At 65.6% G+C, this 55,935-nt stretch carries 53 protein-coding genes, 1 pseudogene and 1 riboswitch (2 of these 55 running past the window's edge); of the genes and pseudogenes, 25 read left to right on the top strand and 29 right to left on the bottom strand.

The window, feature by feature from the left end:
- The 3 genes from AC1D1F_RS01885 to AC1D1F_RS01875 form a co-directional block, all read right to left on the bottom strand.
- On the bottom strand, positions 1-2,455 hold the 5' portion of the coding sequence (locus AC1D1F_RS01885; protein ID WP_477700640.1) for a 7TM diverse intracellular signaling domain-containing protein. The gene continues 344 nt to the left of window position 1, outside the view; only the first 2,455 of its 2,799 coding nucleotides appear in the window; the start codon lies at positions 2,453-2,455; its stop codon lies off the left edge, out of view.
- Positions 2,452-2,739 carry an HNH endonuclease gene (locus AC1D1F_RS01880; RefSeq protein ID WP_477700639.1) on the bottom strand — a complete coding sequence of 96 codons (288 nt, stop codon included), beginning with the start codon at positions 2,737-2,739 and terminating at the stop codon, positions 2,452-2,454. Before AC1D1F_RS01880 ends, AC1D1F_RS01885 begins: the two co-directional genes overlap by 4 nt.
- A gap of 93 nt (positions 2,740-2,832) precedes the next feature.
- Positions 2,833-3,639 (bottom strand): DUF2726 domain-containing protein, encoded by an 807-nt coding sequence (locus AC1D1F_RS01875; protein ID WP_477679251.1) that lies wholly within the window; start codon positions 3,637-3,639, stop codon positions 2,833-2,835.
- 313 nt (positions 3,640-3,952) lie between these two features.
- Between AC1D1F_RS01875 and AC1D1F_RS01870 the strand changes: the two genes are divergently transcribed.
- The 6 genes from AC1D1F_RS01870 to AC1D1F_RS01845 all read left to right on the top strand — a co-directional run bounded on the left by AC1D1F_RS01870 (position 3,953) and on the right by AC1D1F_RS01845 (position 8,447).
- Positions 3,953-4,843: a dienelactone hydrolase family protein gene (locus tag AC1D1F_RS01870; RefSeq protein WP_477700638.1), complete on the top strand. Its 891-nt coding sequence runs from the start codon at positions 3,953-3,955 to the stop codon at positions 4,841-4,843.
- Between the two features lie 191 nt (positions 4,844-5,034).
- Positions 5,035-5,802 (top strand): basic amino acid ABC transporter substrate-binding protein, encoded by a 768-nt coding sequence (locus AC1D1F_RS01865; protein WP_436154207.1) that lies wholly within the window; start codon positions 5,035-5,037, stop codon positions 5,800-5,802.
- Between the two features lie 20 nt (positions 5,803-5,822).
- Positions 5,823-6,590, top strand: a complete 768-nt coding sequence (locus AC1D1F_RS01860; RefSeq protein WP_436154206.1) for an amino acid ABC transporter permease — start codon at positions 5,823-5,825, stop codon at positions 6,588-6,590.
- Complete coding sequence (locus tag AC1D1F_RS01855; protein WP_436154205.1) at positions 6,568-7,299, top strand: amino acid ABC transporter ATP-binding protein; 732 nt, start codon at positions 6,568-6,570, stop codon at positions 7,297-7,299. The genes AC1D1F_RS01860 and AC1D1F_RS01855 overlap by 23 nt, the downstream gene beginning before the upstream one ends.
- Before the next feature lie 50 nt (positions 7,300-7,349).
- Positions 7,350-7,868, top strand: a complete 519-nt coding sequence (locus AC1D1F_RS01850) for an O-acetyl-ADP-ribose deacetylase (protein WP_477678442.1) — start codon at positions 7,350-7,352, stop codon at positions 7,866-7,868.
- A gap of 219 nt (positions 7,869-8,087) precedes the next feature.
- Entirely contained in the window at positions 8,088-8,447 is a 360-nt protein-coding gene (locus tag AC1D1F_RS01845) for a hypothetical protein (RefSeq protein WP_477697504.1), read from the top strand.
- Positions 8,448-8,476: 29 nt separating this feature from the next.
- Here AC1D1F_RS01845 and AC1D1F_RS01840 read toward each other — a convergent pair whose 3' ends face one another.
- A complete protein-coding gene (locus tag AC1D1F_RS01840; RefSeq protein ID WP_477678444.1) occupies positions 8,477-9,049 on the bottom strand; it encodes a VTT domain-containing protein in 573 nt (190 codons plus the stop codon).
- A gap of 209 nt (positions 9,050-9,258) precedes the next feature.
- Between AC1D1F_RS01840 and AC1D1F_RS01835 the strand changes: the two genes are divergently transcribed.
- The 9 genes from AC1D1F_RS01835 to AC1D1F_RS01795 all read left to right on the top strand — a co-directional run bounded on the left by AC1D1F_RS01835 (position 9,259) and on the right by AC1D1F_RS01795 (position 16,772).
- On the top strand, positions 9,259-9,906 hold the full coding sequence (locus AC1D1F_RS01835; RefSeq protein WP_477678445.1) for a hypothetical protein: 648 nt from the start codon (positions 9,259-9,261) through the stop codon (positions 9,904-9,906).
- Between the two features lie 22 nt (positions 9,907-9,928).
- On the top strand, positions 9,929-10,576 hold the full coding sequence (locus AC1D1F_RS01830) for a hypothetical protein (protein ID WP_477696305.1): 648 nt from the start codon (positions 9,929-9,931) through the stop codon (positions 10,574-10,576).
- 83 nt (positions 10,577-10,659) lie between these two features.
- Positions 10,660-11,319: a hypothetical protein gene (locus AC1D1F_RS01825; protein ID WP_477677462.1), complete on the top strand. Its 660-nt coding sequence runs from the start codon at positions 10,660-10,662 to the stop codon at positions 11,317-11,319.
- Complete coding sequence (locus AC1D1F_RS01820; protein WP_477677463.1) at positions 11,316-11,798, top strand: hypothetical protein; 483 nt, start codon at positions 11,316-11,318, stop codon at positions 11,796-11,798. Before AC1D1F_RS01825 ends, AC1D1F_RS01820 begins: the two co-directional genes overlap by 4 nt.
- Before the next feature lie 62 nt (positions 11,799-11,860).
- On the top strand, positions 11,861-12,622 hold the full coding sequence (locus AC1D1F_RS01815) for a COG1470 family protein (RefSeq protein WP_477677464.1): 762 nt from the start codon (positions 11,861-11,863) through the stop codon (positions 12,620-12,622).
- Entirely contained in the window at positions 12,619-14,709 is a 2,091-nt protein-coding gene (locus AC1D1F_RS01810) for an SdrD B-like domain-containing protein (RefSeq protein WP_477700637.1), read from the top strand. Before AC1D1F_RS01815 ends, AC1D1F_RS01810 begins: the two co-directional genes overlap by 4 nt.
- 170 nt (positions 14,710-14,879) lie before the next feature.
- On the top strand, positions 14,880-15,479 hold the full coding sequence (locus tag AC1D1F_RS01805; RefSeq protein ID WP_477677466.1) for a cytochrome b/b6 domain-containing protein: 600 nt from the start codon (positions 14,880-14,882) through the stop codon (positions 15,477-15,479).
- 29 nt (positions 15,480-15,508) lie between these two features.
- A complete protein-coding gene (locus tag AC1D1F_RS01800; RefSeq protein ID WP_477677467.1) occupies positions 15,509-16,303 on the top strand; it encodes a molybdopterin-binding protein in 795 nt (264 codons plus the stop codon).
- A 109-nt stretch (positions 16,304-16,412) separates the two neighbouring features.
- Positions 16,413-16,772, top strand: coding sequence for a pentapeptide MXKDX repeat protein (locus AC1D1F_RS01795; protein ID WP_477677468.1), 360 nt, complete (start codon positions 16,413-16,415; stop codon positions 16,770-16,772).
- Between the two features lie 99 nt (positions 16,773-16,871).
- Here AC1D1F_RS01795 and AC1D1F_RS01790 read toward each other — a convergent pair whose 3' ends face one another.
- From AC1D1F_RS01790 to AC1D1F_RS01780, 3 genes are read right to left on the bottom strand one after another with little or no spacing between them, the layout of a single operon-like run.
- Positions 16,872-17,402, bottom strand: coding sequence for a calcium-binding protein (locus AC1D1F_RS01790; RefSeq protein WP_477677469.1), 531 nt, complete (start codon positions 17,400-17,402; stop codon positions 16,872-16,874).
- Complete coding sequence (locus AC1D1F_RS01785) at positions 17,318-22,648, bottom strand: hypothetical protein (RefSeq protein ID WP_477696303.1); 5,331 nt, start codon at positions 22,646-22,648, stop codon at positions 17,318-17,320. Before AC1D1F_RS01785 ends, AC1D1F_RS01790 begins: the two co-directional genes overlap by 85 nt.
- A gap of 45 nt (positions 22,649-22,693) precedes the next feature.
- Positions 22,694-23,269: a toxin-activating lysine-acyltransferase gene (locus AC1D1F_RS01780; protein ID WP_477696302.1), complete on the bottom strand. Its 576-nt coding sequence runs from the start codon at positions 23,267-23,269 to the stop codon at positions 22,694-22,696.
- 1,282 nt (positions 23,270-24,551) lie between these two features.
- On the opposite strand from AC1D1F_RS01780, the gene AC1D1F_RS01775 reads away from it, so the two are divergent.
- Positions 24,552-25,070 carry a hypothetical protein gene (locus AC1D1F_RS01775; RefSeq protein ID WP_477700636.1) on the top strand — a complete coding sequence of 173 codons (519 nt, stop codon included), beginning with the start codon at positions 24,552-24,554 and terminating at the stop codon, positions 25,068-25,070.
- A gap of 4 nt (positions 25,071-25,074) precedes the next feature.
- Here AC1D1F_RS01775 and AC1D1F_RS01770 read toward each other — a convergent pair whose 3' ends face one another.
- The 20 genes and pseudogenes from AC1D1F_RS01770 to AC1D1F_RS01675 form a co-directional block, all read right to left on the bottom strand.
- Positions 25,075-26,529 (bottom strand): cobyric acid synthase, encoded by a 1,455-nt coding sequence (locus AC1D1F_RS01770; protein WP_477678666.1) that lies wholly within the window; start codon positions 26,527-26,529, stop codon positions 25,075-25,077.
- Positions 26,526-27,536: an aminotransferase class I/II-fold pyridoxal phosphate-dependent enzyme gene (locus tag AC1D1F_RS01765; protein WP_477678665.1), complete on the bottom strand. Its 1,011-nt coding sequence runs from the start codon at positions 27,534-27,536 to the stop codon at positions 26,526-26,528. Before AC1D1F_RS01765 ends, AC1D1F_RS01770 begins: the two co-directional genes overlap by 4 nt.
- Positions 27,533-28,555, bottom strand: a complete 1,023-nt coding sequence (gene cbiB / locus AC1D1F_RS01760; RefSeq protein ID WP_477696300.1) for an adenosylcobinamide-phosphate synthase CbiB — start codon at positions 28,553-28,555, stop codon at positions 27,533-27,535. The genes AC1D1F_RS01765 and cbiB overlap by 4 nt, the downstream gene beginning before the upstream one ends.
- A gap of 46 nt (positions 28,556-28,601) precedes the next feature.
- Positions 28,602-29,312, bottom strand: a complete 711-nt coding sequence (gene bluB, locus AC1D1F_RS01755; RefSeq protein ID WP_477696299.1) for a 5,6-dimethylbenzimidazole synthase — start codon at positions 29,310-29,312, stop codon at positions 28,602-28,604.
- The gene (locus AC1D1F_RS01750) at positions 29,309-30,130 is read right to left on the bottom strand and encodes a CbtA family protein (RefSeq protein ID WP_477696298.1); all 822 of its coding nucleotides are present in this window, start codon (positions 30,128-30,130) and stop codon (positions 29,309-29,311) included. Before AC1D1F_RS01750 ends, bluB begins: the two co-directional genes overlap by 4 nt.
- Before the next feature lie 25 nt (positions 30,131-30,155).
- The gene (locus AC1D1F_RS01745; protein ID WP_477678662.1) at positions 30,156-30,347 is read right to left on the bottom strand and encodes a CbtB domain-containing protein; all 192 of its coding nucleotides are present in this window, start codon (positions 30,345-30,347) and stop codon (positions 30,156-30,158) included.
- 71 nt (positions 30,348-30,418) lie between these two features.
- Positions 30,419-30,814, bottom strand: coding sequence for a DUF1636 family protein (locus tag AC1D1F_RS01740; protein ID WP_477678661.1), 396 nt, complete (start codon positions 30,812-30,814; stop codon positions 30,419-30,421).
- Between the two features lie 29 nt (positions 30,815-30,843).
- Positions 30,844-31,383: a vWA domain-containing protein gene (locus tag AC1D1F_RS01735; protein WP_477678660.1), complete on the bottom strand. Its 540-nt coding sequence runs from the start codon at positions 31,381-31,383 to the stop codon at positions 30,844-30,846.
- 128 nt (positions 31,384-31,511) lie between these two features.
- Positions 31,512-32,588: a magnesium chelatase ATPase subunit I gene (locus AC1D1F_RS01730; protein WP_477696297.1), complete on the bottom strand. Its 1,077-nt coding sequence runs from the start codon at positions 32,586-32,588 to the stop codon at positions 31,512-31,514.
- Entirely contained in the window at positions 32,585-36,403 is a 3,819-nt protein-coding gene (cobN, locus tag AC1D1F_RS01725; RefSeq protein ID WP_477696296.1) for a cobaltochelatase subunit CobN, read from the bottom strand. The genes AC1D1F_RS01730 and cobN overlap by 4 nt, the downstream gene beginning before the upstream one ends.
- Before the next feature lie 315 nt (positions 36,404-36,718).
- Positions 36,719-37,777, bottom strand: coding sequence for a cobalamin biosynthesis protein CobW (cobW, locus tag AC1D1F_RS01720; protein WP_477678658.1), 1,059 nt, complete (start codon positions 37,775-37,777; stop codon positions 36,719-36,721).
- A 23-nt stretch (positions 37,778-37,800) separates the two neighbouring features.
- The gene (locus AC1D1F_RS01715) at positions 37,801-38,796 is read right to left on the bottom strand and encodes an ABC transporter substrate-binding protein (RefSeq protein WP_477678657.1); all 996 of its coding nucleotides are present in this window, start codon (positions 38,794-38,796) and stop codon (positions 37,801-37,803) included.
- A 2-nt stretch (positions 38,797-38,798) separates the two neighbouring features.
- Positions 38,799-39,368 (bottom strand): cob(I)yrinic acid a,c-diamide adenosyltransferase, encoded by a 570-nt coding sequence (cobO, locus tag AC1D1F_RS01710; protein WP_477678667.1) that lies wholly within the window; start codon positions 39,366-39,368, stop codon positions 38,799-38,801.
- A 27-nt stretch (positions 39,369-39,395) separates the two neighbouring features.
- Positions 39,396-40,181: pseudogene (locus tag AC1D1F_RS01705) on the bottom strand (ABC transporter ATP-binding protein); the annotation flags it as partial.
- Positions 40,178-41,257: a FecCD family ABC transporter permease gene (locus tag AC1D1F_RS01700; protein ID WP_477678656.1), complete on the bottom strand. Its 1,080-nt coding sequence runs from the start codon at positions 41,255-41,257 to the stop codon at positions 40,178-40,180. The pseudogene AC1D1F_RS01705 and the gene AC1D1F_RS01700, both read right to left, overlap by 4 nt.
- Complete coding sequence (locus AC1D1F_RS01695) at positions 41,254-42,129, bottom strand: ABC transporter substrate-binding protein (protein WP_477696295.1); 876 nt, start codon at positions 42,127-42,129, stop codon at positions 41,254-41,256. The genes AC1D1F_RS01700 and AC1D1F_RS01695 overlap by 4 nt, the downstream gene beginning before the upstream one ends.
- The gene (gene cobU / locus AC1D1F_RS01690; RefSeq protein WP_477696294.1) at positions 42,126-42,710 is read right to left on the bottom strand and encodes a bifunctional adenosylcobinamide kinase/adenosylcobinamide-phosphate guanylyltransferase; all 585 of its coding nucleotides are present in this window, start codon (positions 42,708-42,710) and stop codon (positions 42,126-42,128) included. The genes AC1D1F_RS01695 and cobU overlap by 4 nt, the downstream gene beginning before the upstream one ends.
- Positions 42,707-43,555 (bottom strand): ABC transporter substrate-binding protein, encoded by an 849-nt coding sequence (locus AC1D1F_RS01685; RefSeq protein WP_477676392.1) that lies wholly within the window; start codon positions 43,553-43,555, stop codon positions 42,707-42,709. The genes cobU and AC1D1F_RS01685 overlap by 4 nt, the downstream gene beginning before the upstream one ends.
- Positions 43,552-44,892, bottom strand: coding sequence for a cobyrinate a,c-diamide synthase (locus AC1D1F_RS01680; protein ID WP_477676391.1), 1,341 nt, complete (start codon positions 44,890-44,892; stop codon positions 43,552-43,554). Before AC1D1F_RS01680 ends, AC1D1F_RS01685 begins: the two co-directional genes overlap by 4 nt.
- 14 nt (positions 44,893-44,906) lie before the next feature.
- Positions 44,907-46,856, bottom strand: coding sequence for a TonB-dependent receptor domain-containing protein (locus tag AC1D1F_RS01675; RefSeq protein ID WP_477696293.1), 1,950 nt, complete (start codon positions 46,854-46,856; stop codon positions 44,907-44,909).
- A gap of 83 nt (positions 46,857-46,939) precedes the next feature.
- Positions 46,940-47,227: riboswitch (cobalamin riboswitch) on the bottom strand.
- Positions 47,228-47,273: 46 nt separating this feature from the next.
- On the opposite strand from AC1D1F_RS01675, the gene AC1D1F_RS01670 reads away from it, so the two are divergent.
- The 3 genes from AC1D1F_RS01670 (at position 47,274) to AC1D1F_RS01660 (ending at position 49,029) form a co-directional block, all read left to right on the top strand.
- Entirely contained in the window at positions 47,274-47,513 is a 240-nt protein-coding gene (locus AC1D1F_RS01670) for a DUF904 domain-containing protein (RefSeq protein WP_477654723.1), read from the top strand.
- On the top strand, positions 47,510-47,830 hold the full coding sequence (locus AC1D1F_RS01665) for a cell division protein ZapA (protein WP_477654722.1): 321 nt from the start codon (positions 47,510-47,512) through the stop codon (positions 47,828-47,830). Before AC1D1F_RS01670 ends, AC1D1F_RS01665 begins: the two co-directional genes overlap by 4 nt.
- A gap of 383 nt (positions 47,831-48,213) precedes the next feature.
- Positions 48,214-49,029, top strand: coding sequence for a sulfite exporter TauE/SafE family protein (locus tag AC1D1F_RS01660; RefSeq protein WP_477676388.1), 816 nt, complete (start codon positions 48,214-48,216; stop codon positions 49,027-49,029).
- Here AC1D1F_RS01660 and rraA read toward each other — a convergent pair.
- A complete protein-coding gene (gene rraA, locus AC1D1F_RS01655; protein ID WP_477676387.1) occupies positions 49,026-49,547 on the bottom strand; it encodes a ribonuclease E activity regulator RraA in 522 nt (173 codons plus the stop codon). The two genes, AC1D1F_RS01660 and rraA, sit on opposite strands and share 4 nt — an antisense overlap.
- Entirely contained in the window at positions 49,544-50,035 is a 492-nt protein-coding gene (locus AC1D1F_RS01650) for an Lrp/AsnC family transcriptional regulator (protein WP_007873193.1), read from the bottom strand. Before AC1D1F_RS01650 ends, rraA begins: the two co-directional genes overlap by 4 nt.
- A gap of 92 nt (positions 50,036-50,127) precedes the next feature.
- Here AC1D1F_RS01650 and yedA point away from each other — a divergent pair, with 92 nt between their 5' ends.
- The 6 genes from yedA to AC1D1F_RS01620 form a co-directional block, all read left to right on the top strand.
- Positions 50,128-51,051 carry a drug/metabolite exporter YedA gene (yedA, locus tag AC1D1F_RS01645; protein ID WP_477676386.1) on the top strand — a complete coding sequence of 308 codons (924 nt, stop codon included), beginning with the start codon at positions 50,128-50,130 and terminating at the stop codon, positions 51,049-51,051.
- A 108-nt stretch (positions 51,052-51,159) separates the two neighbouring features.
- Positions 51,160-51,618 carry an SWIB/MDM2 domain-containing protein gene (locus AC1D1F_RS01640; protein WP_122956824.1) on the top strand — a complete coding sequence of 153 codons (459 nt, stop codon included), beginning with the start codon at positions 51,160-51,162 and terminating at the stop codon, positions 51,616-51,618.
- Between the two features lie 405 nt (positions 51,619-52,023).
- Positions 52,024-53,034, top strand: coding sequence for an ABC transporter permease subunit (locus AC1D1F_RS01635; RefSeq protein WP_477676385.1), 1,011 nt, complete (start codon positions 52,024-52,026; stop codon positions 53,032-53,034).
- The gene (locus tag AC1D1F_RS01630; protein ID WP_477676384.1) at positions 53,031-53,930 is read left to right on the top strand and encodes an ABC transporter permease subunit; all 900 of its coding nucleotides are present in this window, start codon (positions 53,031-53,033) and stop codon (positions 53,928-53,930) included. The genes AC1D1F_RS01635 and AC1D1F_RS01630 overlap by 4 nt, the downstream gene beginning before the upstream one ends.
- A 10-nt stretch (positions 53,931-53,940) precedes the next feature.
- Positions 53,941-54,957, top strand: a complete 1,017-nt coding sequence (locus AC1D1F_RS01625; protein WP_436154161.1) for an ABC transporter ATP-binding protein — start codon at positions 53,941-53,943, stop codon at positions 54,955-54,957.
- Positions 54,954-55,935: the 5' portion of a peptide ABC transporter ATP-binding protein gene (locus AC1D1F_RS01620; protein ID WP_477676382.1), read on the top strand. The gene runs 32 nt beyond the window's last position; only the first 982 of its 1,014 coding nucleotides appear in the window; it begins with the start codon at positions 54,954-54,956; the stop codon falls past the right edge of the window. The genes AC1D1F_RS01625 and AC1D1F_RS01620 overlap by 4 nt, the downstream gene beginning before the upstream one ends.

Genomic DNA, 55,935 nt, shown 5'->3' with positions numbered 1-55,935 from the left:
GCCCTGTCCCGGCTTCGTAGTCCAGGCGCAGCTCGCACAGGCTGTCGGGTTGCTGCGTTCGCGCTTCCTCGACCAGTTGGCGGCACAGCGCCTGCAGGTCCAGCGGATGCGGTTCGAACTCCAGCATCTGCGCATCGGCCTTGCCCAGCAGCAGCACGCGGTCCAGCATGCGCGTCATGCGTTTCACGCCCGCGGCGATGCTGTCGAGGATCTCGAGCTTCTCGGATTCGGGCAACCGGTTGCCGTAGTGGCGCAGCAACTCCTCGGCCGAAAGAATGCCCGAGAGCGGCGTGCGGAACTCATGGCTGGTCATAGCCACAAAACGGGTGCGAAGCTCGTTGAGCGCGCGCTGCTGCTCCAGCGCCTCGCGCGTGTCCTCTTCCGACTTCTTGCGCTCGGTGATGTCGAGGAAGGCCCAGATCACACCCGAGTCGGGGTCTTTCGGCTGCACGCAGCTGCCGGCCATCTGCACCCAGAAGAGCTGCCCGTCGCGGCGCTTGAGCTGGCGTTCGCTGATGTAGCTGCCGGTGGCGATCAGGGTTTCGCGCGCCTCCTTGCCGAACTGTTCCCAGGTCGCCAGGTCGGGATGGATGTAGCTCGAAGGCTGGCCCATAAGGTCTTCGCGCCGGCTGCCCATCATCTGCGCGAACTTCTCGTTGACCCACTCGTGGCGGCGGTTCACCGACAGCACGATGCCCACCAGCGCGCTGTTGAGGATGGCGCCGCGCTCCGACGAGGTGCGCACCAGCTGCGCTTCCAGTTCCTTGCGGCGCGTGATGTTGATGATGACCCAGACCGTGCCCTGGCTCAGGTCGCGCTCGCTGACGGCCTTGCCCGACAGCGACACCCAGATCAGCGTGCCGTCGAACTGCTTCACCTGGATCTCGGCCTCGTAGTTTTCGCCGCGGCTGACGCAGGCCGCCACCTCGCCGCCCACCCGGATGTATTCCTCACGCGAGAGGTAAAAGGGCTCCATCGAGGTCAACTCATTGCTGCCGGCGCCGAAGACTTCCAGCATGGCCTGGTTGGCCCAGCGAAAGCGCCCGTCCGGCGTCAGGAAAGCGATCCCGACGATGGAGTTTTCCAGGATCATCTCGCGCTCCTTGAGCTGCGTGCGGAAATTCTCCTGCGAAACGCTCAGCGCCTCCACCATGGCGTGCTCGGCCAGGGTGCGCGCCTGCGCCTGCTCCTTCTCGCGTCGCGTGACGTTGATGCGGTCGGCCAGCGCGAAGGACAGCACCACCATCTCCAGCGCCGAACCTATCAGCAGCGAATTGGCCGTCAGCGCATGCGATGGCAGCATGCCCGTGTTGTGCAGCGCCAGCGTCACCACACCCACCAGCAGCAGCGCCCAGGCCGCCAGGAAGTATTTCGCGCCCGGGTGGCCGGAGCGCACGCTCAGCACGCCCACCACCACCAGGGTGACCACGCTGAAGACGGCCAGCACCGTCACCATCAGCGAAGACACTACATAAGGCAGCGTGAGCGCCGCCAGCAAGGTCAGCAGCCAACCGGCCACCAGCGCCAGCATGAGCCGGTCCAGGCGCGGCATCCTGAGCGCGCTGGACAAAAAGCTGCGCGCGAACAGCAGCCCGAAGACCGCGGTCGAGGCCATGCCGGCAGGCGGCGAGACGCTGTTCCACCAGAGCTGTCCCGGCCAGAGAAACTGCGCGCCGAAGCCGGTCAGGGCCGCCTGCGCGAGGGCCATGCAGGCCACGAAGGCCACATAAATCACATAGGCCCGGTCGCGCACCGAGAAAAACAGCAGCAGGTTGTACAGCAGCAAGCCAATCAGCAGCCCGAAATACAGGCTGATGGTGGCGTACTCGGCCTGGTCGTGCCGCCACAGCGCCGCGGGCTGCCACAGGTTCACCGGCGCCGACACCGTCCCGCCCGAACTGACCCGCAGGTACAAGGTGCTGGCGGCGCCGGGCTTGAGACGCACCGGCATCACGTGGTTGCGGTGCACCACGGCCCGCTCGGCAAAAGGAGACAGGTCGCCGCCGACCTGGCGGCTGAAGCCGCCCTTGCCGTCCGGCGCGTACAGCTCCAGCCTGTCCAGCGGCGGGTAGGCCAGCTCCAGCATCCAGTCGGCGGGCGCGTCGCGGGCGGCGCGCAAGGTCACACGCAGCCAGATGGCCGAACGGGTCAGCCCGAAATTGGTGGCCGGGCCGGTTTGCGGCACCGGCTGGAAGCGCGCCTGGGCCTCGGGCTTCAGGATATCGGCCAGCACCAGTTCGCCGCCGGCGTCCTCCAGGTAGGTAAAAGAACGCGACAGCGCGTAGCGGCTTTCGTTGCTTATGGCGAGCCCGGGGCCCGCATCGGCCTCCGCCACAGCGGCGGCGGGCGGCTGCGCCCTGGCTGGGCCCGGCTTCTGCGCGGGGGCCGAAAAGGCCAGGCCGGCCAGCAACACGGCCGGCAGCACCAACACACCCCGCAACCAGCCCGGCCTCATGCGGTAACGCCAGGGTCCGCCGCCGCGCGCCTGAGCACGCGCCCGGGCGCGGCGGCCGAGGCTGGCACCGTGCCCACGGCATGCCGCTGGCCGTTGCAGACTTCATGGCTGATGGCGAGGTTTTCCGCGTGGCTGTTGCCGCCCTCGCTGAGCGGCTGGATGTGCTCCAGAGTCGCAGCCTCGGGCGTGACGTGTTCGCCGCAGATCCAGCACGGCACCACGCCATGAAGCTGCCGCGCCACGGTCTTGTAGATCTTGTCGCGGGTATGGCCCAGCCTGCTCACGATGGCTTTTTCATGGCGAGGGGGACAAGACTGAAAGGCTGGAGGCGTGCCGGGGCAAACACCTGCTGGGGGCCCGCGCTCATAGGCCGGCCCTTATTCGAGCTTGGCGGGCCGCGCATCCGCGGGTTCGATGAAGGAGTCCTCCCACTGCATGGCAAAACGGTCTCCCTTGTCGATGCGAAGGCCGCCGGTGCCGTCGGGGTTGAAGCCGATGTTGCGATTGGCGGCGGCCTGGGCGGCCTCCTGCTTGGTTTCCTTGTTGAGTTCCTTGAGCGCGGCGTCCTTGGCGGCCTTCATGCGCTCCCGGGTGAAAGACTCCAGGTCGGCATGGAAGCTGCTGTCGCCGCCGCGCGTCTCCTGGTCTTCCTGGATCAGCTCTTCGGGGATTTCACCCAGGAAGGCCGCGCGCATGGCGCTGACGCTGGGCGGTCGGCTGGCCTTCACCGTGGTGTAGGCGATGCCGCAATCGGACAGCAGGTTTTCCTTGAGTTCGCGGCTGGCCCGGCTCACATCGCGCTTGCCGCGCAGGTCGACACAGCCCACCACCTTGCCGTCCAGCGTGCAGACGGTGAAGGTCGTATAGACGCCGTTGAGCAGTTCGAGCAGGCGTTCTTTCTTTTCCTTGTTTTTTTCCTTGTCCTTGTCTTTTTCGACAGGAATGGTGAAGCGCAGCACCGGGAGCTTGAGCATCACCACGTGGTCGTGAAAGGTGCTGCGCATCCATTTCCAGACTTCATATTCATCGTTGGTCACGACGCCGCGCGCGGTCAGCGGCCATTTTTTGGGAACGCGCAGATTTTCGCCGGCCTTTTTGCGCAAGGCGCGGGCGTACAACAGGATCCCGGCCAGCGCGCCCACGGCCACGCCCAGCAATGCCATCAGCCATGAAATCAGGTTCAAGATGCGGTTCTCCTCGTTGTGGGGCGCCGCTGCCGGAGGCAGTGCGGCCGGCAGGCCGGTGAGCCAGTGAGTCACAGAAAGCCCGCCGTGTCAATTTGAGCGGCCGGCGGCCAAGGCATTATTAAAACAGGTTTTTGCCGGTTTTCCGCCCGCCGCAGGCATAACAAGGCTCCCAGCCCAGCCGGCATGAGCGCCAGCAGCTATTTGTTTCATAGCAGGCCAGCATCGGCCACCCCGCCGCGGTGTGGCGGGCAAGGCACTCTTTGCAAGGCGGCGCCTGAATCGTTATGCTGGACTTTTTGCAGGAGCCGCCATGCCACTCAAGACTGCCCAGGACTTTGACCAGGAACTGCTGATTCTGTTTGACGCCTATGTGCACGGCACCCTGGACCGGCGCGGCTTCCTGGAACGCGCCCAGAAATTCGCCACCGCCGGCATGACGGCCACCGCCCTGCTGGCCGCCTTGAGCCCGAACTTTGCTGCGGGGCAGCAAATCCCCAAAGACGACAAGCGCCTGAAGACCGAGATGGTCAGCTACCCGTCGTCCGCCGGCACCGGCACCGTCAAGGGCTACCTCGCGAAGCCGGCCAACGCCACCGGCAAGCTGCCCACCGTGCTGGTCATCCATGAGAACCGGGGCCTGAACCCTCATATAGAAGACATCACGCGCCGCCTGGCGCTGGACAACTTCCTCGCCTTCGCGCCGGACGCCCTCACGCCCCTGGGCGGCTATCCCGGCGACGAGGACAAGGCGCGCGAATTGTTTGCCAAACTCGACCAGCGCAAGTGCACGGAGGACTTCGTGGCCGCCGTTACCTGGCTCAAAGCCAGGGACGACTGCAGCGGCAAGCTGGGCGTGGTCGGCTTCTGCTACGGCGGCGGCATGACACATACGCTGACCACCCGGCTGCCCGAACTCAATGCGGCCGTGCCCTTCTACGGCAACCAGCCCCCGGTGGAAGACGCCGCCAAGGTCAAAACCCCGCTGCTGATCCATTTCGCGGCGGTCGACGAGCGCATCAACGCCTCCTGGCCCGCCTACGAGGCGGCCCTGAAGGCGGCCGGCGCCAATTACACCGCCTACCAGTACCCCGGCACCCAGCACGGCTTCAACAACGACACCACGCCGCGCTACGACGCCACCGCCGCCAAACTGGCCTGGGAGCGCACGGTGGCGTTTTTCAACCGGCAACTCAGGGCCTGAGCGCCCCCGGGGCCCCCTTTTGGGGCCCCTCCTTGAGCTCTTTCCCCCTCCGCCCATCCCTCTCAGCGAAAACCCTGCCCGCCGGCCGCCGGGCACGGCTTTTGCAGGCGTTACCATTGGCTACTTTCGCTTTTTCGCCTCCCATGCGGGGCCGGCAAGCATTTTTCACCTCTCCTTTCCGGACAATCACCATGAACCTCCTGCACAAGATCGCCGCCACCGCCGGCCTGCTGACCCTCGCCTTCGGCGCCGCCCACGCCCAGAACAAGGAGCTGGTCGTCGGCTCCAGCGCCACCTACCGCCCTTTTGCCTATGAAAGCCCGACCAAAGAGATCGTCGGCTACGACGTGGACATGATCAAGGCCATCGCCCAAAAGGCCGGCCTGCAGATCAAGATCGTCAACACGCCCTGGACCGGCATCTTCGCGGCCCTCAACAACGGCGACGTCGACCTCGTCATCTCCGGCGTCACCATCAACGACAAGCGCAAGCAGTCCTACGACTTCACCACCCCCTACTTCGAGGCGCGCCAGCTGATCGCCGTGCACAGCAACAGCACGGCCAAGGGCCTGAAAGACCTGGCCGGCAAGAAGATCGGCGTGGTCACCGGCAGCACCGGCGACGACATGGCCTCGCGCGAGTTCGGCAAGACCAACCCTGACATCCGCCGCTTTGAAAGCACCCCCGTGGTGATCTCCGAGCTGGCCAACAACGGCCTGGACGCCGCCATCGGCGACAACGGCGTGATCGCCTTCCGCACCCAGGAACACAAGCAGCTCAAGACCGTGTCCGACGCCAGCTTCCCCAAGGAATACTTCGGCATCGTCGTGAAGCAGGGCAACAAGGCGCTGCTGGACAAGCTCAACGCGGGCCTCGCCGCCGTCAAGGCCGACGGCAGCTATGCCGCCATCTACAAGAAGTGGTTCCAGGCCGACGCACCCGCGTTGCCCGCGCAATAAACCGCTGAGGTTGTCCCCTTATGGAGCAAGTCCTCTGGTTCGGCTGGTTCAGGGCCGACATCATCGCCGAGTACAGCGTGCTGTTCTGGCGCGGCCTGCAGATGACCATCACGGTCACGCTGATCTGCATCGTGCAGGGCACCCTGCTGGGCCTGGCCGTCGGCATGGCGCGCGTGGCGGAGTCCCGCCACTCGCCCGCGCGCGAGATCTGCAAATACGCCCTGCGCTGGCCGTCCACCGTCTACGTGAGCTTTTTCCGCGGCACGCCGCTGTTCGTGCAGATCCTGCTGATCCACTTCGCCGTGCTGCCGCTGTTCATCAACCCGGCCGACGGCCTGGTCATCTCGGGTGAAACCGCGCGCAACATCAAGCAGAACTACGGCGCCTTCCTGTCCGGCATCGTGGCCCTCACGCTCAATGCCGGCGCCTACATCTCCGAGATCTTCCGCGCCGGCATCCAGTCCATCGACAAGGGCCAGGTCGAGGCGTCCCGTTCGCTGGGAATGTCCTTCCCCCGCACCATGTACCACGTCGTGCTGCCGCAGGCTTTCCGCCGCATGCTGCCGCCGCTGGGCAACAACGCGATCTCGCTGCTCAAGGATTCGTCGCTGATCTCGGCCATTGGTCTCGCCGAACTCGCCTACGCCGCGCGCACTGTCGCCGGCGCCTATTCACGCTACTGGGAACCCTACCTCACGATCTCCGTCATGTACTGGGTGCTGACGCTGGGCCTGGCTTACCTTGTCAAGAAACTGGAGGCTCGTTATGGACGAGGTGATTCGCGTTAAGCGCCTGACCAAGCAGTTTGGTCACACCCCGGTGCTGCGCGGTATCGACTGCGCCATCAAGGCCACCGAGGTCGTCTGCGTCATCGGCCCTTCCGGCTCCGGCAAAAGCACCTTTCTGCGCTGCCTCAACGGCCTGGAAGACGCCAGCGGCGGCGAGGTGCTGGTGCACGGCGTCTCGGTGCACGAACCCAAGACCGACGTCGACGCACTGCGCTCCGAGATCGGCATGGTGTTCCAGCGCTTCAACCTGTTCCCGCACAAGACCGTGCTGGAAAACATCACGCTGGCGCCCACCAAGGTGCGCAAGCTCACGGCGCTCGAAGCGCGCAACCGCGCCAGCGAACTGCTGGTCAAGGTCGGCCTGCTCGACAAGATAGACGCCTATCCCAACCAGCTTTCCGGCGGGCAGCAGCAGCGCGTGGCGATTGCCCGCGCGCTGGCCATGCAGCCGCGCATCATGCTGTTCGACGAACCCACCTCCGCGCTGGACCCCGAAATGGTCGGCGAGGTGCTGGCCGTCATGCAGGCGCTGGCCGAGGAAGGCATGACCATGGTCGTCGTCACGCATGAGATGGGCTTTGCCCGCCAGGTGGCCGACCGCGTGATGTTCATCGACGAAGGCCTGGTGATCGAAGAAGGCTCGCCTGCCGAAATCTTCGACAACCCCAAGGAAGAGCGCACCCGGCGCTTCCTGAGCAAGGTCTTGTGAGCCGGGGTCCGCATGCGCTGCGGGCCTCTTCTTCCCTTGGAGACTTCGCCATGACCGCCACCCTCAGGGCCGTCCAGGCCGACATCACCAAATTGCAGCTTGACGCCGTCGTCAATGCCGCCAATTCATCGCTGCTGGGCGGCGGCGGTGTCGACGGCGCGATCCACCGCGCCGCCGGCCCCGAGCTGGTCCATGAATGCCGGCTGCTGGGCGGCTGCAAAACCGGCGAGGCCAAGGCCACCAAAGGCTACAAGCTTCCCGCCAGATTCATCATCCACACGGTGGGCCCGGTCTGGCGCGGCGGCAATAACGGCGAGCCTGAATTGCTGGCGTCCTGCTACAGGCGCTGCATGGAAATCGCGGCCGCCAAAGGCCTCACCTCGCTGGCCTTCCCCAGCATCAGCACCGGCATCTATGGCTACCCGGTCGAATTGGCCGCCCAGGTCGCGGTGGCCAGCGTGCGCCAGGCCTTGCAGCAGCCCTCCTCCTTGAAGGAAGTGGTGTTCTGCTGCTTTTCGGCGCAAGACCTTGCGGTTTATGAGCGGCTGCTGGGTGATGCGGAGACTTGATGTTCTGATCCAAGACCTGGAGAGGCAAACTTTTTGAAAGCGGGCTACACCTGCTCGAGATGGCCGTTGGCTTCGGATTGATCACTACGGCGGCGATCGCCGTGGCCGTGGGGAAATTCATCCTTGCGGGGATCTTTCTGGCGCTTGCGCTGGCCGTGATGCTTCGCTTCATTCGCCGGCGGGCGCCCCACAAGCCCGGACCCTGACCCATCACAAGCCATGTGCAGCAATCCGGACTTTGTCTCCACCATGGCATTTGGCCTGGTAGTGCTCGCGGCCATTCCCTCGGGCGTGTTGCAACACCGCTTCGTGAAGTGCCTCGAGAAAACGCTCCCCGCCGTATGGACGGAACTCGGCTCCCGAAAAAAGATGTGGACCGAAGACGGCGACAAGCATTACGCAGCCGCCCAGCGCTTCCTTATCTGGGGAGAGTACAAATCGCTGAGCGATGAAGGACTGGTGAAGATGGGCGACCGTTCACGCACCGCTTTTTTTGTGTTTATCGCCTGCCTGGTGCTGTTCGGGTATTGCGCCGCCCTGACCCAAGGGACCCCACAACTGTCCTGCCTCTGGCGCTAGTTCAGTGCCTTGCGGCATCGCATGAGCTCTCAGTACCCTGGCACCTTGAGCATCCGCGCCAGGTAGTCAAAAAACACGCAGTACAGCGCGATCGGCAGCGGCAGGCCCAGCAGCGTGCCCAGCATGTAGTCGCGAAACTTCACGCCCGACATCGCCAGCGCATAGTTCAGCGCTGGCACCGTCTGCAGCAGCATGCGCAGCACCACGATGCTTGCCACCGGCCGCGCATCCAACTGCGCGAGCACCCGCTGCGTCCACTGCCCCTTGATCTGCCGCAAGGCGTCGCCGCCCAGCAGGCGTATCAGCCAGAAGGTAAAGGCACATGAAACCACCGCCGCGAGGTAGGTCGCCACGCCGCCCCAGACCTCGCCCAGCGCCAGCACCGCGGCAGCCAGGAATATCCAGCCGGGGATCTGGATCAGATTGCCCAGCGCGAACAGCGCGATAAAAATCAGCAGCCCGCTGGCCTCGTTGTCCAGGAACTTCTGGTGCAGAAACGCCAGGCTGAGGTTGTCGCGCAGGCCCGAAAGCTGGAACACCGCCAACAGCAGGCCCAGGAAGGCCAGCACGGCGAAGAGGCGCTTGTGTTTGTAGCGGTGCATCTGGGATCGAATGGTTTTGGCGGTGCCGGAGCTTGCTGCCGATTCTAGGCATCCAGCCTCAACACTTGCGCACCAACTAATTCGACATAAAAAAAAGGCAAAGATTGTCTTTGGGCGGACTATTGCTTACAACTTCGCAACAAATTTCACTAACCTCACATCAGCGCTCACTCATTGTTTGCCGTTTTCAATTTCAACCGAGGAGTTTTGTGAAAAAAGTCATTGCACTCAGTGCCATGAGCCTCGCCGGCTTGCTGACCACGCCAGCCACGGCCGAATCCACCTTCACCACCCCCGCCACGACCGGCTCGACAGCGACGGCACGCCTGGACTTCACCATTGTCATTCCGCAAGTCCTGTTTTTGCGCGTCGGCACCAGCGCCGGCAATACCTCGACGACGGCCACCGTTGACGCGACCACGTTCACAGTGCCCGCCGCCAATGTGGGCGACGCCAGCGTCATTGCCGGTGTCGGGGGCGACCTGACCTTGGGCGCCGTGACGGTGCGCGTTTACGGCAACGGCGGCAATATCAGCCTGAACTCCACCACCACCGGCCCCCTGACGACCGGCACTGCCGGCGAAACCATTGCCTGGAGCCAGATCAGCGTGGCGGGCGCGGCCCTGGCGGCCACCACGTCCGGCTTTACCAATGCCTCTATCACCCACCCCGCCTTCAACACCGGCGCTTCCGGTGGCGCCGGCACAGCCTCTACCCTGACGGCCACCAACCGCCTGGTCCGCGTCGAAGGCAAGTGGACTTATAGCTACCTCAATGCAAACATTCCCGCCGCCGGCACCTATGGCGGCACCATCGCCAAAAACGGCCGCGTCACCTACACCGCCACCCAACTCTAACTTCTTGAACAGGGAAATCATGATGAAAAAGATACTTCTTGCCAGCCTTTTGAGCCTCGCCGGCGTGCTGACGGCGCCCGCTCACGCTGAATCCACCTACACCGCTCCGGCCATCGTCGGTTCAACCGCCGCTGCGCGCGTGGACGTGACGATCATCATCCCGCAGGTGCTGTTCCTGCGCGTCGGCACCAGCACCGGCAATACGGCCACTGACGGCACCGTTGACGCCACCACCTTTACGGTGCCCGCTGCCAATGTGGGCGATGCCAGCGTCATTGCCGGTGTCGGCGGCGACCTGACCTTGGGCGCCGTGACGGTGCGCGTTTACGGCAACGGCGGCAACATCAGCCTGAACTCCACCACCACCGGCCCCCTGACGACCGGCACTGCCGGCGAAACCATTCCCTGGAGCCAGATCAGTGTCGCGGGCGCGGCCCTGGCGGCCACCACGTCCGGCTTCACCAACGCCTCTATCACCCACCCGGCCTTCAACACCGGCGCTTCCGGCGGCACCGGCACGGCCGCCACCCTGACGGCCACCAACCGCCTGGTCCGCGTCGAAGGCAAGTGGACTTACAGCTACCTCAATGCAAACATTCCCGCCGCCGGCACCTATGGCGGCACGATCGCCAAAAACGGCCGCGTCACCTACACCGCCACCCAGCTCTGATCTTTCACCTTATTCCTAAAAAAATGGCCTCCTCCGTGAGGCCATTTCCTTGATCCCGCCCTGAACAGCTTAAAGCGACGCCCATGCGCCCCCTTGCCTTCGCATCGCCTTTTCGCTGCGGTACACCGGTCGCGCGCAGCGGGCTCATCGGCATCGGCAGCGCCTTGCTGTGCACCGCTGTCCAAGCCTTTTCCTTCAGCATTACACCCGGTACCCGTTCACTGTTTCTGCAAGTAGGTTCCGGCGCCATGACGGGGGGAAACTTCAACTCAGGCGGCACGCCCGGCAACAACGCCACCATCAACAGCGTCAGTGTCACTGTTCCAGCAGCCAATCTGGGTGGCGGCTCCATTGCCATGACCAGCGATAGCACCGTGGCGACGAGTCCCTACGATGGCCGCGCGTTTTGCACGATACCCGCACAGGTCTATGTCGGCGGCTTCTACCGCGCGCCGGGTTCGGCCACCAACGCTACCCTCAGCGCGACAACGCCGGCGTCGCTGGTGAACGCCAGCGGAAACAGCATTCCTTTCAGCACGGTGTCATGGGTTTCAGCCGGCACATCCGACGCGGCGCCGACCATCTCCAGCGGCACATTTGTCGGTGGCGCATCGCAAACGCTGTTGAGCATCGCACGCAACACCTGGTTTGAAAGCTGCCTGCAGTTCAGCTACGCCAATGCGCAGTTCGTGGGCTCAGGCAGCTTCACGGGCAGGGTCAGCTACACCCTGACGGCGCCATGATGATCAAGCCATCGCGCCTGGCGCGAATCATCCTCGCGACAGGCCTGCTGGCGGCGGGCCTGATCACCCAGCAATGCGCGCTAGCCGGCACAACGCGTGTGGACGATAGCGGCACCGTCGTCAGCCAGGGCGTTGTCCCCATGCGCTGGCGGCAACTGGTTCCAGGCCGCGGGGCCGACAACTCGGTCGAGGCCGGCGTGCGCGTGGCCCTGCGCCTGAACCTGTCGCGCTGGCTGAACCAGCCCGTCAAACTTTATATGGGGCTGGCACCGGTGGCAGGCGAACCCGTCCATGCCGCGTGGCGTACCCAAGGCCGCCTGCTGCCGGGAACCGTCCGCTCGGGCGCGCGCACGCTGGTTTTTGAAGGAGCCGGCGTGGCGTCACTCGAAGAGACCCTCGAGCTGACGCTCAGGACCGACGGCAGGGCATTGGTGTCGCCGCAGTCGCTGCAGTTTTATTTTGAGGTGGATACCCCATGACCAATCCCCGGTTGGCGCCCGTCCGGTGCTGCGCGATGGGCCTTTTTTTCTTTGCGATGATATTGATCACATCCAACGCCGCGGCCGGTGAGTTCGCGCTGGCAGTATCTCCCCCGCGCTTTGAACTCGAACTCAAACCCGGTGAGCGAAGCCGGCAGGTCATCGAAATCACCAATGTGTCGCCCACCTCCGCCAGCTTCGGCATCAAGACGGCCGACTGGCGCCTTGGAGCGGACAACGCGGCCACCTTCTCCGACGAACTGCAGCCCGGCAGTTGCCGGCCATGGGTCGCCATCGAGCGGCGCGAGCTCATCATGGCGGGCGGGCGGCCCTACCGTTTCCGTTTCGAAATCGACGTCCCACCCGACACCCCAGCCGGGGAGTGCCGTTTTGCCATCTTGCTCGAAGGCCAGGAGCAGCTCACCCGCATGGAGTCCGGTCCGCCCATCCCGTTTTCAGTCCGCCTGGGCATCGTGGTCTATGTGGCCGTCGGCGGCGCCGCACCGGATTTGAGCATCGCCGGGGCGTCAGTCCAGGCCGTGAACGGCCAGCCCACACCCGTCCTGCAAATACGCAACAAGGGCACGGCCCACGGCCGCGTCGGCGGCTTCCTGAGCGGCACGGACGCGTCAAACACCGCGCTCGAATTCTCGCCCGCCAACACCCCGATACTGCCCGGCGAAACACGCAGCATTGCCCTGAATGCGACGAGCCCCGGCGACCAGGACAGCACTGCGACCATCCGCTTTCCCGTCACAGTGCGCGGAAAGCTCGAATGGGGCAAGGGCAAGACACACAACTTCGAACAGCGCTTCGCGCCATGAAAGGGCAGGCGCATTCGCCCGCCGCCCTCCTGCTTCTTTTCACGCCATGGTGCCGCCGCGGCCTCGCGGGCCTGGGCATGCTCTTCACAAGCGCCGCGGCGCTGGGCCAGCCGGCAAGCACGCAGGCTGCAGGCTCTTACGTTGACCGTGTCATGGACGGCCAGCCCGGCCTCGACGGCGGCCTCCAACTCAAAGCCAGCGAGTACAACGAAACCGGCTGGCCGCGAAGCTGGCACGCGGACTACGCCGTCTTCAAGCAATCAGGAAACGGAAACACCGCAACCCGCGCACTGGACCTCGGCGGGTTCATGGAAACGCCCAATCACGGCGCCCTGTCCGTCCATGCCAGCCTGTCCCGGCAAGGCTCCGGCGCATCGAGTGGCCGGGCGCAGGGCGGCGACAGCGATTGGCGCATAGACCAGCGTGCCTTGCCGCTCGACGGTGGATGGCTTGCCAACCACAACGCCGGCAACATCAACACCACCGGTACCCGGCTGGCGCGCGGCACGGGCCGGGTGTCCATACCGTCAACCCCGATCCACGGCGTGGGCGGCCAGTGGTACCTCGCTGATTCCATAGCCCTCAACGCGGCAACCGGCCGCACCGGCCTCTTCACCGGCTTCAACAGCAACGGATTTGAAAGCTCGGCAAGCAGCATCACGTCGGCAGGCGCGCAATTTCGCCTGCCCGCCGGCAAGGCGGCCAAAACGGGTGAGCGCAGCGACGTGGCATTCCAGCTGATCACCGGCAAGGACATTCCAGACAGCGCGGGCGCCGGCATCAGCCAAAACACCAGCGCCTGGTTCGCCGCCGCCTCTTGGGAGGGGCCGTCCCCCTGGGGATCCGGCCTGGCCGCCGGCTACGGTACGGCCAACGAACGTGTTGGCGGCCTGCGCCTGCAGGGCAATATGGTGCAAAGCACGGCCACACAGAGCGGTGGCGCAACCGGCCTCTGGCTCGACGCCGCCTGGCGCACCGAACGCTGGCGCCAGTCCGCAGGCGTTTTCCGCTTCGAGCCCAATTTGCGCTGGGGCGCCACAGGGCTGGCCGGCGACCTGCAGGGACTGTATTGGCAAGGCGACACCGCCACACGCCAGTGGCAGGCCGGGTTTGCCGCCGAACTGAGCGACACCGTCAGCGGCGGCCAGCTGGCCGGTGGTGCTTCCGGGCGCAGCGCGTTCGTCAACCTGAACGGCCGCTACCTGCTGGACATCAGCAACACCGTCGGGGCCGCTTTGAGTTTTCGCACCACCACCAGCCCGGGCCAGGCCGTCCAGCTGTCATGGAACCGCAACGGCGACTGGGGCCAGACGCAGTGGCGGGCCGACCTGGCCAAGGCCTCCGGCGGCGCGCACACCCTGCGCCTGGGCGTCGACCACAGCTGGCCCGTGCTGTGGACGGCCCTTCTCAGCACCTCACTGGCCCTGGAGCGCATACGCGGGAGCGCCAATCCCACCAGTGGATTGGTCTGGGGCGTGCTCGGCACCGTGTCGCCCTGGCCCCAATGGTCGCTGGATGCCTCCCTGCGCGGCACGCGCGGCAACGGCGGCGAATCACTCAACGCCAACGTCGGCCTGAACTGGCAGGCTTCCGCCGGATGGTCGCTGGCCTTGCGCTACACCGAGTCGCGCGGCCGGGAAACCCCGCAGGCGCTGGTCGTCTCGGCCCTGACCGCGGCAACGCTACAACCGGTGGCCAACACCCAGGCCAACCGCAGCATCCAGTTACTGCTGCGCTACCAGGACCATGCCGGAGTGCCGACCGCGCCGCTGGGCGGCCTGCCCGGAACCGGCGCCGGCAGCCTGGCCGGCACCGTGTTTTTTGACGCCGACGCCAACGGCCGGCGCGAAGCTTCCGAAGGCGGCGTGCCCGGCGTCACCGTCATGCTTGACCGGCGCTACGTGACGCAAACAGACGCCCAGGGCCGCTATGAATTCCCGTCGGTCGCCGCCGGCGAACACCTGCTCGAGATCTCCCCGGACAACATTCCCCTGCCCTGGAGCCCAACGCTTCGCGATCCCCTCAAAACCACGGTCCGGGTCCGCCAGGCCCAGCTCGTGGACTTCGCCGTGCAACGCGAGCGCTGATCCAGCCTCACTTGCCGGCGCAAGTTTCCTTGCCCGCAAATAAATACCAGGGGACTGTAAGAAAAGCGCGCCCCGCCCGACCAAACCTCAACGCGCAACAACTTCGCGGCCGCAATACCCGCCCTCTCACGGGGACAGCGAGCTTTGCGGGTAACTTTAAGGAGCACTTGATGAATACAGGCAAACAACAAGCCATACACCCAGCCTGGCTGCGCGCCATGCACTGGCTTAACGCGCTGGCCGTCGTCGTGCTGATGATGAGCGGCTGGCGCATCTACAACGCCACCGCCTTCCTGGGCTTCGCGATTCCCAAAGACCTCACCCTGGGCGGCTGGCTGGGCGGCGCCCTGCAGTGGCACTTCGCCGCCATGTGGCTGCTGTTCTTCAACGGCATCCTCTACCTGGCCTTCAACCTCTTCACGCGGCGGCTGTTCCACAAATTCTTTCCGCTTTCCATCAAAGGCATCGCGGCCGACCTGCTGGCCGCCCTCAAAGGCAAGCTGGCCCACGCCGACCCGCGCCACTACAACATGGTGCAGCGCCTGGCTTACCTTTTTGTAATGGCCGACAGCGTGCTCATCGTCGTGTCCGGCCTGGTGCTGTGGAAGTCGGTGCAATTCCCGCTGCTGCGTGAATTGATGGGTGGTTATGAAGGCGCGCGCCTCGTCCACTTTTTTGCCATGGCCGCGCTGGCCGGCTTTGTCGCCGTGCACCTGGTCATGGTGGCCCTGGTGCCCAAAACGCTGGTCTACATGCTGCGCGGCCGCTGATCAATTCCCGCAAGCCTCAAGGAACAAACATGAATATCCAACGCCCCAGGCGCCTCACCCACATCGACGGTGACGCCATCCTTCAAGAAGCCGTGGACCGCATCGCCACAGCAAACAAGCTCTCCCAGGCCCGCCGCAACTTCCTGCGCGGCTCCCTCACCCTCGGCGGCCTGGCCATGCTGAGCGGCTGCATGCTCGACGACAGCGAATCCGTCAACACCGCCCTCACCCGCATCTCGCGCCTCAACGACGACGTGCAGGCATCACTGTTCGACCCGAACCGGCTGGCGCCCACTTATCCCGATTCCATGATCACGCGGCCTTTTCCCTTCAACGCCTACTACGGCGAAGACGAGGTGCGCGAAGTCGAGGAAGAAAGCTATCGCCTTGAAGTCGCCGGCCTGGTCGCCGACAGGCGCAAATGGTCGCTGCCCGAACTGCGCGCCATGCCCCAGGCCGACCAGGTCACGCGCCACATCTGCGTCGAAGGCTGGAGCGCCATCGGCAAATGGGGCGGTGTGCCCTTCTTTCACTTTTTGCGCAAGGTCGGCGCCGACACGACAGCCAAATACGTCGGTTTCAAATGCGCCGACGACTACTTCACCAGCATAGACATGGCCACCGCCCTGCACCCGCAGACCCTGCTCGCGTTGACGTATGACGGCCAGGTGCTGCCGCCCAAATACGGTTTCCCCATGAAGCTGCGCATGCCCACCAAGCTCGGCTACAAGAACCCCAAACACATCCAGGCGATTTTTGTCACCAACACCTACCCTGGCGGCTACTGGGAAGACCAGGGCTACAACTGGTTCGGAGGTAGCTGAGCCCGCTCAGAGACCCCGCAACGCCGGCAAGGCATTCATGTATCTCTCCAGCCCTTGCCGTTTTTTTTCAAAACCTTTCCAACACTCTTTCATCAAGGACAACATCATCATGAACATCAACACCAAAACTTTGACCACCGCCCTTCTCTCCGCCTGCCTGTTCGCCGCCGGCGGCAGCGCCCTGGCGCAGGACGCCATGAAAAAAGACGCCATGGGCAAAGATGCCATGAGCAAAGATGCCATGGGCAAAGATGCCATGGGCAAGGACGCCATGGCCAAGGATGGCATGAAGAAAGATGCCATGGGCAAGGACGCGATGGGTAAAGACGCCATGGGCAAGGACGCGATGGCCAAAGACGGCATGAAGCACGACGACAAGATGGCCAAAAAAGACAAGATGAAGAAGGATCACATGTCCAAGGACGGCATGAAAAAAGACGCCATGGGCAAGGACGAGATGAAGAAATAAGGCGTACAAGCCACGGAGCGGGCAGGGGCCGGGCCCTACGGGCAAGCCCCCGCTCATTCCTCTATTACGGCCCTTGCACCAGCCGCAAGGGCCGCCCATTCACTGCCAGTTAGCGGCCAGCACAGGAAATATCACTGTCTGGTAATTCGACAGCAGTGCGCTTGTGGACATCGGCGTACCGACAAAGGCCGCCATGGCTTGGACCAGTTTGTCCACATTGGAGTCCGACAGGGTTTTTCCGTCGCCTGATTTGAACTGCTCCACATGATGAGCATTGCCATCCCGGTACCAGCCGTCGATCGTCACCTTGTCGTCGCTGCCTAGGGCGCTGACTTCCAGGTTGTCGGAAACCCGGCGCAAAAACAGTTCGTTGGCCCTGATATTGGAGAACTTCAGCACATCCGTGTTGCCGGGCGTTGTATCGTTTTCCTTCACCACGTCCCGGCCCCATCCGCGTCCGAATATGTAGGAATCCGAACCCTTCCCACCGACCAGAGTGTCGGCGCCTACGCCGCCCTCAAGGTAATCGTTGCCATCCTGGCCGTTCAACTCGTCATCGCCATCCTCGCCGTAGAGCGTATCGGCGCCGGCATCGCCGTATAGCTTGTCATTGCCTCCACCACCCAACAAGGTGTCGTTACCTTCCCGATATCTATACGGGTCAACTTCGGGTTGCCCGCCAAGTCCTTGTAAGACGGGTTGAGGCTGCTGCCCGGCGCGGGGAAGTCCTGATTGAACGGTGTTTCCGAGATGTAGACGCGCAGGTTGTCGCTAAAGAGCGGCGTGCCATCCCGGCCCCACAGGGCGATCGAGTCGATGTACTGCACGCTGTCCAGCTTCAGCTCGATATAGGCCTTCTTCGTTCCATACGCATAAGCAACATTACTTCCGGTGGACAGTTCTCCGTTCCACGCGCCACCAACCTTGGCATTCGTGAGTGCACCAGGGTTGTTGCCTTCGTCGGCAACGAATCCCTCGTCGGCGCCGGACGTACTCGCGATCTCGGCGGCCACGTTCTTGCCTCCGGCAAACACTTTCAGTTCGGTCAACGACAGGTGAAGCGACCCAAGGACATTTGGCGCATCATCGTTGTGGTAAATGCGGATGTACTGGCCCTTGGCCCCAACAGCCGCAAAGGTGCCGTCCAGGGTTTTGACCACCGTGCCATTGCCCAGGCCCTTGCCGTCGGCATCCAGTTTGGCCACGATGCCGGTTGTGGCCAGCCCCCTCAGGTCGGTGCCGCTGTAGTCCGCCGTGTCGCGGCCGGCCCCGCCATCGAGCGTGTCGCTCACGGCCTCAATGTCCTGCTCTATCTCGTCGTCGCCGTCGCCGCCGCTGACGCTGTCAAAGCCAGCCTCGCCGGCCAGGTCATCGTTGCCGGCACCGCCGATGACGGTGTCCTTGCCTTCGCCGCCCATCAGGATGTCGTCGCCGCCATTGCCGGCCAGCACGTCGTTGCCGGCGTCTCCGTCCAGCGCATTGGCGTTGTCGTCGCCGGTCAGGCTGTCTTTGAGGCGCGTGCCCGTCACGCCCTCGATGCCGATCAGCACGTCATACACACTGAAAGTGGTCCCGTCGGCGGTTCCCCGGTACTTGACGGCCTGGCCGGTCAGCAGGTTGACGTCAATGCCCACCTCCGTTCCCGCGCCATCGGCGCCGGTGCGGGTAGCCCCGGGGAAGATGGTGAAGCCGTAGTTCACGGTGTCGGCGCCCTCGCCGCCGTCCAGCGTGCTCCAGACGCCCGAACTGCCGGCGGTATAAGCGTCGATGTCCTGCTGGATCATGTCGTTGCCGTCTCCGCCCTGGATGCTGTCCTTGCCGCCGTCTCCGCTCAGCGTGTCATTACCGGCGCCGCCATCCAGGTTGTCGTCACCGTCGCCGCCTTGCAGCTCGTCATTGCCGGCCCCGCCTATGAGCACGTCATCGCCTTCATTGCCTACCAGTGCGTTGGCGTTGCCGTCGCCCGTCAGGCTGTCGGCCAGTTTTGTGCCCACCAGGTTCTCGATGCTGGTCAGCGTGTCGTATACCGTCGTGGCGGTGCCTGCGGCAATCGCCGCCAGGTCGATCTTCAGCACCGCGGAATTGCCCGCCAGGTCGGCGTAGGCCGTGGGCGAGGATACGGCGGGCCTGGTGTCCGACACGTACACCCGCAGATTGCTGTTCGCGCCGGCATAACCGGACGCGCCCCACAGCGCGATCGAGTCGATGTCGTAGGAGTCACCGAGGTCCACGTCGATATCTTTTCCATCTCCGCCGTACAAGGTGTCGGCGCCGCCGCTGCCGTCAATGGTGTCGTCGCCGGCGGCGCCGGACAGCGCGTTGCCGCCACCGTTGCCCGTCAGGCTGTCGCCCAGCTCCGTGCCGATGAGGTTTTCAATGCCGATCAGCGTATCGGTGAAGAGCGATACGGATCCAGCGCCCACTTTCGCGACGTCGAATTGGGCGACATCGGAATCGACCTCAAGGTTGTAGTAAGTCTGATGACGATTTGACGGAAAAGGGCTATCCGATACATAGACCCGTAAATTGTTGCTCCACTCCGGCTGGCCTGCATTCCCCCACAGGGCGACTGAGTCAATCGCATACGACGCACCGAGATCGAGCTCGATGTATATCCCAAAAGCGTCGTCCTCATTGAGAATGCGGCCCGCCTTGGCGACGACCGGCTCAGCGCCGCTCCCAAAACGGCCATCGGTGAGCGCCTTGTCATTAATTGCGGAATCAAAAGTCACCTTCTGAAAGGGCACGTCATCGTGATAAAACGGGGATTGCTGATCGGCATTCACCGCGATACTTTTTCCGGCAGCCCGGTTGACTCCACCGCTAAACACTTTCAATTCCGTCAACGACAGGGTTGTCGAGTTATACGGATAGATGAGATATCTGGGCGGGAACTCAGCGGGAGACAGATAGGCACCCGGCTGGATATGGTAAATGCGGATATAACGGCCTGTCGCATTGATGCCCACGTTGGTGGCCGCAAAGCTGTTTTGTGTGATTGTTTCATGGTAGGACTCGAGGCCGTTCACATCCTTTGTCACGATACGGTACCCATCCTTCAACTCACTGTGGATGGAGATGCCTCTGCCTTTCAAATCGTTGTAGTCAACGGTATCCTCATCCCCCCCTCCATCAAATTTCATCGCCGAAGCATTGGCAATCACAGTGTCGTTACCGAATCCACCATTGACTGTTATCGGCAATCCCAACACCTTCGTGTTGTCCCGGTCCGCGACATGGGTCACCACGTTCCTCAAATCCATGGTGCTTGACGCATTGCCGTCATTGATGGTCCAGCCCTTATTGGTGACGGTATACGCATTACCGTTCTCAGCGGTGATCTTCAGGGTGGTTACATTGGTCTTCCCGCCCACCGCCACCGTTGTGCTCGTCTCTTTGCCCGGCGCCAGCAAAGGATTGAGAAAGGTTATCAATTGCTTGCGGAGATACGGGGCCGTGCCATCGGCATCCAGGTCCAGCACGCCCGTTACCGCGTTAATTCTCAAAGACGCATCGGGCCTCGAAATACCGTCACGAAACCGCTTGATATAGGCTTTTGCGGTCACCACATCCACGGAGCTGCGGGTCAACGCCGCCAGCTCCATGGCTTGCGGCGACATCGTCTGGGTGTCCACCCACACCACACTACTACCCTCCCCGAGGTTTGCCTGCAGCCCCGTCAGATATACGCTAAGTTCCGCCGAGTCGGAAAGCAACGCATGCTGCGCGTTCAGGCTGTTTTCGAAATAAGCTACCGCGCCTCTTCGCGAAGCGTCGTTGGGGTCGACGTAGTCGCGGATAGCATTGACAGCCTTCTCCACCGCTATTCGGATAAAACCATACTCCGCGATCCTGAATATCGCGGTGACTACCGTGACCGCGAGGCCTACGGGAATGGCTAAGGGAGCGCCGACGCCGCTGACCACGCAGGCAGCCACGGCCAACGAGCCAACGATGTCCAGAAACGCGCTTCCCGCGAAAATACCGGCTTGCACTGCAGTTTTGTCACGGTAAAAATTCGCGAGCAGGCCGTGACCGGCATAGCCGACGGAGTTCAGTTTGTCGAGATCGGCGGCATACTCGCCTTGCTTGGCCAGGGCGTAAATCTCCAGCGGGCTGATCGCTAAAAGTAAGCCGGCCGAAGCCGTTAACGCCATGGGTCCCATCAAAGCCCTGTGGCGCACGACACGTATCATGTTTCCAGTAGCTGCATCCAGCACGGAGGGGTATGCGATGCCTCTGCCCACCGCTTGCGCCAGCCAGACATTGCCGCCGATCTGCAGACCGGCGCCCAAAAACTGGGCTGTAACCTCCGCCGCCATAACCCCTTTTTGTTCGCTGGTGAGCTTGTCACTGCCCCAGTAGGGCGCCAGCGCAAAGATACCTGCCAACCCATTGACAAGCCCGCCTCCATAGGTACCCAGACGGCCATAAATCTTGCTTGTGTTCGCGTCCCATCTGCTTTTTTTGGGGGTGCGAGTCTGGCCTAGCGCCAAAGGCCCGATGAGTTCATCATTGCCAAGGACAAAACCAGGGTCTTTGACCAAAATCTTGCCAAAGCTGTCCAGCGCCTTGAAACCATTGGCGCCGATGTTGGCCAGGGCACCCACCAGCCCAAAAATCGCTGACGTAACCTCCGCGCCACTCCTGTCACCGTCTTTTTTCGCGGCGGCGTTATTGATCTGCCATATCGCCACCCCCACGGCCAACACCGCATTGAGCGTAAAAGTAGCGCTGCCGACGGCGCCGCCCCAGTTACGGTAATTTTTTACGTTGTTACGCATTGGTGCGGTGACGGGATCCAGACGAGTGAATGAACCTACGGCGGAGGGTGCGGCCGGTGCCACCATGGGCACGGCTGCGGGTACGGCCGCGGCTCCGCTCACGCCTGGAGGTACGCGCCCGGGCACGGTTCCGGACCCACCCGCGCCTGGGGGCACGAGCCCAGGCACGGTTCCGGACCCACTCACGCCTGAAGGTGCAAGCGCGGGCCCGGTTCTGCCAATCACGGGTTGGAAGTTTGGCCCCAAGTCCAGGATAAAGCCGTTCGCTAACAACTGGTAATAGCGCCCAGTCATCTGATTCCTATAGGGGAGACCTACGGCCCCCGTGGCGATGACTTTCCATACGCCGTCGCTCGGATCTAGCTGGTACACATGATCACTATCCCAACCCAGATTCCCCAGCCGCCGCTGCACCATGTATGAGGCAGGCAAAGGAACTCCGGGAGCAAACTGTACCGGTAAAAGGTTAGCATTCGGCACCTGCTGAGCGAGGTCAATCTGCGGCACTATCTGAGAGAAAACTTGGAATGCGGGTACGCCAGCTGGTTGAGCTGGTTGAGCTGGTCGAGCTGGTCGAGCTGCAGCTGCTGGCGCAGCTGCCGGGCCAATTCCTGCCCCGGCAACTGCAGCGGTGTAAGGCACGCGCCCAAACCGCTTCGCCGACCATCGCAAGTCATTTGCAAACGCAAGCAGCGTCTCGTCCAAAGCATTGATGACGGAACGAAGCAGAATCATGCTCGCAAGCGCCCGATCGGCAGGATCTTCCGCACCGAACTGGGTCCGGTTGGCGGCATAGCCCACACCTTTTATCGCCGTCGAGGCCCAGTAATATTGCGACATCTGGTTCGTCTGCGACTCGTACAGATAATCCAGTACATCGCTGTGCTTGCCCATAGCTATGGCCGGCTTCTTGTAGAGGTTCTCCAACCCGGACAAGGTGTAACACCGGTACACCAGATTCAGCGCCCTGTCGGTGTTGTTGTAGGCCGCATAGGGATTGACCGGGTCCATGAGTTTTTTGTACACACTCATTTGAGAGCGCCCCTTGGCTGCGTCGAGTATGGCTTGGAGTGTTGCTTTGGAAGTGGCCATGGTGGTTTGTCTCCTTCGTTAAATGAAATGGGCGGCGGCCTGTGCTTACAAGGCCGTCTCAATTGCCGCAGCGGCATACCCGTTTTTGTTCTTCATGCGCACCTGGTACGTTTTCTGTCCTTCGATGGCTTGCAGGAACTCCCGGTAGTAGCCGGCCAGCAAGGCCTGTGTGGCGCGCCTGTCGGTGTCCCGCCCCCTGAACTCCATGACCCGCCCGGTGCGGCTGCCCTGCTTGACGCGGATGGCGCGCGCGACCGAGGTGGGGAACCTGTCGGCCAGCCGGTTTTTGAGTTCAAACGAATCGGCCTTGCCGAAAGGCGCGACCCAGTCGACGAACCACAGGTGGTCGCCGCCGTTCCAGTCGGCCAGCGCGATGTGGGAGGCGTCCAGCATGTAGGCAGCCTCGGCCCGGCTGTCCAGGTGGGCCCAGCTGCAATAGGCGACCGGCATGCCGTCGCGCTCAAGCAGCAGGTACTGGCCCAGTTCAATCGGCGGCAGCGCGAAGCGGCTCAGCAGATCAACTTCCCAGTAGTGGTGCAGCGGGGAGTTCATCCACAGCCAGGCGAGCTTGCCGAGCACCGTGAATTTGTCGGTGGGCATGGGGGTGCGGTCCTGCGTCATGGCGGGTTTCCTTGGGGTGGTGGGTGTGGGCCCTTGGTGGGCGGGATGCGGGGCGGCGGCGAAAGCGCTGCCGCTGCCGGCGTTAAAAGGCCGTGCGGCCTTTGCCGGGCGTGCGGGGCGGGAGCCGCCCTGCGGGGAGAGAGATGCCAACGCGTTCATGCCGGTTCTCGCTGCTTCATCGACTGGCGTCTCGCGATACAAACCTGGTGCCCTAAACCCACCGTGTTGCCTGTATCTGTCTTTGCTTCAACTTTTACTTAAGTTGTATATTTTTCGAAATATGAGACGCCTTTTCCATTAATAAGCCCATAGGTGCACACCGATTAGTAATCTCTAAGTGGTACACACCTTGAGCCTGAGCTTAGGCAAGGCCTGGAAAAACCGCGAGTTCACATTGCCTTTTTGCGGGCATTGTTGTGACGATTTCTTGCAAATAGTTGGGTTTGCTTTCGGAATCGTGTTGGCCTGTCATGCGTTTGTGGCAGGGGTCATGAGGCGGGTTGTGCCTGGTGCTCTCGCGCCTTCCCCCGCTGGGGAAAGGTTGGGATGGGGCGGCGATGGTGGATGTTTCGCCGTGCTGGTTCGAAGGCCGCTGGCCCCTACCCCTGCCCTCCCCCAGCGGGGGAGGGAGCTGGATCGGGGAGAGGGAGTTCAATTGGAAAGAAGGCCGCGCACAGCGGACCACAGCGGGGCAATCACCAGGCCTGGTTCATTGTTTCCATGGGTAAATCAGAGTGGTTAACTGTACGCATGTACAGTAGTATTGCCTCACCTAAATACCCAAGCCAATGAGAACAAAGGACCAAGATGCAGCTGTCAAACCACCACCCTCCGCTCTGGGCGCGCGTCACGCCGCAGCCCCGGCCGCAACCGGCGCGCGTGCCCGCGCCCTGGCCTTTTTATGTGCAGGCGCCGTGGCGGCCCTGCGGCGATATGGAGGTGAATGCCCGGCGTGTGCTGGAAGTTTCGGCGCGTTATTTTTCGGCGCCTATGGCTGAGCCGGCGGCGGTGCATCGCAGTAGCGCTAAAGGCGGATGCTGAAGCCTGTTTGAAGGCCGCCGGCCCGCACCTCTGCCCTCCCCCAGCGGGGGAGGGAGTCAAAACCGGAAACTATGAGGCAACCAGCGGCGCAGGCGATTGGCGCGGAAATCCTGGTGAGTCTTCAGACGTGGGCGCTGTGCTGACGCCAAGGCTGCCGGAAAAGCACCGGCAGGGAATTTCCGTCACCAGCTGAGGGGTTTCGGCTTGCCAGTCCTTTTCACCGCGTCTTCATAATGGCGTGATGACAGCCACACACCCGCCCCTTGCCTTCATGAGCCTTTCACGCCGTTTCCCGCGGTCCCCTGTCCTTCTCGCATCCCTTGTGCTTCCCGCCCTGCTGTGCTGCGGCCTTGCGCAGGCCCAGGCAGCAGGCCCAGCCCGCGCGGCCTCCGCCGCCAAACCCGCGGGTGCCACAGCCACCCATCCTCTGTTGGGCACCTGGAGCTGGACCTTGCCCGGCAAGCCATGCACGGAAACCTGGCAATACCGCGCCGACGGCAGGCGCCTGGGCACCAGCGGCGAGGAAGTGACCCAGGGCGATTACCAGGTGTCGGCCAAGCCCACGACCACGGGTTTTTACCCGCTGACCGAAACCGTGACCAACAGCAACGGCAAGCGCGACTGCTCGGGGGACCTGCATGCGGACGGGGACGAAAGCGTGATCCGCTTTATCCAGTTCAGCCCCAAGCAGGACCAGTTCATCGTCTGCAAGACCGCTTCACTGGAGGCCTGTTTCGGGCCGCTCAGGCGCGTGCCCTGACGCCCTACCGGGCGTCTATCAGCGACTGCAGAACATCCGGCGCGAAATGCTCGCCGATATAGTCGGCCAGGCCGTCGAACACCGAATCCAGCGTGGGCGCGGCCGCGCCGAACAGCGCCTGCAGCACGCGTGGGTCTTCAAACATGCCATGTAAATAAAGGCCCAGCACATTGCCGGCATGGTTCTGCCAGGCCAGCCCCTCGGGCATCACGGCATGCGCGATGTCCCCCGCCGCGGCCATGGCCGAATGCGGGGCCGTCTGGCCGTGGTGGATTTCATAACCCTGCACTTCGACACCCGACAAGGCGGCCCATAGCCCGCGCAGCGGTGTGAACCCGGCCTGGCGGTGCCGCACGGTCTTGGCTTCGTCAAACACCGTGACCACCGGCAGCAGGCCCAGGCCGGGCGCGTTGCCGTCTATGCCGTGCGGGTCTATCAGCGCCTCGCCCAGCATCTGCAGGCCGCCGCAAATGCCCAGCACCGCGCCGCCCCGGCCCGCGTGCGCTGCCACGGCCTGGTCCAGCCCCTGCGCGCGCAGCCAGGCCAGGTCGCCGCTGGTGTGTTTGGAACCGGGCAGGATCACCCAGTCGGCGCCCATCAGCTCCGCCGGGCTGCGCGCCCACTTGAGGCGCACACCGGGCACATTCTTGAGCGGCTGGAATTCGTCGAGGTTGCTGATGCGCGGATAGGCGACCACGGCAACCGTGGTGCTGATCGCGCCCGAAGCCACGCTGCGGTCGTCAAAGACCCCGTCTTCCTCGGGCAGGCCGTGCTGCCACCACATGGGCAAGGTGGCCACTGTCGGAATGCCGGTCATGTCCTGCAGCATCTGCGGTCCCGGCGCCAGCAGTTTGGCGTCACCGCGGAATTTGTTGAGCACAAAGCCTTTGATGAGTTTTCGCTCGGCTTCGTCCAGCATGGCCCAGGTGCCGTAGAGATGCGCGAACGCGCCGCCGCTGTCTATGTCGGTCACCAGCAGGCAGGCCGCATGGGCGTGCTGCGCGGCGCGCATGTTGACGATGTCGCTGGCCTTGAGGTTGATCTCTGCCGGCGATCCCGCGCCCTCCATCACCACCACGTCGTTCTCGGCGATCAGTTCATCAAGCGCCCGCGACACCACAGGCCAGACCGAGGCGCTGCGGCCGCGCCATTCCATGCGCGACAGTTCGGCATTGACCTGCCCCATCAGCACGACCTGGCTTTGGGTGTCTTTTTCGGGCTTGAGCAGCAACGGGTTCATGCGCACGTCGGGCACGGCTCTCGCCGCCAGCGCCTGGAAATACTGGGCGCTGCCGATCTCGCCCTGCTCCACCACCCTGGCGTTGTTGCTCATGTTCTGCGCTTTAAACGGCGCAACCTTGAGTCCTTGCCGTGCGTAATAACGGCACAGCGCGGTCGTCAGCCAGCTTTTGCCGGCGCCGCTGGTGGTGCCCAGCACCATGACACTTTTTGCGCTCATGTGGTTCTAAAAAGTTGTTGCCACGCATTGTGCAGCGCATCCTGCACGGCGGGCGGCTGCACGCCCAGGCGCACATGGCCGGGCAGGCCGAAGGAAGCCGTGTCGCGCAGCTTGATGCCCTGGGCGCGCAACGCGGCCAGGGCCTGTTGCAGGTTCTGGCCTTCCGGCAAGGCCGGTTGCGCGCAGAAAAAATTCGCGTCGCTGGGCAGGCAGCGCCAGCCCAGCGATTCGCATACCGCGATCTGCCGGGCCTTCCATTCACGCAAGGTCTCGAGGCTGGCGGCCAGCCAGTCCTGCGCCTCGTGGCCGGTCCAGGCCATCAGCATGGCCTCGCCGTGCGCACCCACCGGCCAGGAGGGGCAGAGCTGCTCGAGCGCAGCAGCGCTGCCCTCTTGCCCCAGCGGCGCAATCACATAGGCCGCGCGCACGCCGGTCAGGCCAAGCGCCTTGTTGGGCGTCCAGAGCTGCCAGGTGTTGTTGAGTTGTTGCGGCGAAAGCGTAGGCGCGGCGCTAAGCCTCAGCGGCTCGTAAGCACGGTCCAGCACGACAAGCGTTTGCGTGCCCCGACCGTCGACAAGCGCGCTCAAGCCTTGCTGTGCGGCCCCAAGTGGGCTGGAAGGCTCGCAGGCCCAGAGCAGTTGCGCATCCTCAGGTTTGCCGGCCACCGCCATGCCCTGCGCATCCGCGGCCTGCGCGTAATCGCCATAACTGAGCGGCGGCAGCCAGATGGCACGCGCGCCCTGCCCGACCGCCAGAGCCGTGATGCGAAAGATGAATTCACTGGCGCTCGCGGCCGGCAGCACACGCGCCTCGTCCACGCCATGGAAGGCCGCCAGTTGCCGGCGCAAAACCGTGTAGCAGGCGTCGGGATAACGCGTGGCATCGGCCCGCTGGACGGCCACGATTGCCGAAGGGCAAGGCCCGCAGGCATTGCTGTTGGTTGAAAAGTCATGCAGCGGAATGCCCAGGCCATCGGGTCCGCCATGGGTGCGGTGTTTCGCGCTCATGCCGACTCCACCAGCACCGCGGCCAGCAGCAGCACCGCCGTGGCCAGGACGACCAGCGCAAACACTGCCTTGGCGGCCAGGCCCTGGGCCAGCGACGTGTCCGCCGCGGCGGGCGGCCGGCCTTCAGGGTTCAGCGTGTAGACGCCGGGTTTGCCCAGCGAAACACCCAGCGCCAGGGCCATGGCCGCCATGGGCCAGCCGCTATTGGGCGATGGGGTCTTGCGCGCTTCTTGATGCAAAGCGTGAAACGGCAGGCCGCGTGCCACCAGCGCGAGCAGCAGCGCGGTGAGGCGCGCCGGCACCCACGACAGCACGTCGTCCGCGCGCGCAGCCCACTTGCCGGCCCATTCCCAGTGCTTGCCGCGATAAGTGCCGCGGTAGCCCCACATGGCATCGGCGGTGTTGGCGAAGCGGTAGATGGCGGCGCCGGGCAGGCCGAACAGTACAAACCAGAAGAGGGGCGCCACCACGGAGTCGTTGAGGTTTTCGGCGAGCGATTCGATCGCGCTTTCGCGCACCTGGCTGGCACTGAGTTGCCTGGTGTCGCGGCTCACAAGCCAGGACAGGCGCTCGCGCCCGGCTTCCAGCGACTGGCCCAGCGCCAGCTCGACCGCGCCGACCTCTTCGCGCAGCATGCGCCAGGACATCATGCATTTGAGCAACCAGGCCATCAGCACCACCAGCAAGGCGGTGTCGACCGCGCCCTGCCAGTCCGGCGCCGCGACGTAGCCGGCCAGTTGCCAGAACACCAGTGCCTGCGCGCCCCAGGCCACGACGCCCACCAGTGCCACGCCCAGCCACCAGGCCAGCGCGCCCAGCCAGAATGCCGTCGCGGGTGGGCAGTGCACCGTCACGCCGCCGCAGAGTTTCAGGTAGTTGCCCATCCAGACCACCGGGTGGACGGGCGAAGGCGGCTCGCCCATGTGCCGATCTATCCACAGCGCCAGCCCCAGGGCCAGCGCCAGGCAACCGGCGGCATACGGCAGGCCGGGTGAAAGGTAAAAACCGGTCCAGATCATGGACGGCGGCAAAGCGAGGCAGACCGTCGGGGCTCGTCGGGAATCGTCATGGCACCTCTTGGGAAGTGGGGGCGGCGCCCCATCGGTCCTCAAACACCATCTCGGCCAGCGGCGCGCGGCGCGCCCACTTTTCGGCCTGCAGCATGGGCTGGTCGTAAAAAGCCTGCACCGGTCCCAGGCACAGCACGGCGATCGGCTGGCTGCCCTCGGGCATGTGCAGCAGCGCGGCCAGTTGCAGCGGATCAAAGATCGAGACCCAGCCCATGCCCAGCCCTTCGGCACGCGCCGCGAGCCAGAGGTTCTGGATGGCGCAGGCCGCCGAGGCCAGGTCCATCTCGGGCAGCGTGCGGCGGCCGAACACATGCTGCTCCCGCCCCGGCGGCAGCGCCACCACCAGCACCTCGGCGGCATCCAGCACGCCCTGCACTTTGAGTTTCATGAACTCGTCTTCGCGCTCGCCCAGGGCCCGCGCGGTAAGCACACGTTCCTGTTCGACCAGCGCATGGATGCCTTCGCGCAGGGGCCGGCTGCGCACGCGGATAAAACGCCAGGGCTGCATGAAGCCCACGCTGGGCGCATGGTGCGCTGCCGACAGCAGGCGCTGCAGCAGTTCATCGGCCACCGTGCCGCCGCTGAAGTGGCGCATGTCGCGCCGCTCGAAGATGGCCCGGTACACCGCCTCCTGCTCAGCGGCGCTGAAGGCGTGGCCGGGCGTGGCCGGACCCCCGGCCGGGACCAAACCCGTCACAGCGCTCACTGCGGTGCTTGCACGGCGCCGACAGCAGGCGCCTCAGTACGTTGCAGCACCGCCAGCAAGGCCGGGCGTACCCAGCGCTGGAAGGCCCATCCGCCGGCCAGGCCCATACAGACCCAGAACGACAGGGACACCCAGGTGGTGGCCCAGATGAACTGCGTGCCCAGTTGCTCCAGCGCGGCATGGGCTTCAGGGCCGAAGCCGGCCAGGGCATCGCCCTGCAGCTTGGGCGCGCCCACCACAAAGGGCAGCGCCAGCAAGGCAGCGGCCACCAGCCAGCGCCAGGATGCGCGTGCAAAACCGGCCACGGCGCAAGCGCCGGCCGCACTGGCCACCGCCAGCACCCACCAGACCTGGCGGGCCTGCAATGGCGCGGCCTCCATGCCGGGCACTTCCGCATGCAGGCCCAGCGAGGGCCAGAGGTGAAAGCTCAGCCAGCCGGCCGCCGCCACCAGGCCGGCCAGGCGCAGCGAGGCCACCGCGCCGCCGCGCCGGTAAAGCCATACGCCCATGACCGCAAACAGCAGCAATGCCATGCTGAAAGCGTGCAGGATGTTGGCCACCCAGGTCCAGCCAATGCGTTCGGCGCCGTTTGCGGGCTCCCATTCCTTGGCGGTGCCGTGCTCGTGAGGCGCCGCGCCTTCGGCATGCGTGTGGGCAGCGGGCGCTTCGGCAGGCTTGGGAGCCTCGGCCTTTTGCTCTTCATACACCTCAGCCGCCAGGATCAGTGGGGCGGCTTGCCAGCGCTGCATGCCGGTTTGCACGCTGCCCACCACCACCGCGGTGGCCAGGGCAGCCCAGATCAATCGTTGGAAAATCATGGATGTCTCCCGGTGAAAGTACAGCTCAATGGCAAGGTTTGACGGTGATGTGGCGCACATCGTGCGCGGCGTTGTGCGCCAGCGGGCTCTCGGCAAAGGCCACGCCGTAGAGGACGACAAAGCCCAGTGCCGCGGCGCCGAACAGCGGACGCAGCACGGCCAGGCCGGGGTTGAGGGTGTGGGAAGGGCTGTGGGTCAGCGTTGTCGGTTCGGTCATGGCGATCTCCTTGAAGTAAGTGGTAAATGGAAGGGAGGGTGAAATAAATCAAACGTAATGGATTCGGTGCGTCATGTCGAGCCCTGGCCGACGGGGGGCAGCCGCGCCAGGATACCGCCGCGCAGGCGCTCGGGCCGCGAGTTCCGGGCCAGGTTGCCGTCGGCGCTGTGCTTGTGCAGTTGGGCGCAGGCCAGCACCTGGGCCGCAGTCTCGGCGTCGGGGACCAGATCGCCGAAGTAATAGCTGAATTTGCCCGGCGCCTGCAAGGTCACGGTGCAGGCGCGGGAGCAGCCGCTCATGCAGGCCAGGCCGCGCAGCTGCAGGCCTTTGTGTTCCCCGGTGTCGAGCTCGCACACCAGCAACGCGTCCTGCACGGCCTCGAACAGGGCCAGGCCGTGGGCCGGCAGTTCGCGCGATGCGCCCGGCGGGCGGCAAGTGGTGCAGACAATGATTTCGGTATCGGACATTGTTAAGGGTTCGTTTTGCAATGGGGAGGTCAAGCTGGCGCCAGGTGGTGTTCCGCACCCCAGCGCGCGGCCCAGGCGGCACAGCGGCCCAGGGGTTTGTGCGGATCATCAAAGTCCACGATCACGAGATGCTGCGCCGCCAGCGGCGCCTGGGGCTTCTCCAGCGTGCGGCCGTCCGTCAGCAGCCACAGCCAGCATTCGGTGGGGCCGCTTTTGCGCAGGCTGCGCTGCAGCAGCCTTTCGGCCTGGACAAGCGCTTCGGCCAAAGGCGTGCCACCGCCACCGCCGACGGGACGCAGGCGCTGGCTGCCGGCGGCGCGTGCGCGGCCCGGCGGCAGCAATAACTCGACGCCCTGCCCGCCGAAGCGCAGCAGTGCCACGTCGTCGCCCTGGCGCGCGGCCTGCTCGATCATGAAGGCTGCATGGCCCTTGGCCAGCGCCAGGCGGCCACGCGCGCGCATGGAGCCCGAGGTGTCGAGCACGATGCAATGCAGCCGGCTGCCGCGCAGCGCCACGGGCTGGCGGCGCAGATGCTCGCGCCGCAGCGGCGCGGGCCCTTTGGCCACCACGGTGGGCAGCCAGGCGATGGCGGCACTGTGCTGCGCGCCCCCCTGCGCCGCGACGCTTGCGGGAGGAAGCTGGGGTGGAGGCCACCGCCGGCCGCCGGGCCCGTTGCGCGGGCGGCGGCCGGGGTGGCCTAGGCTTTTTTTGGCGGCCACCCCGCGATGCGCTGGACCTTGGCCATGCCTTCGGGCTGCGCCGGCAACGCGCCCCAATCACCTTGCGGCGTGGATGCTGCGGACGGTTCATCTTGAGGGCGCTCCGGGCTGTGTGGGGGCTGCTGCCGTTCCGGGGCATTCGCCGGTGCCTGCGCGGCGCTGCCCCCGGGCCGGCGATGCGCCAGCGCCAGCTCGGCCACCGCGTCCACATCGGCCACGGTGACTTCGCCCCGCCCTTCAAGCGCCGCCAGCGCGCGCGCGGCGCGCAGCATCACCAGGTCGGCGCGCATGCCGTCCACGCCGGCCGCGATTGCGCAGGCCGCCGCATGGTTCAGCACGGCCTCAGGCCAGGTGAGGCGCGGCAGCGCGGAGCGGGCCGCCACCAGCGCGGCGCTGAGCCTGCGTTGTTCTTCCGCATGTTGCTCGCCGAGTGCGGCCGGGTTTTCATCAAAACCCAGGCGCGCACGGAGGATGGCGGTGCGCTGCTGCGCATCCACCGGATTGGCCAGCGCCACCGACAGGCCGAAGCGGTCCAGCAGCTGCGGGCGCAGCTCGCCCTCCTCCGGATTCATGGTGCCCACCAGCACGAAGCGCGCGGCATGCTGGCGCGAAATGCCGTCGCGCTCCACCGTGTTCACGCCGCTGGCGGCCGCGTCGAGCAAGGCGTCTACCAGTGCGTCGGGCAGCAGGTTGACTTCGTCCACATACAGCACGCCCTTGTGGGCCCGCGCCAGCAGGCCGGGCGCCAGGCGCACCTTGCCGTCGCGCAGCACATCTTCGACATTCAGGGTGCCCACCAGCTGCTCCAGGCTGGCGGCCAGCGGCAAGGTGACAAAGGGCGCGTCAGGCAGCAGCGCGGCCAGGGCGCGCGCTGCCGTGGACTTGGCCGTGCCGCGCGGGCCGCTGATCAGCACACCGCCGATGCCGGGATCTATGGCCGCCAGCTGCAGCGCGCGCTGCAGCTGCGGCTGGCCGACCAGCGCGGTGAAGGGAAAGGCCGCGCGCGCGGCGGGCTCAATGGCCTCAGCGGAAATGTTCAGTTCAGGGTGGTTCATGCCAGGGGTCCTTCTCCGTGTTCTTCAAGCCGGCGCTCCAGCGCCAGCAGATGTTCTTCAATGCGCTCGCGGTGCTCACCGGGCGCCTGCCACAGGCCGCGCCGCACGGCTTCGAGCAGGCGCTCGCCGATGCTGCGCAGCGCGCCGGGGTTGTGCCGCTGCAAAAATGCACGGTTGGTGTCGTCGTGCAGATAGGCCTCGGCCACCAGCGCGTACTGGTGGTCGCCCACCACGCCGGTGGTGGCGTCAAAGGCGAACAGGTAGTCCACCGTGGCCGCCATCTCGAAAGCGCCCTTGTAGCCGTGGCGGCGCACACCTTCCAGCCACTTGGGATTCACGGCGCGCGAACGCACGACACGCGCCACTTCCTCGCCCAGCGTGCGTATGCGCGGCGCACCCGGCACGCTGAAGTCGCCGTGGTAGAGCGCGGCCGGCGCGCCGGCCAGCTGCTCCACCGCCACCGCCATGCCGCCCTGGAACTGGTAGTAGTCGTCCGAATCGAGCACGTCGTGCTCTCGGTTGTCCTGGTTGTGCAGCACAGCGTCCAGGCCGGCCAGGCGCTGCTCGAAACTGCGGCGTGCGGCCGCGCCGTGTTCGCCCTGGCCGTAGGCAAAGGCACCGGCGCGCAGATAGGCCTGGGCCAGGTCGGCGCCGTCGTTCCAGCGGCCGCTGGCCATGACTTCCTGCAGCCCGGCGCCGTAGCCGCCGGGGCGCGGGCCGAACACGCGCCAGCTGGCCTCGCGCTCGGCGGCCTCGGCGCTGAGGCCCCTGCCCTGCGCCTCTTGCGCTTCGCGCCGCACGCGGGCGCGTATCGGGTTCACCTCGTCGGGTTCGTCCTCTTCGCTGATCGCGGCCACGGCGCGCACGGCGGTATCGAACAGGTCGATCACATTGGGGAAGGCGTCGCGGAAGAAACCCGATACGCGCAGGGTCACGTCCACGCGCGGCCGGTTTTTGATGGCCATGGGCAGCACTTCGATGTCCACCACGCGGCTGCTGCCGTCAGCCCATTTGGGCCGCACGCCCAGCAGCGCGAAAGCCTGGGCAATGTCCTCGCCGCCGGTGCGCATGGTGCTGGTGCCCCAGACCGACAGGCCCAGGCAGCGCAGCATCTCGCCGTGGTCCTGCAGGTGGCGTTCGACCACACGCTCGGCAGCGGCGGCGCCCATGGCGTAGGCGGTCTGCGTGGGCACGGCGCGTGTGTCCACCGAATAGAAGTTGCGCCCCGTGGGCAGCACGTCAGGCCGGCCGCGCGAGGGCGCGCCACTGGGGCCCGCGGGTACAAACATGCCCGACAAGCCCCGCAGGCACTGGGCGATCTCCTGCGGGCCGCAGGCGTCCAGGCGCGGGCGCAGCACCTGGTGCATGCGTTGCAGCACCGGCGCGGTGTGCGGCCAGGCGGCCGCATCCCAGGGTTCGCCGGCGATGACATGGTCCGCGACGAGTTGCCGGGCCAGCAATTCCAAACGCTCGCGCGTGTGGCCGGCGTGGCGCCAGGCTTCGGGACTCAACTGCTGCAACACCGCGGGATGGGGGCCGGTCCATGGAGCGGCCCACTCGGGGCTGAGTGCATTGAAGCCCCCGACGCCATCCAGCTTCAAATCCTGGGCCAATGCCACCAGCAAGCTGCGCTGGCCGGCGGCCGAGCCACCAGGGAAACGCGCCAGCGCCACCAGCGTATCAACCTGCTGGCGGCCCTGCGGCGAGCTACCCAGGATGTGCAGGCCGTCGCGGATCTGCGATTCCTTGATCTCGCAGAGGTAGGCGTCGAGCCGCTGCAGCAGCGCCTGGCGCGCCGCCTCGTCCACGGGTTTGGCAAAACCCAGCTCAGCGTGCAGGCCTTCGCTGAGCACGCGCTCCAGGATGTCCACGCGCAGGCGCTGCGCGCGCCGGGGGTCCAGCGACAGGGCCTCGTAGTACTCGTCCATCTGCCGCTCCAGCTTTTGCAGCGGGCCGTAAGTCTCGGCGCGGGTCAGCGCCGGCATCAGGTGGTCGATGATGACCGCCTGGGTGCGGCGCTTGGCCTGGCTGCCCTCGCCGGGGTCGTTGACGATAAAGGGATACAGGTGCGGCAAGGGACCCAGGATGGCGTCGGGCCAGCAGGCCGCGCCCAGCGCCACGCTTTTGCCGGGCAGCCATTCAAGGTTGCCGTGTTTGCCCACGTGCACCACAGCGTCCACCGCAAAACTGCGGCGCAGCCAGAAATAAAACGCCAGGTAGTTATGCGTGGGCACCAGGTCGGCGTCGTGATAGGTGGCGACCAGGTCCAGGTCGCGCCCGCGCGCGGGCTGTATGCCCACAAACACATGGCCCAGGCGCAGGCCGGACACCATGAAGCGGCCGCTGCGCACCATGGGGTCCTGTTCGGGCACGCCCCACAAGGCATTGACAGCATCGCGGCCGGCGGCGTCCAGGCGATTGAAATCTTCCAGGTAGTGGTCCATGGCCAGGCTCTGGCCGGCGGGCCGCACGTCGTTGGCGTCGAGGTTGTTGGTGACACCCGCCACCAGCGCTGCAATCAGTGCGTCACCGCCCTCGGGCAGATCGCCGGTGGCATAACCCGCACCCTGCATGGCGCGCAGCAAGGCCACGGTGGAGGCCGGCGTGTCCAGGCCCACGCCGTTGGCGAGGCGCGCATCGTCATTGGGGTAGTTGGCCAGGACCAGCGCCACGCGCTTGTCTGCATTCGGCTTGCCGCGCAGAACGCACCAGCGGCGCGCCAGTTCGGCCACAAAGGCCATGCGTTCGGGCTCGGGCTGGTAGCGCACCACGTCGACCTCGGTGCGTTCATCGCGCCAGGCCAGGCCCTTGAAGCTGATGGCGCGCGTACCGATGCGGCCGTCCACCTCGGGCAGCACCACCTGCATCGCCAGGTCGCGCGGCGCCAGGCCGTGCGGATCGTCCTGCCATTGCTCTTGCGAGCAGCCCGCGGTGATCAGTTGCAGCACCGGGGCGTCGCCGGCCAGCGGCTCCATCAGCGCGCCGTCCACGCTGTCGGCGTCGTCGCCATCGAGCGCGGTGATGGCGAAACTGGTGGCGTTGAGCACCACGCCGACCTGGTGCTCGGCGGCCAGCGACCGCAGCAGCGCCAGGCTGGCGGGAGTTTTCAGCGAATCCACCGCCACGGCCACGGTGTTGAGGCCCGCACCGTGAAGCGCCGCCAGCATGGCGTCAAACACCGCGGTGTTGCCGGCCTGCACATGGGCGCGGTAAAACACCAGCAGCGCGGCGGGTACGCCGTCCTGCCATGGCGCTATCTCCCGTGGCTGGTAGGCCATGGCGGGTGGCAGGGCCGCGGGCGGTGCGGGGCGCGGGCCCAGGCCAAAAGCAGAGTGGCCTATCAATTCAAAAAATGTACGGGCATTGTCGCGGCCGCCTTCACGCAGGCAGCGCCAGAGCTGCCGGCAATCCTCGTGCGGGGCGGTGCTGCGCATCAGCAGTTGCAGGTCTTCAGCGGCATCGCCCGAGAACAACGCCAGCCACTGGCCGCGTTCGCGGGCCAGTTCGCGCACACGCTCCACCACATAAGCCCAGTCGCTGGCTGCCCCAAGATGGTCGATCACCACCACGCGCGCATGCTTCAATACTTCGTCCACATACATGTCGGCAGATGCCGGCTGGCGCAGCCACATCAGGTTCGCCAGGCGCACAGTGGGGAAACCATCGGGCAACTGCTGCGCCGCATCGGCCAGCAAAGCCAGCGTGGTATCGGCCGCGCTGAGCACCACGATGTCGCCCGGCGTTTGTTCCACGCGCACCACGCCCTGGCCACCGTCTTCAACGTGGCCGCCTGGGCGTGTAGAGAGCAAATGCATTTTTTACTTCAATGTTCAAACAGTCTGGGCATGCCGAAGAGGGCGGGATGGGCGGCTACGCGAATGTCCCCCGCAGCGGCCTAAGGCCGACTGCTCCTCCTTTATTTCGCTACGCCACCCACCCCACCCTCTTCGGCAATCAGCGTTGGGGTTGTGCAGCGGCTGAACAAACCAAACCGCACCTGGCGCAGGCCGACGGGGCATTCTGCGCAGCGGCATAAAGGAGGAGCCCGCAGGGCGGAGGACAGCCGCGGAGCAGAGTGCCCCGTCGGCCTGCGCCCTCCACAAACGTACAGCTACAGCGTGCATTTCGATTCAGGCCGTGGTTTTATCCAAGGCAGCCTCCAACTCAGCCTGCAAGACGGCGGCATTCAATTCAGAGCCGATCAGCACCAGGCGCGACTGCCGCGCTTCACCGTCGCGCCAGGGGCGGTCAAAGTAGCTGTCAAACCGCGTGCCCACACCCTGCACCACCAGGCGCATGGCCGATCCGGGCAAGGCCACAAAGCCCTTGACGCGGTAGATCTCATGGCCTTCGACGAGGCTGCGCAGCGCGGCCAGCAGCGCATCCCGATCGGGCACGTCCAGCGCCACCTGCACCGAGTCAAAGGCGTCGTGGTCGTGGTCTTCTTCCTCGTCGTGGTGGGTCTTGCGCTGGTCGATCACGTCTTCGACCGCACGCTCCAGGCCCAGCAGCACGCCGATGTCGATGCGGCCGTGCTGCGCATGCACCAGCTTGACGCCGGGCGCAGTCTCGGCGCGGATGGCGGCTTCCACGCCGGCCAGCGCGGCGGCGTCCAGGCCGTCGGTCTTGTGCACCACCACCAGGTCGGCCGTGGCGAGCTGGTCTTCAAACAGTTCGTGCAGCGGCGATTCGTGGTCGAGGTTGTCATCGGCGCGGCGCTGGGCATCGACGGCCACCGGGTCGTCGGCAAAATCGCCGGCGGCGACCGCGGGCGCATCCACCACCGTCACCACCGCATCCACCGTGAAGGTGTTGCGCAGCGCGGGCCACTGGAAGGCCTGCACCAGCGGCTTGGGCAGGGCCAGGCCCGAGGTCTCGATGATCAGGTGGTCGATCTGGTCGCGGCGCGCGGCCAGTTTTTCCATCACGGGCGCGAACTCTTCCTGCACGGTGCAGCACAGGCAGCCGTTGGCGAGTTCATAGAGTTGCCCGTTTTCTTCGCCGTTCTCGTCGCAGCCTATGCCGCAGCCGCGCAGCAGTTCACCGTCGATGCCGAGCTCGCCGAACTCGTTGACGATGACCGCGATGCGCCGGCCCTGCGCGTTGGCCAGCAGATGCCGCAGCAGCGTGGTCTTGCCGCTGCCCAGGAAGCCGGTGACGATGGTGGCGGGGATTTTTCGGGTTTGCATAAGTTAAGTCTCGTTTGAAAAAATTAACGGGGCGAGTTAACGGGTGGTAGTGCGCTCAGGCATTCCACCAGCATCTGCGCGGCCTCGCCCAGGCGCGGGCCGGGGCGCGACAGCAGGTCCATGCGCTCGGTGTCCAGCAGGCACAGCTGCCGCTGGCGCACTGCGGGCAGCGCGCTCCAGCCGGGCCGCTCCGCGATGTTGGAAAGCGTGGCGCGCGGGCCGATGATGATGTCGGGCGGGCGGCGCAGCAGCAGCTCGGGGTTGATCCTGGGGAACAGGCCCAGCTCGCCGCCCACGACGTTGACCAGGCCCAGCCTGGCCACCGTCTCGCCGATAAAGCTTTTTTCACTGGCCGCGGACGACCCCGCCCCCACTTCCACATAAACGGTGCGCCCGCGCAGGGCCGCGGGCATGCGGCCGGCCGCGGCGTCGAGTTCGGCCTCCATGCGCGCCACCAGTTCCGTGGCACGCGCCGGCTCGCCCAGCATGTCGCCGAGCTTCAGCAGCATGCGTTTGAGGTCGGCGTGGGTACGGGCATCAAAGGTCATCACCGGCACGCCCAGGGCCTGCAGCCTTTCACCGGCGCGGCTGCGCGGGCCCAGCAAGACCATATTGGGGCGCAGGGTGACGATGCGTTCGATCTGCGCGTCCTCCAGCCCGCCCACCTTGGGCAGCGCCAGCACCGACCCGGGCCAGGTGGAATGGCGGTCGGTGCCCACCAGCTGCGCGCAGCGGCCCAGTGCGCACACGGCTTCGGTCAGCGAAGGCGCCAGTGTGACGATGCGCGAGACAGGCTGCGTGCCCTGCGCCATCGCGAAGCCGGAGAGCAGCCCGAGAACTGCCAGCGATGACACCATGGGCAGCACGCGCAATGCGATACGCGCCGCGGCAAACGTGTGAGATCCCTCTTCACCAGCCGGGGCCGCGGAACCGGCTTTGCCGGGCCGCAGGCGCAGCGCCCCCTCGGGGGGCAGCGCATTACACGGAGCCGAAGGCGAAGTGAAAAGCGTGGGGGCCATGTCTAGTCTTCGATGCCGCGCTGGGCGGGTACGCCGGCTTTGAAATGGTGTTTGATGAGCGTCATTTCAGTGACCGTATCCGCCAGCTCCACCAGCTCGGCCGGCGCATTCCGGCCGGTCAGCACCACGTGCACGTGAGGCGGGCGTTCGCGCAGGCAGGTGAGCACGGTTTCCAGCGGGATCCAGCCGTAGCGCAGCGGGTACATGATTTCGTCCAGCACCACCATGAAGTGCTCGCCGGCGCGTATCGTGGCCTCGGCCCTGGCCCAGCCATCGAGCGCGAGCTGGGCTGAGTGCTCGAGGTCGCGGCTCTTCCAACTGAAGCCGTCGCCCAGGCCTTCGATGGGAACACCCAGTTGCTCGAACAGCCGGTGCTCGCCGAAACGCGCGCTGGGCACTTTCATGAACTGGTAGACCTTGACGGCCTTGCCCCGGCCGTGGGCACGCAGGGCCAGGCCGAAGGCTGCCGTGCTTTTGCCCTTGCCGTGGCCGGTGTTGACCAGGATGAGACCGCGGCGCTCGCCGGTGGGCCTTTCGTAGGGCGTGGCCGAAGGTGGGGTTTCAATCTGCATGGGGGCCTTCTTTCCAGGATGGTTGACTTTGGGCAGCGCGATCCACTGCCCCTGCAAGGGGTGGACGGCGATGCGCCCGTCGAATACATCTTCCAGCGCGCGATGCGTGGCCAGGTCGGCGCAGGGGCCCTGGTGGGTGACGCGGCCTTCGGCCATCACCACCAGGCTGTCGGCCTGCAGCGCCATGGTGATTTCGTGCAGCACGCTGACCACGGTCTTGCCTTCGGCCACCAGGGCACGCACCACGTCCAGCCAGTCAGCCTGGTGCGGCGGATCCAGGTTGGCCAGCGGTTCGTCCATCAGCAGCACCTGGGCCTGCACCGCCAGGGCACGCGCCAGCAGCACGCGCTGGCGCTCGCCGCCCGACAGCTGACCCAGGGCGCGCTCGCGCCAGTCCCAGGCGCGGGTGGCGCGCAAGGCCTGTTCGACGGCTGCACGGTCGGCGGCGCTGGGAGGCGCCAGCCAGGCCTGGTGCGGCAGGCGGCCCAGCATGGCGACGTCCCACACGGTCAGGTCGTCGGCCGAGGTTTCGTTCTGGCCCAGCCAGGCCAGCTGGCGGGCGCGCTCGCGATGCGGCAGGGTGTGCAGCGGCTGGCCCAGCAGGCTGACCTCGCCGCTGTGCGGCAGCACGCCGGCCAGGGCCCTGAGCAAGGTGGACTTGCCCGCGCCGTTGGGGCCCACGATGCTGGTCCAGCGCGCGGCGGCGATGTCCAGGTGGATGCCGTGCAGCACCTGCTGCCTTTGCACGCCATGGCCGAGGCTGGCCGCTATGCCCTGCGCGCGAAGTGCGATGGGATTCGTCACGGTGCTCATGCCGCGCGCCCTCCGCCCAGGTTGCTGCTGCGGTGCATCAGCCACAGCAGGTAGCCGCCGCCGAGCACGGCGGTGAGCATGCCCACGGGCAGTTCCTGCGGGGCCATCAGGCCGCGCGCCAACGTGTCGGCGGCCATCAGCAGCACGCCGCCCATCAGGCTGGAGAGCAGCATCAGGTGGGCGTGCGTGGTCTTCACCACCGAGCGCACCAGGTGCGGCGCGGCCAGGCCCACAAAGGCGATCAGCCCGGTCTGCGCCACCGCGGTGCCGGTGGCCAGCGCCAGCACCGCCACCAGCGCCGCGCGCATGGGCGCCACCGGCAGGCCCAGGCTGACGGCCGTGGCGTCGCCCAGGCTCAGGCCGTCAAGCACACGCGCCAGCAGCCATGCCGCCAGCACGCAGGCCAACCACACGCCGGCCATCAACACGCAGGAGGTCCAGCCGACAAAAGCCGTCGAGCCCAGCATGAAGGCCTGCATGGCCTGCAGCGACTCGGGCGAGAACAGCAGCACCAGGTGCGTCATGGCCCCCAGCACCACGCCCACCACCACGCCGGCCAGCAGCAGGCGTAACGTGTGCCCCACCCCGCGCGAGAGCGCCAGCGTGAGCATCACCGCGAACACCGCGCCCAGGAAGGCCGCGCCGGTCAGGCCCAGGCGCACCCAGAGGCTGCTGGAAAACACGCTGACGGCCACGCCACCGCTCATCATGCTGCCGCCCAGCATGCCGGCGCCGCCGCCCAGGGCGGCCAGCGCCAGCGCCACGCCCAGCGAGGCGCCCGAGGCGCTGCCCAGCAAGTAGGGATCGGCCAGGGGATTGCGAAACAGGCCTTGCGCCACCGCACCGGCCAGGCCCAGCAAGGCGCCGGCCGCCCAGGCACCCAGAGTGCGCGGCAGGCGGATCTGCCAGACGATCTGCTGTGCCATCGCGGTCTGCGACGGATCCTGCGTGGGGTTGAGCAGCGGCCCGATTAAATTCTCGAGCCCGGCGCTGCCCACGCAAATGCCGAGCAGCATCAGGGCCAACGCGCCCAAAACACCGGCCCATACCAGCCACCACACGCGGGCCTGCATCATGGTTTGGCTCCCTTGGGTGCCTTGTCCAGCAGGCAGCGGGCCATGAGGCGCGCGCCTTCGGCCATGCGCGGGCCGGGACGCACCAGCACATCGGCCTCTTCGGCCGGGAAGATGCAGACCCGCTGTTCGCGCAGCGCACGAATGCTTTGCCAGCCGGGCCGGGCCTGCAGGCCGTCGGCGCTGCGCTGGCCGATCATGATCAGGTCGGGGTTGGCGCGGACTATGTATTCGGGGTTGAGCTTGGGAAAGGGCCCGAGTTTGGCCGGCACGATGTTCTTGACGCCCAGGCGCACCAGCGTCTCGCCGATAAAGGACGACTCGCCCGCTGCATACGGGCCCTGGTTGACCTCGAAGTAGACCCGCGTGCCGCGCACACCGGCCGGCAGCGACTGGGCCGCGGCCGAGACGCCGGCGTCGATCGCGCGCCAGATGCGATCGGCATCCGACACCTCGAGCAACTGGCCCAGCTTGAGCATCACGCGCTGCACGTCGGCATGGCTCCTGGGCTCCAGCGCCACCACCTTCAGGCCCAGTGCCTGCAGGCGTTCGCGCGCGCGCGACGAGGTGGCCATCAGCACCACGTCGGGTTTGAGCGCGACGATCATCTCGATGTTGGGGTCCAGCCCGCCGCCGACCTGGGGCAGTTTCTGCACGCCGGCGGGGAAGTTGGAATAGCGGTCCACCCCTACCAGGCGCTGGCACCGGCCGAGCTCGCAAACGGTTTCGGTCAGCGAAGGCAGCAGACTGACGATGCGCTGCGGCGCCTGAGCCAGCGTGACGGTCACGCCGCGGTCGTCGGTGACTTGCAGCGCACGTGCGGGCCACGCCAACGCGAGGCATAGCAGCGGCAAAAGAAATGCAATGCGTTTCACGAAGAGGCTTTCAAGGTCAGCGGCAAACCGGCCGCCATCAGGGTGACGCGCTCACAGGCGCCGGCCACCTGCTGATTGAGCTGGCCCAGCGCATCGACAAAGGAGCGGGTTTCGCGGCCCATGGGAATGACGCCCAGGCCGATTTCGTTGCCAACCAGCACCAGTGGGCCGGGGGCCGATTGGATGGCGTCCACCAGCAAGCCCGCCAGTTCCCACGCGACCCGGGCGGCATCCTTGAGCTCCAGGCCGGGCGCGGGCATCAACAGATTGGTAAGCCACAGCGTGAGGCAGTCGACAACGACCAGGGTATGGGCAGCGCTGTGCTGCAGGAGGGCCTGGGCCAGTTGAACCGGCTCTTCCACAGTCACCATGCCGGGCACACGTTCGGCGCGGTCCTGCTGGTGGCGGCGTATGCGTTCGCGCATTTCCTCGTCCCAGGGCCTGGCGGTAGCGACCAGCACGGCGCGGTGTTCCGGCGACTGCGCGAGCCATTGCTGCGCCAGCTGCTCGGCGCGGCGCGACTTGCCGCTTCTCTGGCCGCCGAGGACCAACTCACTGCGGGCAAGTGTCATCGCATTCATGGTTTGAAAGCTCCCGCGAGATCAGCATCCATCCATCGCAGGATGATCTGGTGCATTTTGGCAACGCCATCGGTCAACGCGGCGGGGCCGGGCTGCAGGATGTCGGGGGACTTGATCTCAAACAATTGCTGGTTGCGCACGGCGTTCACAGCGTCCCAGCCTTCACGCGCCACCACATTTTCCGGCCGGAATTTTTTGCCGCACCAGGAGCCCAGGATAAGGTCCGGGTTGCGGCGGACGATCTCGGCGCCGTCGGCAATGATGCGGTTCTTGCCCAGCGGCTGGGCGGCGAGTTCAGGAAAACAATCGTCCCCGCCCGCAATACCGACCAGCTCCGACACCCAGCGGATCGCGCTGATGTGCGGGCTGTCCCACTCTTCAAAATACACCCTGGGCCGGCGCGCACCGGCCGCCACCCTGGCTGCCACGGCCGCCTGCATGGCGCGCAGGTCGGCCTGCATTTGGGTAATGCGACTGGCACCCTGCTCCGCCTCGTTCACCATGGCGGCCAGTTGGTACAGCATGGAGAAAATTTCGGCCACGCTGCGCTGGTTGAAGATCGTGACCTGCACACCGCGCTTGACCAGGTCCGAGGCGATATCGGCCTGCAGGTCGGAAAAGCCCAGCACGCAATCGGGCCGCAGTTCCATGATCTTCTCGATCTTCGCGCTCAGGAAGGCGCTGACGCGCGGCTTCTCGTCACGCGCGCGTTTGGGCCGCACGGTGTAGCCCGAGATGCCCACGATGCGCTGCTCCTGGCCCAGCAGGTAGAGCCATTCGGTGGTTTCCTCGGTCAGGCAGACGATGCGCTGCGGGCCGGGCTGGAAATGCAGCAGGTCCGTCATGCGGCCGCCTCTTCAGGTGCGGTGAACAGCTCCGCCACCGCTTCGGGGCAGGAGGGAAACCAGGCGTGGAAGTAACTGGCGCGCACCGCCCCATGCTGCCACACGGCCTCGCCCGCATCCGGTGCGGGCGCGGTGTTGGGCCGCGAGGTCCGGGAAACGGGCTGCAAGGGCGTGGCCGTGGTCGAGTAATGGAAAGTGTGGCCGCGCAAGGTGCCGCCGGCCAGCGGCAACTGCTGCGGGCCCAGGCCGGCCAGCAGCTTTTGCATGCTCACTTCGCCGCGCAGCACACCCCATTGCGCGTGGCGCTGGCCGTCCAGCGTGACCAGCGTGTCAAACAGCGCCATCATGCCGCCGCACTCGGCCCACACGGGTTTGCCCGCGGCGACGTGCGCGGCCAGGCTGTCCCGCAGCGCGGTGTTGGCCGCAATGGTGGGCGCGTGCAGCTCGGGGTAGCCGCCGGGAATCCACAGCGCGTCGCAGGCGGGCACGGCCGCATCGGCCAGCGGTGAGAAAAACACCAGCTCAGCCCCCAGCGCGCGCAGGGTGTCGAGGTTGGCGGCGTAGATAAAACAGAAAGCGGCGTCGCGTGCAACGGCAATTGTCTTGCCCTGAAGTGCCGGCACCAGGGGCGCGGAAGCTTCCGGCGCCTTAAAGTCCACCGCCCAGCGCTGTAAATCATCCAGGGTCATCTGCCCCAGCGGCGTCACGGCCAAGGTATCGGCAGCAGCGTCCAGCCTTTCCATGGCGTCCGCCACTTCGGTCGCGACGGTTAGCCCCAGGTGGCGCTTGGGCAAGGCCATGGCGGCATTGCGCAACACCGCACCCAGCCATTGGTCGTTTGCCACGCTGGCCTGCAGCATGCCGGCATGGCGCGCATTGGCCACGCGGTTGGCCAGCACCCCGGCCCAGGGCATGCTGGGACGATAGTGCTGCAGGCCAAAGGCCAACGCGCCAAAGGTCGCCACCATGCCCGACGCATCCACCACCGCCAGCACCGGCAAGCCAAAGCGCTGCGCCAGGTCGGCCGCGCTGGGCTCGCCGTCAAACAGGCCCATCACGCCTTCCACAATGATCAGGTCCGCCTCCTGCGCCGCCGCATGCAGGCGGGCACTGCAGTCGGCCTCGCCGGTCATCCACAGGTCCATCTGGTACACCGGCGCGCCGCTGGCCAGGGCGTGCCAGCACGGATCCAGGAAATCCGGCCCGCACTTGAAGACGCGCACGCGCCGCCCCTGGCGCGCATGCAGCCGCGCCAGCGCGCAGGCCACCGTCGTCTTGCCCTGGCCGGAGGCCGGGGCGGCGATGAGGATGGCGGGGCAGCGGACAGTGTGTTGCATGGGTGGCCTCAGGTTTACCGGGGAGCCCAGGTCAAACCGACGTACAGGGTACGCCGGGCGGTGGCGTAGGTGTTGGCGGTCTGGTAGACCTTGTCGGCCAGGTTCTCCAGCTTGGCCGCCAGCTTCCAGTCACGCGACAAGGCCGTCGTGGCGCTCAGGTTCACGACAGAATAGCCGGGCAGCACCACGTTGGTGTTGTCGCTGTCGAAGGCGTGCGAGGCCATGACCAGGTCGGTCGCGAGCTGCCAGCCGCCCAGCGGCATTTCGGCGCCCAGCGTGCCGTACTGGCGCGAGCGGCGCTGCAGGGTGCGGTTGGTGGTGACGTTCTTGGGGTTCTGCAGATCGAGCGAGCCATGGAGGCGGACATTGCCCAGGGTCTCGGCCGCCGTGAGCGTCAGGCCGGTGTACTGGGCCTGCGCCGTGTTGGCATAACAGGCGCGGTTGCTCAGCACGGTCGGCGGGCCGCCGTTGATGCAGGGGCCGTTGCCGTTGACAAAGCTCAGCAGGTTGGTCAGGCGGTTGCGGTAGACCGTGACGCCGTACTGCGACGTCCCCTGGCTGTATTTGAGCGCCGCCTCCACGCTGCGGCCGGATTCGGGCTTCAGGGCCCCGGTGCCGTAGATGCTGAAACGCTGGTACAGCGTGGGCACCCGGAAGGACGTGCCGGCGGAGGTGGACACCTTCCACTGCGGCGTGAGCGCGAAGGCATAGGCCGCGGAGCCGGTGGTCTTGCCGCCGAATTCGCTGTCCCTGTCGTGGCGGGCATTGAGCTGTACGGTGTGCGCACCGCCGCTCCAGCCGTAGCCCAGGCTCACGCCGTCCAGCGAGCGATCCTTGTTGAGGACACTCGCGCCCCCCGGTATGGCCGTGGAGCCGACCAGGCGGAACACGTCGCGCCGGCTTTCCAGCGCCGCGCTCAGCAGGTGCGCGCCCAGGCGGTATTCGTTCTGGAACAGCAGCGTGCTGATGCGGCTCCTGTCGTAGGAGATCTGCGGCGTCGAGCCGTTCAGGCCCTCTTCGCCGGAATCGGTGCCTTGCGTAAGGGCCAGCTTGGTGCTGTAGCGATCGGACCATTTGGCCTCCCATTGCAGGCCCAGGGTCTGCAGGTCGGCGATGCGGCGGTAGTCGCGGGTGGGGCCGCCGTCGTACTGGGAGTCGGTGTGGCTTTGCAGCACGTTGGCTTCGATGCGGTGGTCGGGGTTGAGCTGGAAACCGAGCTTGGCGTTGGCGCCCAGGCTTTTGTAGCCGTCGGCATCGGGGTTCTGGCCCGCGATGGTCCGGGTGTTGAAGCCGTCGCTTTGCCCCTGCGAGAGGCCCAGCGCGTAGTCGAAAGCGCCGGCCGACCCGCTGGCGGCAAGCTCGACCCGGCTGGTGTTGTAGGAGCCGTAACCCACCGTCACGGACGGCGAAAAAGGGCCCTCGCCGCGCTTGGTGAAAATCTGGATCACGCCGGCCACGGCGTCGGAGCCATAGACGGCGCTGCTGGGGCCGCGCAAGACCTCGATCCGGTCGATTAGCGCGATCGGGATATTGTTCCAGGAGGCGCCGCCGGCCGTCGCCTGCGACTCCACCCGCACACCGTCGATGAAAACGGGGGTGTGGCGGCTTTCGCCGCCGCGCACGAAGACGCTGGTATTCGCGCCCATGCCGCCGTTGCGGGTGATCTGGATGCCCGGCACGCGGGCCAGGATGTCGGCCAGGCCGACCGGGCCGGCGCGTTCCAGGGCCTCGCGGTCGATGACGGTGACGTCGGCGACGACGTCACCGATCGGCTGGGCGCTGCGCGTGGCGCTCACGACCATTTCCTTGAGTTGCCGCGGAGCGACTACCTGGGCAGCCTGGGCAATTTGGGTTGTTTGGGCGGTTTGGGACAGCGCCGGAGACGCGGCCAGGAAAGCCAGCGGCAATGCGGCGGCCAGCACCGGCGGGAACACGGCAAGGCGTGCGGGGGGAGCAATTTTCATGAATCAGACAGTCAGCAATGGGCCCTCGCCGGCTTCCCCGCCGGCGTGTGAGCGTTACAAACGCCCAGCCCAGGGACTGGACGTGCGCGTTCACCTTGTTGGCCGGTATCCGGGCTGACGGAACCGCCTTCATCGCCTTCCCAAGCGCTTGTTCAAGGCGCTCAGTGGCGAGTGATGAAAGCTGAATTTGCTCTGGCGTGAAGCCGGAAAGCGCATTCGTCCGTTTTACCGTTGCGGGGGCAGCGCAGGTTGAAGGTCTGGGCGCCGGCGATCAGGGTTGACCCGATATGCCTGGCTTTGACGCTCTCCTGCTTCCCGTTGAACTGCAGCATGTGAACCACACTGCGGGCACCAACAGGGCCGATTCTACGCGGCCCTTCCCGATGTGATGCCGCAAACCCTACAATGACGCTTGCCATGGCGAACCAAACCCAAATCGACCAGATCACCGAACGCGTCGAGCGGCTGTTGCTGCGCTACGAGGAATTGCAGCGCACCAACGAACTGCTGGCGGAGCAGGTCGGCCTGCTGACGCAGGAGCGCGACTCCCTCAAGTCGCGCCTGGGCGCGGCCCGCGCCCGCGTCGACGCCCTGCTCGAGCGCCTGCCCGAAAGCAGCGGCCACGGCAACAAAACCACCGCGGGAACCGAGTCATGAAGCAGCTCGAAGTGCAGATCATGGGCCAAAGCTATTTGCTGGGCTGCCCCGAAAACGGCGACGCGCGCATGCTCGATGCCGTCAACCGCGTCGACATGGCCATGTGCCGGATCCGCGACGCCGGAAAGATCAAGGCCCGCGATCGCATCGCGGTGCTGGCGGCGCTGAACCTGGCGTTTGAACTTCCCGAGCGCACGCCGGGCGCCGCTGCCGCGCCGGCGGCCGCACCCGCCGCCGGCAATGCCGAGAACGCGCAGCTCGCGGCCCTGCTGCAGCGGCTGGACACCGCCCTGGGCACGGACGGCCGCCTGCTTTGAAGCCGGGCGCGCCTTTGGCCGCAGCCCTTGCCCGACCTCCTTCAACGGATACCTTGACCACGCTCCGCGCGGGGCCGCAAAGGCCTACAATGAAGGCGTCTGCGATGCGTATTGGGCTTTATATTTCCTTGAACCAATGCTCTACGAGCACGGGCTTGGTAAATTGTCCGGCAGGTGTGATCGTCTCGCGTCAGACGAACCCGAAACCCGACTGCCCTCGCCCACCTGAACCCCGGTTCAGGATGACGGTCCAGTGGCACTCGCAGACACCTTATTCGCCACCGTCTTGCCCCCTCTCCCGCCTCCCCCTCCCTCCAACCTCGCCCCGCCGCAGCGCTTTCCCGCGAAGCGCCGAAGGCCCGCGGCCCCATGCCTGACACCCCATGATGCTTGAACCCCTTCTCATTGTTGAACTGGCCGTACTGGGCGTGGGCACCGGATTTCTCGCGGGACTGCTGGGCATAGGCGGGGGCATGCTGATGGTGCCCTTCATCACCATCATCATGTCCAACCGCGGCGTGGCGCCGGACCTGGCCGTCAAGATGGCGATCGCCACATCCATGGCCACCATCATCTTCACCTCGATCTCCAGCGTGCGCGCGCACCACAAGCGCGGCGCGGTGCGCTGGGACATCGTCAAGCGGCTGGCGCCCGGCATCGTGATCGGCAGCATCATCGGCAGCCTGGGCGTGTTCGCGCTGCTCAAGGGCTCCTACCTGGCGATCTTCTTCGGCCTGTTCGTGAGTTTTTCCGCCACGCAGATGTTCCTGGACAAAAAACCCAAACCGACGCGGCAGATGCCGGGCACGGCGGGCCAGTTCGCGGCCGGCGGCTTCATCGGCTTCCTGTCGGGCCTGGTCGGCGCGGGCGGCGGCTTCATCAGCGTGCCCTTCATGACCTGGTGCAACGTGGCCATCCACAGCGCGGTGGCGACCTCGGCCGCGCTAGGCTTCCCGATCGCCGTGGCCAACGTGCTGGGCTACGTGATCAGCGGGCAGAGCGTGCAAAACCTGCCCGAGAGCTCCTTCGGCTACATCTGGCTGCCGGCCTTGGTGGTGATTGCCGTGTGCAGCTTCATGACGGCGCCGCTGGGCGCCAAGGCCGCGCACAGCCTGCCCGTGGGCAAGCTCAAGCGAGTGTTCGCAAGCATCCTCTACGTATTGGCAGCCTACATGCTCTACAAGGGTCTGAAGGGCTAGGCTTGTCCCGGCGCCGGCATCACCACAATGCCGTCCTCGTCGGCATAAAGCCAGTCACCCGGATAGATGCGCACGCCCTGGATCTGGACGGGAATGTCGCGCTGGCCCTCCTGCCGGCGTTCCGTGGGCAGCGGCATGAGGGCCAGGGCGCGTATGCCGGTCCGGCAGCGCGCCAGTTCAGCGGCGTCGCGCACGCAGCCGTCGATCACCACACCAGCCCAGCCGTTTTTGGCCGCCGCCAGGCCGAGGTTGCCGCCCAGTAGGGCGCGGCGCAGCGAGCCGCCGCCGTCCACCACCAGCACGCGCGCTTCGCCGGGCGATTCGACGGCGGCCTTGACCAGCGAGTTGTCTTCAAAACATTTGACGGTGACGACGGGGCCGCTGAATTTGGCGATGCCGCCGTAGCTCTGGAACACCGGCGGAAGCACCCTGAACGCGCCTGAGGTGTCGCCCTTGTGCAGGTCGCAGAGGTCGCAGGTGGCAAATGCAGTGGGGGCGGCGGGGACGGCAGTGCTCATTTTCCGGTGACTTTCTTGATGACGGGTTTGATGTCCTCGCGGCGGGCCGGCAGCACGACGGCGTTTTCGCGGGGGGCGTTGAGGACGATGGAGGTCGAGGTTTCGGTGAGGATGCAGAACTTGGTCACCACCGCGTCCAGGTGGGCCACATCGATCACCGCGATTTCCAGCACCCAGCTGTCCTCGCCGGTGACGTTGTAGGCATTGATGACCTCGGGCGTCTGCTCGATCAGCTTGACCACGCGCGCGTATTCGACCCTGCCCACCCGGGCGATGGCGCGTATGCCGTAGCCCAGCCGCGCCAGGTCGACTTCGGCCCGGTAGCCCTTGATCACGCCGCCCAGCTCAAGCTTGCGCACGCGCTCGGTCACCGCGGGCTGGCTCAGGTGGACGCGGCGGCCCAGCTCGGCCATGGTGATGCGCGCGTCGCGCTGCAGCTCGCCGAGGATGCGGCTGTCGTAGTGGTCCCATTCGGTGGTTTCGGTCATGTCGGGTTTCAAGCTTTAAATTCAAAGGCCGGTTGCGGTTTTGCCGTTAATTTTGCATGGCCCGCACGCGCATGGCAACCTAACATCCCGGCATGACCTCCGCGCTCATCTCCCCTCCCGCCGCCGGCAAGGCGCCGGCGCTCCTGATCCCCGCCCTGCTCGCCTGTTACCTGGTGTGGGGCTCGACCTACCTGGCGATCCGCTTCGCGCTGATCAGCTTTCCGCCCTTCTTCCAGATGGGCACGCGCTTCCTGGCGGCCGGCATCCTGCTGATGACCTGGGTGCTGGCGCGCGGGCACAAGCTGCCGAGCCGGCGCGAATGGGCCAACGCCGCCATCATCGGCACCCTGATGCTGGGCGGCGGCATGGGGCTGACGGCCTCGGCCGAAGTCCACATCGGCTCGGGCCTGATCGCCACCTTCATCGCCATCGTGCCCATGCTGGTTTCGGCCTGGGGCCTGCTGCTGGGCCAGCGCCCCAGCCGGCTGGAGTTCCTCGGTATGGCGGTGGGCCTGGCGGGTGTGCTGATGCTGGTGCAGGGCGCCAGTTTCGGCGCGGCGCCGGTGGGGCTGGCCTGCATCGCGGGCGCCACGCTGCTGTGGTCGCTGGGCTCGGTGCTGTCCGCCACGCGGCTGCCGCTGGCCCCGGGCCCCGCGGGTTTCGCCAGTGAAATGTTGTGCGGCGGCGCGGTGTTGATGCTGATTTCTCTTGCACTGGGTGAACACCGCGAGGCCGCCGCGAACTGGCCGGCGCAGCCCGAAGCGATGCTCGCCTGGCTCTATCTCGTGGTGTTCGGCTCGCTGATCGCCTTCAGCGCCTACCTGTATTTGCTGGCCAATGCCTCGCCCGCGGTGGCCACCAGCTACGCCTTCGTGAACCCTCTGATCGCGATTTTCCTGGGCGCTTTTTTCGCCGGAGAGCACGTCACGGGGAGCGAATGGGCCGCCTGCGGCGTGATTCTCACAGGCGTTTTCCTGATTTTCAGAGGTAAATCTGCAACATCCAGGCGCAAATAAAGTGGGTTTTCACTAGGAAACTGCGTTTTTCTCCAGTAGCATCCGCATTGCCACAAGGAAGTAGTTATCCGTGTGGTGATTTATCAACTTCTAGAAGGAAAATCAATCATGGCAACTGCGAAAAAAGCACCGGCTAAAAAAGCGCCTGCAAAAAAGGCTGCTCCGGCAAAGAAAGTAGCTGCGAAGAAAGCAGCTCCTGCGAAGAAGGCTCCTGCGAAAAAAGCAGCGCCTGCGAAAAAGGTAGCCGCGAAGAAAGCAGCTCCCGCCAAGAAGGTTGCGGCCAAAAAGCCAGCAGCGAAAAAAGCGCCCGCCAAAAAGCGTACGCCCAATGCAGCGTTCATGAAAGCGCTGACCTTGAGCCCCGCACTGGCAGCCGTGGTCGGCGACAAGCCTCTGCCACGCACCGAGATCGTCAGCAAGCTGTGGGTTTACATCAAATCCAAGGGCCTGCAGGACAAGGTCAACAAGCGCATGATCAACGCCGACGAAAAACTGCGCGCCGTTTTCGGCAAGGCGCAAGTGTCGATGTTCGAGATGGCTGGCCTGATCGGCAAGCACGTCAAGTAATCGGCTTCCGCCGATTTCGAAAAGGCCGGTTTCACCGGCCTTTTTTTATGCCCGCACGCACCGCCCCGGCCTCACAGCGACGACCCTCTGGCACGCATCCTGCATTACTCTTTCGCCTTCGAAATACGCTTCATTAGCGCCGCAAGCGCCACTGTAGGTGTGCTGATGCCATAGGGTTACTGGGTAGCCCGCCGGTGGCGGCAGCGCCGAAAAATGATGCTAATGTTGCTAAGATAAAAAATTCCCCGCGGCACTGCCCCGGGCCTGACTGACCAGACAAGATCCCATGTTGATGCCACTGCATTTGAAGACGGGGGCGGCGGAAAATTCCGCGCGCTCCGCATGTCGCTTTCGCGACGGAAATTCCCTAGCCAGCGCTAAGCCTTGCCTTAGCATCCCGCGATAATGCTGCGCTTCATCTTTACCCGACTGAGCCTGATCATCCCCACCTTCCTGGGGATGACACTGCTGGCCTTCTTCCTGATCCGCATGGTGCCGGGAGACCCGATTGAAACCATGGCGGGCGAACGCGGCATCGATCCGGTGCGCCATGCCCAGCTGCTCAAGGAATACGGCCTGGACAAGCCCGTTATGGTGCAGTACGGCATCTACATCGTCCGCGTGCTCAAGGGCGACCTGGGCAAGTCGCTGATCACCCAGGAGCCCGTGCTGCGCGAGTTCCTCACACTATTTCCGGCCACCATCGAACTGGCCGTCTGCGCGATTTTGTTCGCGCTGCTGATCGGCATACCGGCCGGCATCCTGGCGGCGGTGAAGCGAAACTCGATACTCGACCACGGCGTCATGGGGGTGTCCCTCACGGGTTACTCCATGCCGATTTTCTGGTGGGGGCTGCTGCTGATCCTGCTGTTTTCGGTCGAACTCGGCTGGACGCCGGTCTCAGGCCGGCTGTCAGTGCAGTACTTCATCGAGCCCACCACCGGCTTTCTGCTGATCGACTCGCTGCTGTCTGAAGACAAGGGTGCGTTCTGGTCGGCCGCCTCGCACCTGATATTGCCCATGATCGTGCTGGGCACCAATCCGCTGGCGGTGATCGCGCGCATGACGCGCTCGGCCATGCTGGAAGTGCTGGGCGAGGACTACATTCGCACCGCGCGCGCCAAGGGGCTGTCCAACCTGCGCGTGGTGGCCCTGCATGCGCTGCGCAACGCCCTGATCCCTGTGGTCACCGTGATCGGCCTGCAGGTCGGCGTGCTGTTCACCGGCGCCATCCTGACCGAAACCATCTTTTCCTGGCCCGGCGTCGGCAAATGGCTGATCGAAGCCATCAGCCGCCGCGACTATCCCGTGCTGCAGGGCGGCATCCTGCTGCTGGGCGCCATCGTCATGGCCGTCAACCTGCTGGTGGACATCACCTACGGCATCATTAACCCACGCATCAGGCACCAGCGATGAGCACGGCCACCTTGAAACCCGCTACCGCGCCCGCGCCGCCGCACCCGCTGCGCGAATTCTGGAACTACTTCAGCGCCAACAATGGAGCCGTGATCGGCCTGGTCATCGTCATCGGCGTGCTGCTGGTCGCGCTGTTCGCGCCGCTGCTGGCGCCGCACGCGCCCAACATCACCAACAATGCCGTGTTCCTCAAACCTCCGGCCTGGCAAACCGGCGGATCATGGACCTACCCGCTGGGTACCGACGCCATCGGCCGCGACATCCTCTCGCGCCTGATGTACGGCGCCCGCCTGTCGCTGGTCATCGGCCTGGCCGTGGTGGCGCTGTCGGTGGTCGTCGGCACCGTGCTGGGCCTGCTCGCGGGGTTTTTCCGCGGCATCTTCGAGATCGCGGTGATGCGCCTGATGGACATCATCCTGACCCTGCCCAGCCTGCTGCTGGCCATCGTGATCGTGGCCATCCTCGGCCCCGGGCTGATGAACGCCATGCTGGCCGTGGCCATCGTCGTGCTGCCGCATTACGTGCGCATCACGCGCGCCGCGGTGATCGCCGAGACCTCGCGCGACTACGTGACGGCCGCCCGCATGAGCGGCGCCAGCCGCATCCGCCTGATGTTCAGCGAGATCCTGCCCAACTGCACGGCGCCGCTGATCGTCCAGGCCTCGCTGGGTGTCTCGACCGCCATCCTGGACGCCGCGGCCCTGGGCTTCCTGGGCCTGGGCGCCCAGCCGCCCTCTCCCGAATGGGGCACCATGCTGGCCGATGCCCGCGAATTCGTCCTGCGCGCCTGGTGGGTGGTCACCTTCCCCGGCCTCGCAATCCTGATCACTGTGCTGGCCTTCAATTTGCTGGGCGACGGACTGCGCGACGCGTTCGATCCCAAGCTGAAGCGCTGAAAGATTTCGTATGGCTTTGTTAGAAATAGAAAACCTCTCCGTCGAGTTCCCCTCGCAAAACGGCGTGATGCACGCCGTCGACGGCATCAGCCTGTCACTTGAAGAAGGCGAAGTCCTCGGCATCGTCGGTGAATCCGGCTCCGGCAAAAGCGTCACCATGATGGCCTTGATGGGCCTGGTGGCCTACCCCGGCCGCGTCAAGGCCGACAAGCTGCGCTTTGCCGGCCACGACCTGCTCAAGCTGTCGCAAGGCGAGCGCAACAAGCTCATCGGCAAAGACGTGGCGATGATCTTCCAGGAACCGACGACCAGCCTGAACCCCTGCTTCACCGTCGGTTTCCAGATCACCGAAACCCTGCGCCTGCACTTGGGGCTGGACAAAAAAGCCGCCACGCGCAAGGCCATAGAACTGCTTGAGCAGGTCGGCATCAACTCGCCCGAAAGCCGCCTCAAGGCCTATCCGCACCAACTCTCGGGCGGCATGAACCAGCGCGTGATGATCGCCATGGCGATCGCCTGCAACCCGCGCCTGCTGATCGCCGACGAGCCGACCACGGCGCTCGACGTGACCATCCAGGCGCAGATCCTCGATTTGCTGCGCAGCCTGCAGAAAGAGCGCGGCATGGCCCTGGTGCTGATCACCCACAACATGGGTGTGGTGTCCGAAATGGCGCAGCGCATCGCCGTGATGTACGCCGGCCAGATCATGGAAGAGCAAAGCGCGCACGCCCTCTTCAACACGCCCCAGCACCCCTACACCGAAGCCCTGCTGTCGGCCCTGCCCGAGCGCAGCGACGGCAGCGCGCGCCTGGCGACCATTCCCGGCATGGTGCCCGGCCTCTACGACCGGCCCACCGGTTGCCTGTTCGCCCCGCGCTGCGCCTACGCCACCGAGCATTCGCGCAACGAGCGCCCGCTGCTGCGCGCCTGGAAGGACGGCATGGTGCGTTGCCACTACCCACTGGGCGACCCGAGCCGCCAGGCCAACATCGAGCGTGACACCCCGCTGGTGGAGGCCGCGCAATGAGCACCGCCGCCATCACCCCTAGCGCCGTGCCGGCAGGCCCCGTCGTCGAGGCCAAAAACCTCAAGCAGGTCTATGAGATCCGCCGCGGCTTCATGCGCAAGTCCGACCACCTGCAGGCCGTCGGCGGCGTGTCCTTTTCAGTCCACGCCGGCAAGACGCTGGCCGTCGTCGGCGAATCCGGTTGCGGTAAATCCACGCTGGCCCGCATGGTGTCGCTGATCGAAACCCCCACGGGTGGCGAACTGCGCATCACCGGCATCGACGCCGTGAACGCACCGCATGACGAGCGCCTGGGCCTGCGCAAGGCCGTGCAGCTGGTGTTCCAGAACCCCTACGGCTCGCTGAACCCGCGTAAAAAGATCGGTGCCATCCTCGAAGCCCCGCTCGAGATCAACACCAGCCTGAACGCCGAGGAACGCGCCGCCAAGGCCCGCGCCATGCTCGCCATGGTGGGCCTGCGCCCCGAGCACTACGACCGCTACCCGCACATGTTTTCGGGCGGGCAGCGCCAGCGCATCGCCATCGCGCGCGCGCTGATGCTCAACCCCACCGTGGTGGTGGCCGACGAGCCGGTATCGGCACTCGACGTCTCCATCCAGGCCCAGGTGCTCAACCTGCTGGCCGACCTGCAGCAGTCCATGGGCCTGGCCTACCTGTTCATCTCCCATGACCTGGGCGTGGTGCGCCACATCGCCCACGACGTGCTGGTGATGTACCTGGGCCACGCGGTCGAGCAAGGCGAGAAGAACACCCTGTTCAACAAGCCGCTGCATCCCTACACCCAGGCCTTGCTGGCCTCCACCCCGGGCCTGGCCGGCAGCACCGGCGTCAAGCAGCGCATCGTGCTCAAGGGCGAACTCCCCTCGCCGCTGAATCCGCCCACCGGCTGCGTCTTTTCGACCCGCTGCCCGCATGTCACCGACCGCTGCCGCGCCGAAAGGCCGCAACTGCGCGAAGTTGCGGACCGGCAGGTGGCGT

Source organism: Polaromonas sp. P1_H6, from assembly GCF_056405195.1.
Note: the sequence above shows the minus strand (reverse complement) of the source record. Positions and strands in the feature narration are given on the sequence as shown.

Excerpts from the sequence above, each read along its gene's own strand:
- AC1D1F_RS01870 (WP_477700638.1), top strand. The coding sequence starts at position 3,953 with ATGCCACTCAAGACTGCCCAGGACTTTGACCAGGAACTGCTGATTCTG.
- AC1D1F_RS01865 (WP_436154207.1), top strand. The coding sequence starts at position 5,035 with ATGAACCTCCTGCACAAGATCGCCGCCACCGCCGGCCTGCTGACCCTC.
- AC1D1F_RS01860 (WP_436154206.1), top strand. The coding sequence starts at position 5,823 with ATGGAGCAAGTCCTCTGGTTCGGCTGGTTCAGGGCCGACATCATCGCC.
- AC1D1F_RS01855 (WP_436154205.1), top strand. The coding sequence starts at position 6,568 with ATGGACGAGGTGATTCGCGTTAAGCGCCTGACCAAGCAGTTTGGTCAC.
- AC1D1F_RS01850 (WP_477678442.1), top strand. The coding sequence starts at position 7,350 with ATGACCGCCACCCTCAGGGCCGTCCAGGCCGACATCACCAAATTGCAG.
- AC1D1F_RS01845 (WP_477697504.1), top strand. The coding sequence starts at position 8,088 with ATGTGCAGCAATCCGGACTTTGTCTCCACCATGGCATTTGGCCTGGTA.
- AC1D1F_RS01840 (WP_477678444.1), bottom strand. The coding sequence starts at position 9,049 with ATGCACCGCTACAAACACAAGCGCCTCTTCGCCGTGCTGGCCTTCCTG.
- AC1D1F_RS01830 (WP_477696305.1), top strand. The coding sequence starts at position 9,929 with ATGAAAAAGATACTTCTTGCCAGCCTTTTGAGCCTCGCCGGCGTGCTG.
- AC1D1F_RS01825 (WP_477677462.1), top strand. The coding sequence starts at position 10,660 with ATGCGCCCCCTTGCCTTCGCATCGCCTTTTCGCTGCGGTACACCGGTC.
- AC1D1F_RS01820 (WP_477677463.1), top strand. The coding sequence starts at position 11,316 with ATGATGATCAAGCCATCGCGCCTGGCGCGAATCATCCTCGCGACAGGC.
- AC1D1F_RS01810 (WP_477700637.1), top strand. The coding sequence starts at position 12,619 with ATGAAAGGGCAGGCGCATTCGCCCGCCGCCCTCCTGCTTCTTTTCACG.
- AC1D1F_RS01805 (WP_477677466.1), top strand. The coding sequence starts at position 14,880 with ATGAATACAGGCAAACAACAAGCCATACACCCAGCCTGGCTGCGCGCC.
- AC1D1F_RS01800 (WP_477677467.1), top strand. The coding sequence starts at position 15,509 with ATGAATATCCAACGCCCCAGGCGCCTCACCCACATCGACGGTGACGCC.
- AC1D1F_RS01795 (WP_477677468.1), top strand. The coding sequence starts at position 16,413 with ATGAACATCAACACCAAAACTTTGACCACCGCCCTTCTCTCCGCCTGC.
- AC1D1F_RS01785 (WP_477696303.1), bottom strand. The coding sequence starts at position 22,648 with ATGGCCACTTCCAAAGCAACACTCCAAGCCATACTCGACGCAGCCAAG.
- AC1D1F_RS01780 (WP_477696302.1), bottom strand. The coding sequence starts at position 23,269 with ATGACGCAGGACCGCACCCCCATGCCCACCGACAAATTCACGGTGCTC.
- AC1D1F_RS01775 (WP_477700636.1), top strand. The coding sequence starts at position 24,552 with ATGACAGCCACACACCCGCCCCTTGCCTTCATGAGCCTTTCACGCCGT.
- AC1D1F_RS01770 (WP_477678666.1), bottom strand. The coding sequence starts at position 26,529 with ATGAGCGCAAAAAGTGTCATGGTGCTGGGCACCACCAGCGGCGCCGGC.
- AC1D1F_RS01765 (WP_477678665.1), bottom strand. The coding sequence starts at position 27,536 with ATGAGCGCGAAACACCGCACCCATGGCGGACCCGATGGCCTGGGCATT.
- cbiB (WP_477696300.1), bottom strand. The coding sequence starts at position 28,555 with ATGATCTGGACCGGTTTTTACCTTTCACCCGGCCTGCCGTATGCCGCC.
- AC1D1F_RS01750 (WP_477696298.1), bottom strand. The coding sequence starts at position 30,130 with ATGATTTTCCAACGATTGATCTGGGCTGCCCTGGCCACCGCGGTGGTG.
- AC1D1F_RS01745 (WP_477678662.1), bottom strand. The coding sequence starts at position 30,347 with ATGACCGAACCGACAACGCTGACCCACAGCCCTTCCCACACCCTCAAC.
- AC1D1F_RS01740 (WP_477678661.1), bottom strand. The coding sequence starts at position 30,814 with ATGTCCGATACCGAAATCATTGTCTGCACCACTTGCCGCCCGCCGGGC.
- AC1D1F_RS01730 (WP_477696297.1), bottom strand. The coding sequence starts at position 32,588 with ATGAACCACCCTGAACTGAACATTTCCGCTGAGGCCATTGAGCCCGCC.
- cobN (WP_477696296.1), bottom strand. The coding sequence starts at position 36,403 with ATGCATTTGCTCTCTACACGCCCAGGCGGCCACGTTGAAGACGGTGGC.
- cobW (WP_477678658.1), bottom strand. The coding sequence starts at position 37,777 with ATGCAAACCCGAAAAATCCCCGCCACCATCGTCACCGGCTTCCTGGGC.
- AC1D1F_RS01715 (WP_477678657.1), bottom strand. The coding sequence starts at position 38,796 with ATGGCCCCCACGCTTTTCACTTCGCCTTCGGCTCCGTGTAATGCGCTG.
- cobO (WP_477678667.1), bottom strand. The coding sequence starts at position 39,368 with ATGCAGATTGAAACCCCACCTTCGGCCACGCCCTACGAAAGGCCCACC.
- AC1D1F_RS01700 (WP_477678656.1), bottom strand. The coding sequence starts at position 41,257 with ATGATGCAGGCCCGCGTGTGGTGGCTGGTATGGGCCGGTGTTTTGGGC.
- cobU (WP_477696294.1), bottom strand. The coding sequence starts at position 42,710 with ATGAATGCGATGACACTTGCCCGCAGTGAGTTGGTCCTCGGCGGCCAG.
- AC1D1F_RS01685 (WP_477676392.1), bottom strand. The coding sequence starts at position 43,555 with ATGACGGACCTGCTGCATTTCCAGCCCGGCCCGCAGCGCATCGTCTGC.
- AC1D1F_RS01680 (WP_477676391.1), bottom strand. The coding sequence starts at position 44,892 with ATGCAACACACTGTCCGCTGCCCCGCCATCCTCATCGCCGCCCCGGCC.
- AC1D1F_RS01675 (WP_477696293.1), bottom strand. The coding sequence starts at position 46,856 with ATGAAAATTGCTCCCCCCGCACGCCTTGCCGTGTTCCCGCCGGTGCTG.
- AC1D1F_RS01670 (WP_477654723.1), top strand. The coding sequence starts at position 47,274 with ATGGCGAACCAAACCCAAATCGACCAGATCACCGAACGCGTCGAGCGG.
- AC1D1F_RS01665 (WP_477654722.1), top strand. The coding sequence starts at position 47,510 with ATGAAGCAGCTCGAAGTGCAGATCATGGGCCAAAGCTATTTGCTGGGC.
- AC1D1F_RS01660 (WP_477676388.1), top strand. The coding sequence starts at position 48,214 with ATGATGCTTGAACCCCTTCTCATTGTTGAACTGGCCGTACTGGGCGTG.
- rraA (WP_477676387.1), bottom strand. The coding sequence starts at position 49,547 with ATGAGCACTGCCGTCCCCGCCGCCCCCACTGCATTTGCCACCTGCGAC.
- AC1D1F_RS01650 (WP_007873193.1), bottom strand. The coding sequence starts at position 50,035 with ATGACCGAAACCACCGAATGGGACCACTACGACAGCCGCATCCTCGGC.
- yedA (WP_477676386.1), top strand. The coding sequence starts at position 50,128 with ATGACCTCCGCGCTCATCTCCCCTCCCGCCGCCGGCAAGGCGCCGGCG.
- AC1D1F_RS01640 (WP_122956824.1), top strand. The coding sequence starts at position 51,160 with ATGGCAACTGCGAAAAAAGCACCGGCTAAAAAAGCGCCTGCAAAAAAG.
- AC1D1F_RS01635 (WP_477676385.1), top strand. The coding sequence starts at position 52,024 with ATGCTGCGCTTCATCTTTACCCGACTGAGCCTGATCATCCCCACCTTC.
- AC1D1F_RS01630 (WP_477676384.1), top strand. The coding sequence starts at position 53,031 with ATGAGCACGGCCACCTTGAAACCCGCTACCGCGCCCGCGCCGCCGCAC.
- AC1D1F_RS01625 (WP_436154161.1), top strand. The coding sequence starts at position 53,941 with ATGGCTTTGTTAGAAATAGAAAACCTCTCCGTCGAGTTCCCCTCGCAA.